Here is a 57,671-nt window from a genome sequence, read left to right as displayed (position 1 = left end):
GCAAGTGCCTGGTTCGATACCGTTCCCGCATCAATGTCGGACTGCTGGATCGTGTAGCTTCCCGTAAACGTGGTCTCATCCACATCCCCTGGGGCCAGTGTAGCGATAGGTCCGCCGGTCAATGTACCGTTGACACCATCAAGTAGTGGATCCGTGATCGTGATATCCGTCAACGTAGTCGCTCCGGTGTTCGTTACGGTGAAGCTGTAGCTGATCGTCTCGCCCAACTGTGCGAAGCCGTCGCCGTTCTCATCCGTGAACCTGCTCTCCTTCAACAAAGAGATGTCACTGTCATCCGGAAGGTCCGTATCCGTTGGATCATCTGGGTCACCGTCGCCGTCAGGATCCTCATCCCTCGGGTTGTTAGGGTCATCAGAGGTATCCGTCACGTCGTCCCCATCAGGATTCGTTCCCGTGGCAAGTGCCTGGTTCGATACCGTTCCGGCATCAATGTCGGACTGCTGGATCGTGTAGCTTCCGCTAAAGGTCGTCGTGTCTACCGCTCCAGGTGCCAATGTAGCGATCGGTCCGCCGGTAAGGCTGCCGTTAGGCGCCACCAATAGTGGATCCGTGATCGTGATATCCGTCAACGTAGTCGCTCCGGTGTTCGTTACGGTGAAGCTGTAGCTGATCGTCTCGCCCAACTGTGCGAAGCCGTCACCGTTCTCATCGTTGAACGTGCTCTCCTTAAGCAGCGATATGTCACTGTCATCTGGAAGGTCCGTATCCGTTGGATCGTCTGGGTCACCGTCGCCGTCAGGATCCTCATCCGTCGGGTTGTTAGGGTCATCAGAGGTATCCGTCACATCGTCCCCATCAGGATTCGTTCCCGTGGCAAGTGCCTGGTTCGATACCGTTCCGGCATCAATGTCGGACTGCTGGATCGTGTAGCTTCCGCTAAAGGTCGTCGTGTCTACCGCTCCAGGTGCCAATGTAGCGATCGGTCCGCCGGTAAGGCTGCCGTTAGGCGCCACCAATAGTGGATCCGTGATCGTGATATCCGTCAACGTAGTCGCTCCGGTGTTCGTTACGGTGAAGCTGTAGCTGATCGTCTCGCCCAACTGTGCGAAGCCGTCACCGTTCTCATCGTTGAACGTGCTCTCCTTAAGCAGCGATATGTCACTGTCATCTGGAAGGTCCGTATCCGTTGGATCGTCTGGGTCACCGTCGCCGTCAGGATCCTCATCCGTCGGGTTGTTAGGGTCATCAGAGGTATCCGTCACATCGTCCCCATCAGGATTCGTTCCCGTGGCAAGTGCCTGGTTCGATACCGTTCCGGCATCAATGTCGGACTGCTGGATCGTGTAGCTTCCGCTAAAGGTCGTCGTGTCCACCGCTCCAGGTGCAAGGCTCGCGATCGGTCCACCGGTAAGGCTGCCGTTAGGCGCCACCAATAGTGGATCCGTGATCGTGATATCCGTCAACGTAGTCGCTCCGGTGTTCGTTACCGTGAAGCTGTAGCTGATCGTCTCGCCCAACTGTGCGAAGCCGTCACCGTTCTCATCGTTGAACCTGCTCTCCTTCAACAAAGAGATGTCACTGTCATCCGGAAGGTCCGTATCCGTTGGATCGTCTGGGTCACCGTCGCCGTCAGGATCCTCATCCGTCGGGTTGTTAGGGTCATCAGAGGTATCCGTCACATCGTCCCCATCAGGATTCGTTCCCGTGGCAAGTGCCTGGTTCGATACCGTTCCGGCATCAATGTCGGACTGCTGGATCGTGTAGCTTCCGCTAAAGGTCGTCGTGTCTACCGCTCCAGTTGCCAATGTAGCGATCGGTCCGCCGGTAAGGCTGCCGTTAGGCGCCACCAATAGTGGATCCGTGATCGTGATATCCGTCAACGTAGTCGCTCCGGTGTTCGTTACGGTGAAGCTGTAGCTGATCGTCTCGCCCAACTGTGCGAAGCCGTCACCGTTCTCATCGTTGAACGTGCTCTCCTTAAGCAGCGATATGTCACTGTCATCCGGTAGGTCCGTATCCGTTGGATCGTCTGGGTCACCGTCGCCGTCAGGATCCTCATCCGTCGGGTTGTTAGGGTCATCAGAGGTATCCGTCACATCGTCCCCATCAGGATTCGTTCCCGTGGCAAGTGCCTGGTTCGATACCGTTCCGGCATCAATGTCGGACTGCTGGATCGTGTAGCTTCCGCTAAAGGTCGTCGTGTCTACCGCTCCAGGTGCCAATGTAGCGATCGGTCCGCCGGTAAGGCTGCCGTTAGGCGCCACCAATAGTGGATCCGTGATCGTGATATCCGCCAACGTAGTCGCTCCGGTGTTCGTTACGGTGAAGCTGTAGCTGATCGTCTCGCCCAACTGTGCAAAGCCGTCACCGTTCTCATCGTTGAACGTGCTCTCCTTAAGCAGCGATATGTCACTGTCATCCGGTAGGTCCGTCACGGTCGTGTCGTCCTCCAGGTTGCTGTTGTCATCCGAAAGGTCGCTGACATCATCTCCGTCGGGTGTCGTTCCCGTAGCCGTAGCCTGGTTCGATACGCTCTGCGCATCGATGTCGGACTGCTGGATCGTGTAGCTTCCGCTAAAGGTAGCCGTGTCCACCGCTCCAGGTGCCAGTGTAGCGATGGGACCGCCAGTCAACGTACCGTTGGCACCATCAAGTAGTGGATCCGTTACCGTTACATTCGTAAGGGTCGTAGCTCCACTGTTCGTTACCTCGAAGCTATAGCTGATCGTCTCGCCCAACTGTGCAAAGCCATCGCCATTCTCATCGTTGAACACAGAGGTCTTGATGATCGATATCTCGCTGTCCTCGGGAAGGTCCGTATCCGTTGGATCATTCTCCAGGTTGCTGTTGTCATCCGAAAGGTCGCTGACATCATCTCCGTCGGGTGTCGTTCCCGTAGCCGTAGCCTGGTTCGATACGCTCTGCGCATCGATGTCGGACTGCTGGATCGTGTAGCTTCCGCTAAAGGTAGCCGTGTCCACCGCTCCAGGTGCCAGTGTAGCGATGGGACCGCCAGTCAACGTACCGTTGGCACCATCAAGTAGTGGATCCGTTACCGTTACATTCGTAAGGGTCGTAGCTCCACTGTTCGTTACCTCGAAGCTATAGCTGATCGTCTCGCCCAACTGTGCAAAGCCATCGCCATTCTCATCGTTGAACACAGAGGTCTTGATGATCGATATCTCGCTGTCCTCGGGAAGGTCCGTATCCGTTGGATCATTCTCCAGGTTGCTGTTGTCATCCGAAAGGTCGCTGACATCATCTCCGTCGGGTGTCGTTCCCGTAGCCGTAGCCTGGTTCGATACGCTCTGCGCATCGATGTCGGACTGCTGGATCGTGTAGCTTCCACTAAAGGTCGTCGTGTCCGTTGCTCCTGGTGCCAGTGTAGCGATGGGACCGCCAGTCAACGTACCGTTGGCACCATCAAGTAGTGGATCCGTTACCGTTACGTTCGTTAGGGTCGTAGCTCCACTGTTCGTTACCTCGAAGCTGTAGCTGATCGTCTCGCCCAACTGTGCGAAGCCATCGCCGTTCTCATCGTTGAACACCGACGTCTTGATGATCGATATCTCGCTGTCCTCGGGAAGGTCCGTCACGGTCGTGTCGTCCTCCAGGTTGCTGTTGTCATCCGAAAGGTCACTGACATCATCTCCATCAGGTGTCGTTCCCGTTGCCGTAGCCTGGTTCGATACGCTCTGCGCATCGATGTCGGACTGCTGGATCGTGTAGCTTCCACTAAAGGTCGTCGTGTCCGTTGCTCCTGGTGCCAGTGTAGCGATGGGACCGCCAGTCAACGTACCGTTGGCACCATCAAGTAGTGGATCCGTTACCGTTACGTTCGTTAGGGTCGTAGCTCCACTGTTCGTTACCTCGAAGCTGTAGCTGATCGTCTCGCCCAACTGTGCAAAGCCATCGCCATTCTCATCGTTGAAAACCGAGGTCTTGATGATCGATATCTCGCTGTCCTCGGGTAGGTCCGTCACGGTCGTGTCGTCCTCCAGGTTGCTGTTGTCATCCGAAAGGTCACTGACATCATCTCCATCAGGTGTCGTTCCCGTTGCCGTAGCCTGGTTCGATACGCTCTGCGCATCGATGTCGGACTGCTGGATCGTGTAGCTTCCGCTAAAGGTAGCCGTGTCCACCGCTCCAGGTGCAAGGCTCGCGATCGGGCCGCCAGTCAATGTACCGTTGGCACCATCAAGTAGTGGATCCGTTACCGTTACATTCGTAAGGGTCGTAGCTCCACTGTTCGTTACCTCGAAGCTATAGCTGATCGTCTCGCCCAACTGTGCGAAGCCATCGCCGTTCTCATCGTTGAACACCGACGTCTTGATGATCGATATCTCGCTGTCCTCGGGAAGGTCCGTCACGGTCGTGTCATCCTCAATTGGACTATTATCATCAGAAGTATCCGTGACATTATTATTATCAGGATCTTGTCCAGTAACAATTGCTTGATTCGTGACTTGTAAATTATCAATATCCGACTGCTGGATCGTATAGCTTCCACTAAAGGTCGTCATGTCTACCGCACCAGGTGCAAGGCTCGCAATAGGAGCGCCAGAAAGTGAACCATTTATTCCTTGTAATAATGGGTCAGATAAGATAATGTTAGTAATTGTCCTATTACCCGCATTTCTTATAGTAAATGCATAACTAACAGTTTCACCCACCTGAGCGGACCCATCTCCATTCTCATCATTAAAGGTTCCTCTTTTAATAAGGGTAATCGCATCGACGGCATCGTAAGTGGTTATAGTAGGATCGTTTTCGAAATTACTATTATCATCTGATAGATCCGTAACATTCGAATTATCGGGATCTTGTGCTTCGACCGTTGCTTGATTGCTGACTTGTAATGCGTTTACGTCAGTTAAGGATAAAGTATAAGTTCCTACAAACGTATTCGAATCACTTGCGCCAGGTACAAGGCTCGCAATAGGACCACCCGTAAGACTGCCGTTTGGTGCCACTAATAACGGGTCTGCAATAATAACGTTAGTTAATGTAACATTTCCGGTATTTGTTACTACAAAAGAATAACTTATAGTTTCGCCAACCTGCGCCACTCCATCATTGTTCTCATCGTTGAAAACCCCTATTTTAATCAAAGATATTCTAGCATTTTTAGGAAGGTCCGTCACGGTCGTGTCGTCCTCCAGGTTGCTGTTGTCATCCGAAAGGTCGCTGACATCATCTCCGTCGGGTGTCGTTCCCGTAGCCGTAGCCTGGTTCGATACGCTCTGCGCATCGATGTCGGACTGCTGGATCGTGTAGCTTCCGCTAAAGGTCGTCGTGTCCACCGCTCCAGGTGCAAGGCTCGCGATCGGGCCGCCGGTAAGGCTGCCGTTAGGCGCCACCAATAGTGGATCCGTTACCGTTACATTCGTTAGGGTCGTAGCTCCACTGTTCGTTACCTCGAAGCTGTAGCTGATCGTCTCGCCCAACTGTGCAAAGCCATCGCCGTTCTCATCGTTGAACACCGACGTCTTGATGATCGATATCTCGCTGTCCTCGGGAAGGTCCGTATCCGTTGGATCATTCTCCAGGTTGCTGTTGTCATCCGAAAGGTCACTGACATCATCTCCATCAGGTGTCGTTCCCGTAGCCGTAGCCTGGTTCGATACGCTCTGCGCATCGATGTCGGACTGCTGGATCGTGTAGCTTCCACTAAAGGTCGTCGTGTCCGTTGCTCCTGGTGCCAGTGTAGCGATGGGACCGCCAGTCAACGTACCGTTGGCACCATCAAGTAGTGGATCCGTTACCGTTACGTTCGTTAGGGTCGTAGCTCCACTGTTCGTTACCTCGAAGCTGTAGCTGATCGTCTCGCCCAACTGTGCAAAGCCATCGCCATTCTCATCGTTGAAAACCGAGGTCTTGATGATCGATATCTCGCTGTCCTCGGGTAGGTCCGTCACGGTCGTGTCGTCCTCCAGGTTGCTGTTGTCATCCGAAAGGTCACTGACATCATCTCCATCAGGTGTCGTTCCCGTTGCCGTAGCCTGGTTCGATACGCTCTGCGCATCGATGTCGGACTGCTGGATCGTGTAGCTTCCGCTAAAGGTAGCCGTGTCCACCGCTCCAGGTGCAAGGCTCGCGATCGGGCCGCCAGTCAATGTACCGTTGGCACCATCAAGTAGTGGATCCGTTACCGTTACATTCGTAAGGGTCGTAGCTCCACTGTTCGTTACCTCGAAGCTGTAGCTGATCGTCTCGCCCAACTGTGCGAAGCCATCGCCGTTCTCATCGTTGAACACCGACGTCTTGATGATCGATATCTCGCTGTCCTCGGGAAGGTCCGTCACGGTCGTGTCGTCCTCCAGGTTGCTGTTGTCATCCGAAAGGTCACTGACATCATCTCCATCAGGTGTCGTTCCCGTTGCCGTAGCCTGGTTCGATACGCTCTGCGCATCGATGTCGGACTGCTGGATCGTGTAGCTTCCACTAAAGGTCGTCGTGTCCGTTGCTCCTGGTGCCAGTGTAGCGATGGGACCGCCAGTCAACGTACCGTTGGCACCATCAAGTAGTGGATCCGTTACCGTTACGTTCGTTAGGGTCGTAGCTCCACTGTTCGTTACCTCGAAGCTATAGCTGATCGTCTCGCCCAACTGTGCAAAGCCATCGCCATTCTCATCGTTGAAAACCGAGGTCTTGATGATCGATATCTCGCTGTCCTCGGGTAGGTCCGTCACGGTCGTGTCGTCCTCCAGGTTGCTGTTGTCATCCGAAAGGTCACTGACATCATCTCCATCAGGTGTCGTTCCCGTTGCCGTAGCCTGGTTCGATACGCTCTGCGCATCGATGTCGGACTGCTGGATCGTGTAGCTTCCGCTAAAGGTAGCAGTGTCCACCGCTCCAGGTGCAAGGCTCGCGATCGGGCCGCCAGTCAATGTACCGTTGGCACCATCAAGTAGTGGATCCGTTACCGTTACGTTCGTTAGGGTCGTAGCTCCACTGTTCGTTACCTCGAAGCTGTAGCTGATCGTCTCGCCCAACTGTGCGAAGCCATCGCCGTTCTCATCGTTGAACACCGAGGTCTTGATGATCGATATCTCGCTGTCCTCGGGAAGGTCCGTCACGGTCGTGTCGTCCTCCAGGTTGCTGTTGTCATCCGAAAGGTCACTGACATCATCTCCATCAGGTGTCGTTCCCGTAGCCGTAGCCTGGTTCGATACGCTCTGCGCATCGATGTCGGACTGCTGGATCGTGTAGCTTCCACTAAAGGTCGTCGTGTCCGTTGCTCCTGGTGCCAGTGTAGCGATGGGACCGCCAGTCAACGTACCGTTGGCACCATCAAGTAGTGGATCCGTTACCGTTACATTCGTTAGGGTCGTAGCTCCACTGTTCGTTACCTCGAAGCTGTAGCTGATCGTCTCGCCCAACTGTGCAAAGCCATCGCCATTCTCATCGTTGAACACAGAGGTCTTGATGATCGATATCTCGCTGTCCTCGGGTAGGTCCGTCACGGTCGTGTCGTCCTCCAGGTTGCTGTTGTCATCCGAAAGGTCGCTGACATCATCTCCATCAGGTGTCGTTCCCGTTGCCGTAGCCTGGTTCGATACGCTCTGCGCATCGATGTCGGACTGCTGGATCGTGTAGCTTCCGCTAAAGGTAGCCGTGTCCACCGCTCCAGGTGCAAGGCTCGCGATCGGGCCGCCAGTCAATGTACCGTTGGCACCATCAAGTAGTGGATCCGTTACCGTTACGTTCGTAAGGGTCGTAGCTCCACTGTTCGTTACCTCGAAGCTATAGCTGATCGTCTCGCCCAACTGTGCGAAGCCATCGCCGTTCTCATCGTTGAACACCGACGTCTTGATGATCGATATCTCGCTGTCCTCGGGAAGGTCCGTATCCGTTGGATCATTCTCCAGGTTGCTGTTGTCATCCGAAAGGTCGCTGACATCATCTCCGTCGGGTGTCGTTCCCGTAGCCGTAGCCTGGTTCGATACGCTCTGCGCATCGATGTCGGACTGCTGGATCGTGTAGCTTCCACTAAAGGTCGTCGTGTCCGTTGCTCCTGGTGCCAGTGTAGCGATGGGACCGCCAGTCAACGTACCGTTGGCACCATCAAGTAGTGGATCCGTTACCGTTACGTTCGTTAGGGTCGTAGCTCCACTGTTCGTTACCTCGAAGCTGTAGCTGATCGTCTCGCCCAACTGTGCAAAGCCATCGCCATTCTCATCGTTGAAAACCGAGGTCTTGATGATCGATATCTCGCTGTCCTCGGGAAGGTCCGTCACGGTCGTGTCGTCCTCCAGGTTGCTGTTGTCATCCGAAAGGTCACTGACATCATCTCCATCAGGTGTCGTTCCCGTTGCCGTAGCCTGGTTCGATACGCTCTGCGCATCGATGTCGGACTGCTGGATCGTGTAGCTTCCGCTAAAGGTAGCCGTGTCCACCGCTCCAGGTGCAAGGCTCGCGATCGGGCCGCCAGTCAATGTACCGTTGGCACCATCAAGTAGTGGATCCGTTACCGTTACATTCGTAAGGGTCGTAGCTCCACTGTTCGTTACCTCGAAGCTATAGCTGATCGTCTCGCCCAACTGTGCAAAGCCATCGCCATTCTCATCGTTGAACACCGACGTCTTGATGATCGATATCTCGCTGTCCTCGGGAAGGTCCGTATCCGTTGGATCATTCTCCAGGTTGCTGTTGTCATCCGAAAGGTCGCTGACATCATCTCCGTCGGGTGTCGTTCCCGTAGCCGTAGCCTGGTTCGATACGCTCTGCGCATCGATGTCGGACTGCTGGATCGTGTAGCTTCCACTAAAGGTCGTCGTGTCCGTTGCTCCTGGTGCCAGTGTAGCGATGGGACCGCCAGTCAACGTACCGTTGGCACCATCAAGTAGTGGATCCGTTACCGTTACGTTCGTTAGGGTCGTAGCTCCACTGTTCGTTACCTCGAAGCTGTAGCTGATCGTCTCGCCCAACTGTGCGAAGCCATCGCCGTTCTCATCGTTGAACACCGACGTCTTGATGATCGATATCTCGCTGTCCTCGGGAAGGTCCGTATCCGTTGGATCATTCTCCAGGTTGCTGTTGTCATCCGAAAGGTCCGTGACCTGTGTGTTCTGTGGGGTCGTCCCAATAGCTGTAGCCTGATTGCTGAATCGACCAGTGTTGATGTCTGCCTGGGTAACTCTATAGCTTCCCGTAAAAGTCGTAGCATTGGTTGCTCCTGGCGCAAGGCTCGCAATAGGACCACCTGTGATCGAACCGTTTGGCGCCACCAATAATGGATCCGTAACCCTAACATTGGTAAGGGTCTGGTTACCCGTATTCGTTACAGTGAAGCTGTAGGTGATCACCTCGCCTACCTGCGCTCTACCGTCATTGTTATTCGCTGCCGTTCCGCTGCCACTATCAGTGAAAGTTCCAGTCTTGATGATCGCAATGGAAGGAGCAGAAGGAACCGTGGTTACCGTTGGATCGTTCTGTAGATTGCTGTTGTCATCCGAAAGGTCCGTGACCTGTGTGTTCTGTGGGGTCGTCCCAATAGCTGTAGCCTGATTGCTGAATCGACCAGTGTTGATGTCTGCCTGGGTAACTCTATAGCTTCCCGTAAAAGTCGTAGCATCGGTTGCTCCTGGCGCAAGGCTCGCAATAGGACCACCTGTGATCGAACCGTTTGGCGCCACCAATAATGGATCCGTAACCCTAACATTGGTAAGGATCTGGTTACCCGTATTCGTTACAGTGAAGCTGTAGGTGATCACCTCGCCTACCTGCGCTCTACCGTCATTGTTATTCGCTGCCGTTCCGCTGCCACTATCAGTGAAAGTTCCAGTCTTGATGATCGCAATGGAAGGAGCAGAAGGAACCGTGGTTACCGTTGGATCGTTCTGTAGATTGCTGTTGTCATCCGAAAGGTCCGTGACCTGTGTGTTCTGTGGGGTCGTCCCAATAGCTGTAGCCTGATTGCTGAATCGACCAGTGTTGATGTCTGCCTGGGTAACTCTATAGCTTCCCGTAAAAGTCGTAGCATTGGTTGCTCCTGGCGCAAGGCTCGCAATAGGACCACCTGTGATCGAACCGTTTGGCGCCACCAATAATGGATCCGTAACCCTAACATTGGTAAGGGTCTGGTTACCCGTATTCGTTACAGTGAAGCTGTAGGTGATCACCTCGCCTACCTGCGCTCTACCGTCATTGTTATTCGCTGCCGTTCCGCTGCCACTATCAGTGAAAGTTCCAGTCTTGATGATCGCAATAGCACCGTTTGTTGTCAAAGGAGTGACCGTAATGTCATCGGGATTACCATTACCATTGGTGTCAACATTTGTATTGTTTCCAGGGTCATCAGACAAATCGGTGATTGTATCGCCAGTAGGATTTGTTGAAGTTCCTGAAATTTGATTCAAAACTCTTCCCGCGTCAAGTTCTGGCTGAGTAATAGAGTGTGTACTAGTTAAATTTACAGATGCTCCAGCAGCAAGAGACGCTATCTGAGTCTGACTAAGAGTGCCATTGTTATCTGTAAGAGAAATATTGGATAAAGTGGAATTACCTGTGTTAGTAACGACTACATCGTAAGTGATCGTTTGACCTACTGAATTGTAAGTACCAGGCCTGTCTGCTTTTGTAATCGCGAGAGAAGACCCTACGATAAGTAAAGCTGAATTACTGGTAACGTTTGAACATTTATATGACGAACTAGTTACTATAACTCTATAAAGGTTTCTATTAAATGAAGCCGGTGCGTTAGTTACTGTAAGCGTATTCGTATTTACACCACTATAATTAGCATTATTAGAAATATTAGTAAATGCTCCACCTGTACTCACTTGCCATCTATATACAGGATTACTTCCTGTAACTGTAACACTAAATTGGGTGGTATTATTCCCTGCGATAATAGCCGTATCGTTTTGAGGTTGCGAAGTAATTACAATTGGGGTGCCAGCTTCTCTGGCATCTGAAGTCCCATTGTTGTTTCCGTCTGCTGGTCGTACGTTATAATCAGTTCCGGCTGCATTCACTGTTTGACCGCCGCCACTTGTCACCAAACCATTAGCATTAACCGTAACTGGCTGGCCACCTACCTGACCATCACCGTCAGGATCTTGAAAGCCACCTTCAATAACATCCGTACATCCATCGTTGTCTGCATCTCTATCTATTCTATTTGGGAAGGCGTCATTATCATTATTAGCAGTGTTACCACCTTCGTCAACATCAGTTATCCCATCATTATCATCATCTAGATCCACAGAGTCCGCAACACCATCACGGTCAAAGTCAGGACCGTCAACGAAATCACGATTAACGATAGAAGCCTCAAACAGCCTCACATTAATTCTATTATCGTTAGCACCATCTACATCTGAAACCGAAGCCAATGCAAAGCCAGTTGGAACATCAGTAGCAGGGTCCACCTCTCTAACGACAAAATCTTCAAAACCTTGATTAGGATCACGAGTCACTTGGAATTGATAAGCACCATTAGCTCCAGTTGTAGTTGTAGCAATTAAAGTCCCGTCAGGACGTTCCAACCTCACGGTGACTCCAGAAATAGGCGTGCCGTCATCACGACGAACCGTACCACATATTAACGGTTGAGTAACGAAAACTGTCACCGGTTGTTGATATTGAGCGCGCTCTAATACCAGGGCATAATACCTATCAGGCTGTCTACCGTTTCCTATTTTACCTATTCGAAAAGTAAAAGAATTTCTATTTTCATAATAGTTACTAAACGTATAACGAGGATCTTCAGAAATTGGGCTGTCGTTTGCAGACGGCGCCGTTTGATTATCTACGTTACGTCCTCTAATGATATTACCATTTTGGGTAATATCAATCTCTGTTACAGCAGACCTCGTGTACGCATCGGTTAATGAAAGTTCTTGGAATTCTTGAAGAGGCCCGTCAGCATACAATGCTCCATCTATATCAAATGGTGTCGCATAAAAACAAACACTTGTTGCAGGCGTGTTCGTTCCACTAATAACAAGGTCAATTCTAAATAAGGCACTAAGCTCTCCAGAAACGTTAGTATTTAACCTTGGCTGGAACGCTCTTGCTAAACCACTACTGGTAACATCGATTTCGAGAAGCTGCGTTCTATTAAGCTCTAGTATGGTTACCAGAACGTCGATAGCAGGGTTTTGATTAATTGATCCTGCTGCATTTGCAAATCGATAACGAGTACCGACCGCAAGTGGAGCTCCTCCATTGTCGATAACAGGAGTCGAAGAAAAGGAAACGACCTCAAAACAGTTCTCTCTTAAACAGGAACGCGATTGACCTATCGCAGTAAGCGAAGACAATCCAATAATAAATAATAGTAAAAAACGTAGTGAAGATTTTTTTACAAAAGTAGAGTTGCTCATTGACTATTTGATTAAATGATTCAATAGCACTAAATAAGGGAACTCACCTAATTGCAAAAACAAAAAATGTGCAGCTGATACTAATCCCCTAACTTTAGTAACATTGCCTCAAGGCTTATCGCCTCTTAGACCAACAAAATTACTCTAATTACTGACGCTTGCAAATACTTTCGCTTTGCTTGGGAATTAAACGATTAAAGTATTTAATACCTTTAATAAAGTAACTATGGTTAAAATTAAGAGGCCGAATGAGTTAATTTTTCATAAAAAAGATCAAAACACCCAAAATTTTCAACCGTTAAACACCAGATTTTAAAGAATTACGCTTTCGCGAAAGCGCACTCAATTTGACCACGCAACTAGCTAACAATCAATACACTCCTAAGGTTTTTTCCTACAATTTAATAAAGTAAAGAAATCTCAAGGAATCCCAGGAAAGCGTAACAAGGATTGATATTGTGAGAAATTCTAGAAAAATAGTACAAAAAAAACCCTTCAGTTTCCTGAAGGGTTTGTAGTAGCGGGAACTGGACTCGAACCAGTGACCTTCGGGTTATGAGCCCGACGAGCTACCTACTGCTCTATCCCGCGATGTAAATGTTATTTTTCAACTTGGCAAAGAGCCTGTAAGTAATAAGCTTACCTGAAAAACGTCCCTTTCTTTCGATTGGGATGGCAAATATACAACCATTCCGTTATTCCTGCAAGCTAAATTTGTGTTTGATGGATCGGCATAGTTAAACTATTCTCAAATGACAAGAGCTTAGGATATTAGCACTTGAAGAATGTATAACTTCAAAATAAAAAAATGGATACTAAAGTAAAAACCGAAAAATACCTTCAAAGCATTCTAGAGAAAACATATGATGCACAACGAGGTTATGCCAACGCCGCCGAGGTGACCGAAAATGTACAACTCAAACGTTGGTTTGCCCAACAAGGTGCCAGACGCACTCAATATGCCGCGAGCATCGCTGGCGAAATGAAAGGAATGAATGAACATCCAGAATTTGACGGCTCCTTTCAAGGTGATGTACACCGTAGCTGGATGAATATCAAGGCCGCATTAAGCAGCAATAAGGATGAAACCATTCTTGAAGAATGTTTAAGAGGTGAAAATGCTGCTGTAGAAGAGTATTCTCAAATTCTAGAACATAAAAACGAGCTGCCACAAACTATTGTAAGTGTCCTTGAAGCTCAAAAGGATGAGATAAAGGCCACCATCAACCATATTAAAAGACTTGAAGATATTGCAGACCATCTGGATGATTAAGAAATAAAAGACTCTATCAAAAGCCGCTCGAGGAGCGGCTTTTTTTTATTGGCCTATTTCTTTAGCTTCAAAATGGAGCAGTTCTCCTTCTTCAAATTGCACCGTGATTTCTATGGGGTTGCAGCACACCTCACAATCCTCAACATAGGTTTGTGAGTAAGCAGGATCCAGCAGCATACTTATTTCCTGCCAGCAGTGTGGACATGAAAAGAAGTATTCTATCATAAAGGCTGTGATAAAAGTTCGCCAGCCAGTTGCAGGAGCTGTATTTCTGCAAGCTTAGCAACATACTTTGCTTGATTGCGAGTGGTTCGGGCGTTGACCAGATTGATTTGGGCTTGACGTAATTCTATGCTTGTAATTTGTCCCAAGCGATAACGTTCTTGAGATCTATCAAAATTGTTTTGGTTGGTCTCTACGTTCTGGGTTTGCAAATTGTAAATAGCAATGGCATTTTGATAATTCCCACGAGCATTTGCTATGTCACGCATCACTTGCTTTTCAGTTTGCTGTAAACGCAGACGTTCATTTTCGGCAGTGATTTTTGCATTTCTAATGCCTGTGATGGAACGACCACCATCAAAAATGTCCCAAGTAAGTGTAGCGCCTAAATTTAGGGCATCACTAGTACTCGTCCTGGATGGGAAAAACGCGCTTTCTGGATCTTCTGCCCTATTCCAACCGTAGCTACCGCTCAGACCTATTCTAGGTAGCAGCAATGCTTTGGCGGTATTCACATCCCATTCGCTTATCTGGACATTGCTACGCGCGAGCATGAGGCGTACGTTATCATCCACTTCTTCCAAATAACTGATGACCTCTAATTCTGGCTTAAGAGTTACCAGCGTATCAACCGTAAATGCAGCGGCATCAATCTCTCGATTCATGACAAGATTCAGATCCCTTTTGGCATTTTCCAGGTTCTGTTTGGCGTTGAGGATATTGATGCTGTCTGTAGTGATATCAACTTGTGCATTGAGCACCTCAAGTTTATTGACCTGGCCGTATTCAAATTGATATTTGGCGCGCGTCTCTCTTTCTCGAGTATTGTTGAGTGTCTCTCTAAATATGCTTAGATTTTCAGTAAGCCGGGCAACTTCATAATACACTGTCATGAGCTGCACGGTGGTGCTTTCAACAACTTGTCTTACCTGCAGATCTGAAAGGTTGTACTGTTCCTGTAAAATCTTATAGTTATAGAATCTACCCAAACCATCAAACAGCAAATAATCTGCGCCTATGCTCGCATTATAACGCCGTGAAATTTGATCATTTAAAATTACGGGAGCTCTAGGCGGAACGAGCACACCGTTGTCATCCCTTGTCGAGCCAAATTCAGTTCGATTGTCCGTATTACTATAGTTCGCACCAGCGGTACCGGAAACAGTAGGCAGATAACCACTATTGAGTATATCCTTATTATTATCTGCAACCTCAAGTTGATTTTCAGAGATCTGGATATCAAAATTGTTTTGCAACATCAGCTCAACGGCTTGTTGCCTGGATAATAAAGGTTCTGGTGCTTGTTGGGAATTCGCTTTCGCGAAAGCGAACAAAATCACCATCAACCCAACTATTTGAAGCTTCTTATTCATCTTTCGTATCGTCAAATTCATCTAGTGCTTCCTCTTCTTTGGCGATGCTCGTGACAGATCGCTTACTTACTTTTTCTCCAGTACGCAACCAGTGGATCCATACTTTACTATTGTTCCCAAAACTGAGGAACAACGGCAGCAGCAACAAGGTCAAAACCGTAGCGATCCCTATACCATAAGAGATGGAAATTGCCATAGGTTTGAGGAATTGTGCTTGACGGCTCTTTTCAAGCAAGAGTGGCGCAAGTCCAGCAACGGTAGTCAATGAGGTCAAAAATATAGCGCGGAAACGACTCTTACCAGCCTCAAAAAGGGCATCGTCAAAGTCTAGTCCTTCTTCAATCAACGAATTGAACTTTCCAATAAGAACGAGTCCATCATTTACCATAATACCTATCAAGGCTATGATTCCCAGCATGCTCAAGATATTCACCGGGAAGCCATGAATCCAGTGTCCCCAAGCGACCGCCACAAAACTAAAAGGGATCAATAAAATCAACATAATAGGTTGCGTCCCACTACGGAAGGTAAAGGCAATCACAAAATAAATGATGAGTAAGACCAACGGAAAAATAAAGCTGGCGCTACTAGAAATCTTTTCCGCTTCACGGGCTTGTCCACTCAGGTAATTAGGTGAGATTGTTGGATACTTTTTCTGTAATTCTGGAATTATATTATCCTGAATATCAGTGAGTACATCTGTCGCGCTTTGATTAGGGTCCTTGAGGTCTGCACTCACGAGTATTTCCCTACGACCTTCTAAGTGGTTGATGACCACATCACCACGCTCAATGGTATAGTCTGCGATGTCCCGCAACGGCACTCGATCACCAGCTGGTGTCTGAATGCGCAGTTCATCCATGTCTTTGATACTGTTACGGTTGTCCCGTTCATAACGTACCCAAACCCGTATCTCGTCCTGGCCGCGCTGGAAACGTTGTGCCTCTTGACCAAAAAATGCAGAACGCACCTGGCTCATGACGGCTCTGGAATTAAGTCCCAACGCATATGCATTGTCATTCAATTCTAACTTGATTTCCTTGATTCCTGCGGGATCGTTATCCTCAATGTCCTTGAGCAACGGGTTTTGACTTAAGATCTCCTTGAAATCTTCGGTAGCTGCTTTGAGCTCCTCAATATTGTTACTTAACAACGAAACTGATACTGGACTACCACCAAAATTCCCTCCAGAACCAAAGTTCAAGGTCTCGGCGCCTGGAACGACACCTACCAGTTCCCGTAGCCTATTGGCAACGATGGGAGATTTTAATGCTTCTGGTCTGGTTTCTCCAGGCAATAGGTTAATGGATAAATTGGCCGAAGATGATGACGTTTGTGATTTGATAATATTCTCAAAAAGCATGACGCTATCACCATACACCTCATCGGTCAAATATTCTTCAGTTAATTCCTTATTGACGATTTGTGCCTTTTCCTGAATGGAGCTTATAATGCTGTCTGTAATGGATTCTGCAGTTCCATTGGGCATTTCCAATGTGACCGAAACCTGATCACTTGAAATTTGAGGGAATAAAGTTACTCCTATCACGCCACCACCAACAGAACCGATGGTCAATAGTAAGGCAGCAACAAAAAAAGCAAAGGTCAAAAACTGATTCTTCAAAGCAAATCGCAATGCTGGCGCATAAGCTTTATCGCGCATCCAGTTCATTGCCTTATCGCCATATTCATTGACCAGTCGCATTTTTTGGAATGCTTTGGCAATACCTTTTTTAGGTTTGTCAGACTTAGGTTGCAAGGCTTTGGAATGTGCCAAGTGAGCTGGCAAAATGATCAACGCCTCGACCAGCGAGACCAACAAGGTCAAAATTACAATGACAGACACCTCACTGAAAAACTCTCCTATCCTACCATCCAAAAACAAGAAGGTAGAAAAGGCCAGAATAGTGGTAATGATGGCACTCATGATAGGCGGAATAACTTCCATCGTCCCGTCGATAGCTGCCGTCACAGGATCCTTTCCGTCCTCATAATGCTGATAAATATTCTCAGCAATCACGATACCATCATCCACCAAAATTCCGATAACGATAATCATTCCAAAAAGAGATAACACATTGATGGTAACATCAAATTGCCCTGCAAAGATGAACATCCCTAAAAACGCAATAGGCAAACCAAAAGCCACCCAAAACGCCAATCTAGTGTTTAAGAATACCGACAGAAATAGTAATACCAGCAGCATTCCTATGATCGCGTTCTCAGTTAATAAAGCCGTTCTTTGATTTAGAGTAATGGATCGATCGCTAACCACATTGATTTGAACATTCGTAAATCGCTGATTGTACTCTTCAATATACTCCTTGACCTTATCGGCACTGCCTATGAGATCTTCGGCATTGGTACTGGTCACAGTCATGTTCACCGCACGCTCATCGTCAAAGTAGGATGCATTTGGAGATTCGGCAAATCGGTCGCGAACTACTGCAACATCTTTAAGGAATACCGTGGTTCCATCGGTACTGGTACGTACTGGAATATAGTTGAGCTCATCACCATAGTACGACCTATTATTAGCTCGTATTAAGTATTCTTCCACATCTGTTTTGATGTTCCCACCAGTAGTTAAGATGTTGGAGCTTGCCACGGCGTTTGCCACCTCTTGAAATGTAAGGTCATATCCCAATAAGGTGTTTTCATTAACTGCGATCTCAATCTCTTCGGCAGGATAACCGGTGATTTCAATTTGAGAAATCCCGTCAATACCTCTTAAGTCATTCTCCACATCTCTTGCCAATTGCTTCAAGGTGCGCAATGGCACGTTTTTACCGCTTAAAGCAAAGGTGATGGTAGGTCTGGACTCTTCTCTTTTTGCGACTACTAGTGGCTCCATTCCCACAGGATAGGACGGCACGCGGTCCACCGCATTCTTGACTTCCAATAGCATGAAGTCAATATTGTAACCTTTAATGATCTCGACCGTAATCGTTCCCGAATTCTCTCGTGAAGCTGAAGTCACCCTATCAATTCCCTCGATTCCTTTGAGATTATCCTCAATCTTAAGCACCACACCTTCTTCAATCTCTTGAGGCGATGCTCCAGGATAGGTCACGTTGATAGTTATGATTTTTGAATCTACTAATGGAAAAAAAGAAGATTTAAGCGACAACATTCCCAGAATACCAAAAATCGTAAATGCTGCAATAACAACATTAACCGCCACATGGTGTTTTATGAAATATGCAATGATGGATCTCATGCGTCTGTATTCCCTTCAGATGCGGTTGCATCAGTTTTACTCGCGTTATCCTTTTTTGCTTGCTCTTCGGTCTTTACGATCATGCCTTCATAGGCTCCAGAGACTGCTTGGGAAATAATGACGGTTCCGTTTTCAAGTCCTTTTAGAACCACGGTTTTATCAGAAAAGAATACTGGACTTACCTTTACCAGTTCCAGTTTTCCTTCACGCACGACAAACAATTGATTGGCACCTTGAAGAAGGCTGCGGTCCAATTCTACCGCATTTTCAATATTCTGTGCATCTAGGTTTGCCGTGAGATACATGCCTTCTTTGAGATCTTCATCCTTTACTTCTATCACTACCGATATGGTTTGTGAAGCCTGATCCACTTTTCCGTTGACCCTGGTAACTTCACCTTGATAACTCTTGCTACCTGAAATGTTATTTAAAAGCACCTTTTCGCCTATCTCCAGCAAATCAGCAAACTCTGCACTGATGGAAACCTGCATTTCATAAATACCGGTTTGAATAAATTCTCCTAATTGCTGACCGTTGCGCACAAGGGTTCCTTCTGTAACCATGGCATCAGTAAGCACACCAGAAAATGGTGCCGTGATGCGGTATTTTACCAGCCGGTTTTCTAGGTTTTTGATATTGTAAAAAGTGGTGTAGATATTTCTTCCCGTAATGAAATACTTTTCTCTGTCATTGACAGGATCTGGCAATGCTGGTGTGGTGCCATTCATATTCCAGTTATCCAGATAAGCCTGCCATTGACTGTAGGATTCTGGATAGTCCAGACGCAGATCAGGCATGATGGCCGTGATCTGATTATTGAGCGTGGCTCTAGAACTTCTTACCTGTGAATAGAACTCTGTATTATCAATAAGGATCAAGGTCTCTCCAGCGCGATACTTTTGTCCTGTTCTAAAGAGTTTGCCAGAGTTTCTAAAAACACCACTAACTTCTGCATACAACTCAATACGGCGCTTTGCCTGTAGGTTGCCATTTGCAGGAATCACAATAGGAATGGTAGAATTGCGGACGGTATCTGTCGTGACAATCTTAACTTCCTTTTTGACCTGTGGCTTGGGAGCCGTTTTACTGTCGATAATAAGCTTTGCACCTATGGCGGCACCAGCAATTATCACAACAGCGAGAATTATAAGAATGATCCTACGCATGAATTTGAAAAGCTAAAATTGATAACTAATAACCGCAAAACTAGGTTACCACTGCAAGCGTGACGTTAAGAAAACCTTAAAGCTGTTTATACAACTATTCTTTTAACCTAGTCCAAGGCATCTATTTCTTCAGATACTTCTTCCCACTTTTTCATCCATTCATCCAGCGATTTTTTCTTGGCCTTATACTTGTCAAAGAAAGTAGCATCTGCTGCGGTCTCTTCATAATTCGCTGCGAGATCTGCATCCATTTTTTTGATATCACGCTCTAGCTTATTGATCTCAGATTCAGCATTGGACAAACGGTTGTTGAGTGATTTGATCTTTTTTTGCTGCTCATAGGATGGTTTGCTGTCTGAGGTATCTCGCTTTCGCGAAAGCGAACTCGTCTCCACCTTAGTGCTCTTCTCAATCTCACGCATATCGCGAGCCTTGCGTTGCTCCAGATAATAATTGATATCGCCCAGGTACGAATGTAATTTATGATCGCGAAATTCATACACCAAGTCTGTCAATCCCTGCAAAAACTCACGGTCGTGAGACACCACGATCAAGGTGCCTTCAAACTTGACAAGTGCCTGTTTCAGGACGTTTTTTGATTGTATATCCAGGTGGTTGGTAGGCTCATCCATAATCAACACGTTGAATGGCTGCAGCAGAAGTTTACATAATGCCAACCTGTTGCGCTCACCACCACTCAGGACTTTCACCTTTTTCTCCACCTCATCACCACGGAATAGGAAAGATCCCAACATGTCTCGCACCTTAACCCTATTGCTATCGTCTGCAGCGTCGATCATGGTATCCAGTATGGTTTTCTCTCCATCCAGATATTCGGCTTGATTTTGTGCAAAATAGCCCAACTGAACATTGTGTCCCAGGTTGACTTTACCCTTGTAATCCTTGATGTCTCCTACAATGATTTTGGCCAGTGTAGATTTTCCCATACCGTTTTGACCTACAAAGGCCAGTCTTGTTCCACGTTCCACCATCAGGTCGATGTTGCGCAGTACGTTTTTATCGGCATAGGACTTCTGGATCTGTTCCAGTTCCAAAACAATTTTTCCAGGCTGTATGGACTGGGAAAAATTGATGTTCATGGCAGCATTATCCACTTGATCCACCTCGACCACATCCATTCTATTGAGCTTCTTGACCAGTGATTGCGCCATGGTGGCTTTACTGGCTTTGGCCCTAAATTTCTCAATCAGTTTTTCTGTGCGCTCAATTTCCTTTTGCTGATTCTTGGCCGTTGCGGCTTGCTGCTCTCTAAGCTCTGCACGCAACTCCAGAAATTTCGAATACGGTTTTGGGTAGTCATAGATGCGACCTAGGCTTATCTCAATAGTACGATTGGTCACGTTGTCAAGAAACATCTTATCGTGGCTCACGATCACCACGGCACCAGGATAGGTTTGCAGGAATTGCTCCAGCCAAAGTATGGAGTCTATATCCAGGTGGTTGGTAGGCTCATCCAGCAGCAGGATGTCGTGCTTTTCCAACAGCAATTTTGCCAATTCAATCCTCATGCGCCATCCACCAGACAGCTCGTCTGTAAGCTTGTCAAACTGTTCTGGTTTGAAAGCGAGACCTTTCAGGATTTTTTCGGTTTCACCTTTGTACTGGTAACCGCCAATGATCTCGTACTCATGAGTGAGGTCGCCTATGGACTGTATCAATTCCATATAGGAATCAGATTCATAGTCCGTTCTTGTGGCTAGTTGTTGGTTGATTTTATCCATTTCGGCTTCTATGGATCTCGCTTTCGCGAAAGCGGTATACGCCTCTTCCAGCACCGTTCTACCCATTTCAAAATCGATGTCCTGTCTAAGGAACCCTATACTCACATCTTTCTCAATCGCGAGCGAACCTTGATCTGCAGGAATATCGCCGGCTATGACCTTAAGCATCGTGGATTTTCCAGCTCCATTTTTTCCTATCAAGCCCACGCGATTGCCTGCGTTGAGCCTAAAAGTTATTTCTTCAAAAAGCGGTTCGCCGCCAAAGCTGACGTGCAAATCATGGATGTTAAGCATAGTAAAATTGTATCTTTGCAAAGATGCATCTATCAAAATGAACGCTAAAGTTTTCCCATGCTAAAAGGCACTAAAATCTACAGTATTTTTACCGGCACATGTCCTGTATGCCAGGAAGAATCCATGTACACCAGCAGCAATCTCTACAAACCGAGTAAAACCCAAGAGATGAACGAGCGCTGCTCTCATTGCGGGACTAAATACAAGATTGAGCCTAGCTTTTTCTATGGCTCCATGTATGTAAGTTATGGTGTAGGCGTGGCGATTGCTATTGCGACTTTTGTGATCACCTACTTTGTATTTAACATGACGCCGCTGAGTATCTTTTTTGTGATCATGGCGGTGATGATTCTGGGACTGCCCATTATCATCAGGCTTTCTCGTAATATCTGGATCAATATATTTATGGATTACGATCCTGAAAAGGCTAGCAAATAGCTCTAGAATCAGCGATTGAATTCCTCTATTTATTGGTCTTCAAATCTGAAAATATCCATTTCAGCGGGCAAGCTAATGCCTTCATAGATAAAGTCAAAGAGGCACTTTGACGCCCAAGGCGCGATCAGTGATGCTCGACTTCCCATACCATTAAAAACGTACAGGTTTTTGAACTCTTTGTGCGATCCCAGGAATGGCCTTCTATCGGTTGTGGTAGGTCGTATACCGCTTTTGTGGTCTATGATTTCATAGGGCAGTTCTAAAAAGGTTTCCAGTTTTGAAATCAAAAAATCCTTTGCCTTTTGGGATGGTTGTACAGATTCATATTCACGATCGTATGTAGCACCAACCCAAAACAAGTCGTCACGATAGGGCATCAAGAAAACTGAGGATTTGACAATCTGTTGCAATTGTAGACCTGGACAACGTATAATGAGAATTTCTCCCTTATTGCCCTGTAACGGCAATTTATGAAACCATGGATTGTGCGGCAGTTGGTTTCCTTCGGCAAAAATCACTGCTTTGGCGGTAATATCTTTGTAAGTAACTAGATCGTCTGATATGAAAAGCTTGTCATAATCAAAACCTTCCTCAAAGAATTCGTTTCTTGAAGTGAAGAAGTCCATGGAACTCTTCATGTAACTTAATGTGTCTAGCCATCCGGTATGCCGTACAATACCATAACCATTGTCGGCTTTAATTCCGTCAATTGCATCGTCTGTAGGCTCCGTTAGCATCAAATTGTCCAGATCTTCCCTAACAGACTTTCTCGTCCACGTGGCGCGCTCTTTTGAGTCGTGGAAACGACGCCATACGGGTAGAAGTTCTATGACTGAGGTTTCCAGATATTTCCCGACCTCTTTGTAAAAAGGAAACATGAAGTCCAGCTGTTCTTGAGCCTTCCAGATAGGACTGAATCTTTTAAGAACTACTGGATTAAAAACACCAGCAGCGACATGGCTAGAAGACTTGATGCCGTCTGCATACCACTGCACCGATTTACCTTGCAAAAACCACTGCCATGCCAGCGTAGTTCCAGAAATACCACCACCAACTATAATCACGTCTTTCATAGGGTTCAAAAGTACTCACAATAGCGCATAAAAAAAGCCTTGCAATGCAAGGCTATGTTTTAAAAGATAGTGTTTTAGTAGTTCCACATATCCAGTTCAAAGTTCCTGATTGTTTCTTTAAGTCGATCTGACTCTAGCAACTGCATCATGGAATTGTTGGTGATGTAGCTTTCTATCTCGCGATCACCTTGAACGTTGTCGATCTTATAAATCGTTGCATTGAAATGTCTTGAATTCAACAAATGGTCAAATGTCAATGGCCTCGCGGAATTCTTCTCGTTAAACACTTTGGCCTCATGTAGAATATCTCTCATGTCCGGATAGAATACCCAAAACAACTCAATACCTTGAGGGTCGTCCAAAAAGTTTACATCTGGAGTTACCGGTGCCAACGCGATCATTCTATATTTCATTTCTGCCTGGCGACTGTCAAAATACCATACACCACGTATATGATATTGGGAAACCATGTTAGCATTGATAGTCGTTGTAGTGATAAATTCTGCAGGAACGCTTCCAGTTTCATTGTAACGCTGGATACCAACGTCTGAAGTATCTACACGCTTCAAACTGCTTCCTAAATCGTCAAACTTACGTTCTGTATTACCATAGGAGTCTGCATAAAGTTTCACTTTACCTTCTGCTGCAGCTTTGGTAATCACATGAAATAACGATCGACGTTCACTACCTACAAAGTTGGTATCTACTGGATAATACAATGGAAAGTTCACCTTTTCATCAAGATCTATCTTCTCCCAAACATTACGTTCCCAAAGGATATCACGGTCTCCAACGAAACCATAAGGCAAAGGCTTATCGTTATCATTGATTACTTGCTCGAGTGTTTTCTCACCTATCTCGTCAAATGATTTTGCATTCAGAATATTATTCTGAGCCTGAACCATTCCAACTGCGAGGAAGATCGTAAAAAGGGCTACTAATTTATTCATCATAGAATTATTGTTAATCTGTCAATTCAACAGATACTGGTGTCGTTGCTTTAGTACGTACTCCAGGAACGGTCGTTTTGATCTGTGCGATCTGTACGATGGATCCTTGAGGTGCACGTTGTAAGGCTGCCTTTGCGGCGTCATTCAACTTATTTCCAGACACTTTGATACCTGGCTGTCCTTGAACTTTAAATATAAATTCTGTCACCTGTGGCGTTAAGTCAAAATCAAAGTCTAAGAACGCTGCAGATACCGTTGATATTGCAAGATTGGCTCTGTTTTTACGTACTCCATCAAACTCTCCACTGATCAATCCCGTAGGATTAGGAAGATCTTTGATACGGAATGACTTACTGTCTGTCGCTGTTGATCCATCAGGAAGCTTTGCACTCACATTGATGTTGACACTAGCTCCACCAGCTGGTTTCATCAAATAACTAGATCCACCACGACTGCTCAAACCTGGAGCACTTGCAGATACTTTGCTAGGATCTACTCCTGCAAAAGAAATCGTCATTGGATTATCTACACCACGGTAAACAACGTTCATTTTATCTGCACTGATCGTAGCAGAGTTAGGTTTACCAATAACAGAGTATTTCTGATTGATAGGAATCGTTACCGTTTCACCGTTTTCGACAAATTGCATCTCACCAGTGATTTCTTTATCACCTACAGCACCTGCGCCGAAGTTAAGCATCACACGTCCATTCTGGATTTGACTTGCTGGAACTTCAGATCCATTGATGATCACTTTTGTCGGCTTCATGTTATCATCGTAACGACCCAATACTACCTCACCGGTTACAGTCTCACCATTAAAGAATGCTCCTTTTTCCAAACTCACTATAGATCTATAGTTATTCATGGAAGCGATCTCGATCAATTCACCTTGCAACAATTGACCTAATACATCTGCCTCGGCATTTTTGATGTCGTTTTGCATTTGTGTGATCTTTGCCTTTGAGGCAATTAATGGATAACCTTCAAAGTGATAGTTCAAGTAATTGATCTTCTCACTGTCTGGATTACTACGCTCTGATGGTACATCGCTGGTGTCAAACTTATTGTTGATTTCCTCTTTCAAGGCGTCATATCCAGCATCTGGAAGTGCTGCGATCATACCGGTACGGTAATCATTCATTTGTTGAATGAAAACCTTTCCATCTTCAGACAGTCCATCACCTTGGAAAAACTTTGTATCTAAAAAGTCTGTTTTATCCTGTGATTGATAATCTCCTTGATTTTCTGGATCAATGGAAGCCATCATTTCTGCCTTAAGCTCTGACAGATAATTGTCAAAATCTTCACTTATCTGCGTCACTTTTGCTGCAGATTCTGCTGCCTCTTGATATTGTTTGGGTTGTTCTTTTGCTTTTGCTGCTAACGCCTCAAAAGATGCTTCATTACGCACCTCTAGAGTCTCGTTATTATCAGCAACGCTTTCTTCCATAAGACCAAAAGCCGTCAAGACTTCCTTACTCATGTTCAATGCCAGCATCGCGATAAAAACCAGGTACATTAGGTTAATCATCTTCTGCCTTGGGCCTTGTCCTCCTGCCATAATTATTTAATTAGTAATGGTTTTTGATTTGTTTGTTGTTACTAATTATCCTTTCATGGCTCCTAGCATGTTACCATAAACGCCATTAAGGCTGCTCAGGTTATTTGCTAATCCTTCCATTTGATCTTTAAGGCGTCCAGCGTTTTGAGCTACTTGCTCATTCACTTCGGCCTGGCGTGCGGTACTTTCTACCTGTACTTTGTAAAGGCTGTTCAATGATTCCATTTGAGCTGCGGCAAGAGCCATCTCTTCAGAATATTTTTTAGTTGAAGACATTGCTTCAGCAGTTGGTGCGATTCCTTTGGCCGCACCTTCAAAACTTCTAATGCTTGTTCCTAGACTTTCCATCAATGCGGCATCTACTTTGGCATCCTTAAGCATGGCATCCAATTTCTTGGATAACATTCCTGACGCTTCTTCTTCCTCGATGACGGTTGTTTTTTTCGCTTTCGCGGAAGCGGGACCACCAGCAAGCTCTGGGTAAACGATCGACCAGTCAAGGTCTTCTTCTACTGGCTCAAAGGCAGCAATGGCAAAAATGATTGCTTCTGTAATCAATCCAATTGCAAGCAATGTACCACCGGAAAGTACAGCAAATCCTAAATCAAGTTCCCAGTGCAAAATTTTGAAAAGTGCGCCTAGAATTACGATAGAGGCTCCTAGACCGTAAGCCATGTTAAATAATTTCTTTGTTGTTTTAGATTGTGCCATTGATAGGGACCTTTAATTATTGATAGTTATTGTTTGGGTAAGTTTAATTTGTTGCTGCGTTCAAGGTAACATCAGTACCTACATAAGATTGAACGGTTCTAAAGCCGATGTAACTTCTTGCAGAGTCTTGGTATTCATAATCTCTTGTACCAACTTCCAGGAAGTAGGACACATCTTTCCAAGAGCCACCACGCACACCTTTACGGCGGTTGTTTTCATCATTCACGACTGGACTCATGGAGCTCATGTACTCATACGCGCCTGGCTCGTAGGATGAGTTCACCCATTCTGAAACGTTACCAGACATGTTGTATAAATTGTAATCGTTAGGCTCGTACGCATCTGCCTCTACCGTATATAGGGCTTGATCTGCTGCGTAATCTCCTCGTAAAGGTTTAAAGTTTGCCAAGAAACAACCGCGATCGTTTTTAGCATAAGGTCCACCCCAAGGAAACGTTGCACCTTCTAGACCGCCACGAGCCGCATATTCCCATTCTGCCTCAGTAGGTAGTCTGTAAGGGAAAACGTCGTCGCGTCCTTTTTGCTTTCTACGGTAACCATTGTGATATAAAGTTCTCCATTGTGCGAAAGCTTTTGCCTGCATCCAGTTGACACCTACCACAGGATAGTCGCTATATGCTTCATGATAGAAATAATCGTTGTGCATAGGCTCGTTATAACTGTAGTTGAAATCACGAATCCATACGGTAGTGTCTGGATAAATCTTGGTGGTGTAAGTCTTGATGAACTCCTTTCTACTCAAACCAGGATTTTTGACTGCTTTTTGAATATCCTTTACAGAGTATCTAAAAATGAGTTTTTCCACATCGATAGATCGCTTACCGTTGTAAGCTTCTTCAAAAGGAATGTACATGGAATCGTAAGCCTCTGCATAATATTCGTCTGGAATATCTTCTGTATCCCAGATAAGATCTTCATCCCAATTTAACTGACGGCCTTCATAACCTGTTTCACCTAAACCTATGTAGTTATCTTCTACGTATTGTTCCCAAACTGAAGGATTTTGATTACTAGCATCCTTAAATGCAAAGTCTCCAGTTCCACCACTTCCTGGCGTCAAACCTTCATCGTCTGCAAGTATGGCAAGTCTCATTCTTAGGGTAGAGTCACGCACCCATTCTGTAAACTGTCTGTATTCTGAGTTAGTAATCTCAGTCTCATCCATATAGAAGGATGGAACTGTAACTGTTTTGGCTGGAGCATTGAGTGTTGCAGCGATATCATCATCTGCTTTACCCATGATAAAAGATCCACCAGGAACCAGAGTCATACCATACGGTTTTTCTGGATGCCATTTCTTACCCTTTACACCTACCAGTTGACCGCGATCGCCTTTACCACAACTGGCAAGAAATGCGACAACCGCCACGAGCATTAGTAATTTTTTCATAAGTATGTTACCTCTTTGGTTTAAGATTTAAGCTGGTAAACCTATCTAAAAGATTTGAATTCGCCAACTAATTCCTTTTGATTATTGATTAAAAAAACTCTTGAACAATTGATTATATCTCGTTTTTTTGACGTGCTTTTAACCACCGTTCTGGCAAAATTTGATCGGTAGCTTGAAGATAATCCTTCTTGTCACACGGTAATAACGTGTATTGTTTTAGTTTATTATTGATGGCCGAATTAAAGGGTAATTCAATCCACCAGCGCTCTGTTTTAACAGATTTGTAAAAGTTAAGTACCTGATCTTCAATAGGAACCTGATATTTCAAAAATCCCGACGAAACGTTAATCGGATACTCACCATGCCTAAAATTATAGCCCTCAAGGAAGTACCAGATGATCTGTGAAACAGCACTTTCCAACACTGGAAAATCACCACTGGGAATCTCAAAAATTCCGAATGCTTTTAATCGATCGCTAATTCCAGAATATCTCGATAAACTGCACATTTGAGCCGATTGAAATCCATTTGGGTGCCCTTTATCATATAAAAGATCATTTGCTTGAACGCTTAAAAGATCAATTCCCAGCAAATCACAGTCTCTTATTACAGGTTCTGCGATGGTCATATCTCCTTGAAGTTCTCCTAATCTTATGGCATCAAAAAATAGGCGGTCCAGCAGATCAATTTCTTCTTGAGAATTGAAATAGGTTTGATAACCCAGATTGCTGTAATTGAAAAGATTATAAGGTTCTGTCGCCACCATTTTACCTATATAGCTATGACTATCGATGGGCATCTCAATATTCCCTAGGTCAAAACGATGGTCAACATTAACCACGTTGATCATGGCTTTAATATCATCAAACGCCCTGTACATGGGATACATCAAATCCTGACTACCACCTAGAATGATGGGTAATATTTCCTCCTTAAGAAAATAGGCGGTCAATTCCCTTACCACATAATAGGTATCCTCAACACTCTCGCCGGCCTGGATATCGCCTAGGTCTGCGATGGTGCTGTGCCAGTTTCCCGGGAACAGTTCGTACAGTTTGCGACGTACACCATCCAGATTTCCCATGGGTAGCAACGCATTTTGATCTCTGCGGTTTTCCAAAACTGAAATCAGGACAATGTCCACCTTACCCAAATCAGGAAGACCATCCTGCTTTGTATGTAGCAGGATGGTCTTACCTAGTGTACGTTCTTCTTGAATCCTAGCGTGTGCCACCGTGGCATCATCAATAGGCTGGAGATATTCTAGACTCATGAAGCTTATTTCTTTTTCGCTTTCGCGGAAGCGGTCTTCTTCTTAGCTGGTGCTTTTTTCTTAGTGGCGGCCTTCTTCTTGGCTGGCGCCTTTTTCTTGGGAGCTTTTTTAGCGATCATCTCTTTAGCTTCCTCCAAAGTGATTTTCAAAGGATCGATGGTTTTAGCAAGTTCCACTTTTGTTTTACCCTTGATGACATTGTGTCGACCCCAACGCGCTTTTTCAATCCTGATGCCTTCTTCTTCCCAGTCAACGATAAGCTTGTCTTTCTCTTTCTGGATTTTATCCTTGATCAAGGTCTCGATATCATCGTTGGTCAGGTTATCAAAATCGTATTTCTTGTTGACAGAGATGAACATTCCTGCCCATTTGATGTACGGACCAAAACGACCTACACCTTTAGTAACCGGTTGCTCGTCATACATATATATAGGAGCATCTGCCTTTTCTTTTGCAGCAATAAGTTCTGCAGCACGCTCAAAAGTCAGTGACATGGGATCATCGCCATCTTCCAAGGACACGAAGGTCTTCTCGTTGAATTTCACGTAAGGACCAAATCGACCTTGGTTCACCTCAACTGGATGGCCATTGTATTCGCCTAGAGTTCTAGGCAACTTGAACAAGTCCATCACTTCTTCCAAAGTAATGGTGTTCAAAGATTGTGATGGTAACAAACTGGCAAATTGAGGTTTTTCCTCATCTTCTACAGAACCAATTTGAGCCATCGCCCCAAATCTTCCTAAACGAACCGATATAGGTTTACCTGTTTTAGGATCTGTTCCCAGCACTCGCTCGCCTACTTCACGTTCTGCATTTTCTGCAACATCTGTAACCGTTGGGTGGAATTTTTTATAGAAATGGTCCATCATATCGGTCCATTCCTCTTTTCCTTCGGCGATGTTATCAAAGGACTCTTCTACCTTTGCCGTAAAGTTATAATCGAGAATATTCTCAAAATGCTCTACTAGGAAATCGTTTACCACTCGGCCTACATCGGTTGGTATTAGTTTTCCCTTATTACTACCGGTAGTTTCAGAAAGTTCTTTTTCTACCACTTTGGAATCTTTCAAAACTAGCTGAACGTAAGCACGTTCCTCTCCAGTACTTTGTCCTTTTTCTACATACTTACGGTTTTGAATCGTAGTAATGGTAGGTGCATAAGTTGATGGACGACCTATACCCAGTTCTTCCAATTTCTTCACTAGAGACGCTTCACTGTAACGATAAGGTGGTCTTGAAAAACGCTCTGTTGCAGTAATCTTTTTATTGGTAAGTTGTTGTCCTTTCTTCAATGGCGGCAACAATCCTTCTTGTTCCAGATCTTCATCATCTGTACTTTCCAGATACACCTTCAAGAAACCTTCAAATTTGACGATTTCACCACTGGCAGTGAAGTTCTTATCGTGCTTGTCTGCGGCAATAGTAACATTCGTGCGCTCTAACTGGGCATCACTCATTTGTGATGCGATGGCGCGTTTCCAGATCAATTCATACAATCTGGTCTGATCACGATCTGCTCCAGAAGAATGCAAAGCAAAGTCAGTAGGTCGTATGGCCTCGTGAGCTTCTTGAGCTCCTTTTGACTTTCCTTTATAATTGCGCTCTTTATGAAAATCCTTACCGTAGGCTTTTAAGATCTCATCTTTTGCACCACTTTTTGCCTCGCTGCTCAAGTTGACACTATCCGTTCTCATATAAGTAATTAGACCGGCTTCATATAATCTTTGCGCCAGCTGCATGGTACGACTCACGTTAAAAGACAGCTTTCTGGAAGCTTCCTGTTGTAAGGTTGAAGTTGTAAATGGTGGTGCAGGAGATTTTTTGGCTGGTTTTTTAACCAGATCTGATACGTGAAATTTGGCTCCTTTATTTAAATCCAAGAAATCTTCTGCTTCCTTGCGGCTGGATAGGTTTGAAGGTAGTTTGGCTTTAAGGGTTTTCTTATCGTCTGTGGCAAAATCTGCATCCACACGATAAAAATTGTCGCCTTGAAAATCTAATATTTCCTGCTCACGCTCAACAATCAATCGCACAGCTACAGATTGTACACGACCAGCACTGGCGCCTCCTTTTACCTTTCTCCATAATATAGGTGAGATCTCGTAGCCAACAATTCTGTCCAGCACTCGTCTCGCCTGCTGCGCATTGACCAGGTCGTAGTCGATGCTGCGTGGATTGTCAATGGCCTTTTGAACGGCACTTTTTGTAATTGCATTAAAAACAATACGCTTGGTTTTGTCCTTTTTCAAATCCAGCTGCTCTGCTAGGTGCCATGCGATGGCTTCTCCTTCACGGTCCTCATCACTCGCGAGCCATACCATATCAGATTCGGCTGCCATTTTCTTGAGCTTCTTGACCAGATCCTTCTTGTCACTGCTCACGATGTACTTAGGCTCAAAGCCTTTATCCACCGCAACGCCCAGTTCCTTTGCCGGCAAGTCTGCGATATGTCCAAAACTAGAGGCTACCTTATAGTCTTTCCCTAGAAATTTCTCGATCGTTTTTGCCTTTGCGGGCGACTCTACAATTACCAGATTCTTTGCCATTCAGCTGTGTGATTTAGGCTGCAAAGGTATATCATATTTTTATTTAAAATATAAATCGTTGTTAAACAGCAGTTTACAAATCCATTTTTGATGATAAAGGTTTCATTTGCTGCTGTTTATATATTAAGGACAGAAAAGTTACAGCGTTTGAAGCAGCATGATCTTGTGCTAATCCCATGAGAAAGTGGACGAGCCTTAAAGATGGATGGAATTTCGCTTTCGCGAAAGCGAACTCATCATCAGCCTCAAGTTTGATACTGTCAACTTGTCACAATTCATTCAAAAAACTATCTTTGCAAACTCGATTAGAGAAGCATGCAGATGGAAAAAATTATAGAAGAAGAAAAACAAGGAACGGCGCTGGAAGTTGCACCGTTGCAACAAAACAAACGTAAATTATTCATTGAAAGCTACGGCTGCCAGATGAATTTTGCCGATAGCGAAGTTGTTGCGTCCATCCTTGCCACGCAAGGATTCAACACCACTCAAAAACTGGAAGAAGCAGACCTGGTTCTAGTCAACACTTGCTCGATTAGAGACAAGGCGGAACAGACCGTGCGCAAGCGTCTGGAAAAATATAATGCGGTGAAGGAGAAGTTCAATCCGCAAATGAAAGTTGGTGTTTTGGGCTGCATGGCCGAGCGATTGAAGGAGAAATTCCTCGAAGAAGAAAAAATTGTTGACATGGTCGTAGGACCTGATGCCTACAAAGACCTACCCAACCTGATAGCAGAAATTGACGAAGGCCGCGATGCCGTAAACGTGCTCTTGTCTCGTGATGAAACTTATGGCGATGTGGCACCAGTGCGTTTACACTCTAATGGAGTGACGGCTTTTGTCTCCATCACACGTGGTTGCGATAATATGTGTACTTTTTGTGTGGTACCTTTTACTCGCGGTCGCGAGCGGAGTCGTGATCCTTATAGTATTTTAGAAGAGGTAAATGATCTAGCAGCTAAAGGTTTTAAGGAAATCACTTTACTGGGTCAAAACGTTGACTCTTATCTATGGTATGGTGGCGGCCTCAAAAAGGACTTTAAGAAAGCCAGTAAAATGGCCAAGGCTACTGCTGTAGATTTTGCTCAATTGCTACATAAAGTGGCTAATGCGCAACCGCAGATGAGAATACGATTCTCTACCAGCAATCCTCAAGACATTAGTGATGATGTATTGCACGCGATGGCTGCCCACAGAAATATTTGTGACTACATCCATTTACCGGTGCAATCTGGTAGTGATCGCATTCTTAAGGCGATGAATCGTCTGCACACCAGGCAGGAATACATGGATTTAATTGATCGTGTTAAAGCGATTATTCCAGGAGTATCCATATCTCAAGATATGATCGCAGGTTTCCCAACAGAAACTGAAGAAGACCATCAAGACACATTGAGCTTGATGCGATATGTGAAGTATGATTTTGGATTCATGTTTGCCTATTCTGAAAGACCTGGTACACTAGCGGCACGCAAAATGGAAGATGATGTTCCAGATGATGTAAAACATCGCAGACTTGTTGAAATCATAGACCTGCAGCAGGAACATAGTGCCATGCGCACCGCACAAAACCTCAACACCATAGTCGAAGTTCTTATTGAAAAAGAGTCCAAAAAATCTGCTGATCAATGGGCTGGAAAAACTTCTCACAATGTAGTGGCAGTTTTCCCAAAAGAGAATTATAAAGTAGGTGACATGGTTATGGTACGTGTAGATGATTGCACTGGCGCAACGCTTATAGGAGAAGCTATAGGCTACAGTGATATGGAAGGACCTGTTAGAATTCAAGCTTAACTTATGGAAACAGTAACATCTGTCAAACAGCGTTTTGAACTTATAGGGAACGATCCAACCTTTAATCGTGCCATTGAAAAAGCATTACAGGTAGCACCAACTGATATTTCTGTATTAGTGACTGGAGAAAGTGGTGTTGGAAAAGAAAGTATACCACGCATCATCCACTCACAATCCTTTAGAAAGCACGCCAAATATATTGCTGTAAACTGTGGTGCGATACCAGAAGGAACCATCGATTCAGAACTATTTGGTCATGAGAAAGGTGCTTTTACAGGTGCCACGCAAACCCGAAGCGGTTATTTTGAAGTAGCCGATGGCGGTACCATATTCCTAGATGAAGTTGGTGAATTACCACTGCCTACACAGGTACGTTTATTACGTGTGCTTGAAAATGGTGAATTCCTAAAAGTAGGGTCTTCCCAAACCCAAAAAACAGATGTGCGCATCGTTGCGGCGACTAATGTCAACATGTTTACGGCTATTGAGAAAGGGAAGTTTAGAGAAGATCTTTATTATCGTTTGAGTACCGTAGAGATTGAGTTGCCACCATTACGCCAGCGAAAAGATGATATTCACTTGTTGTTCCGCAAGTTTGCATCTGACTTTGCCGGGAAATATAAAATGCCAACCCTACGATTGGATGATAACGCGATATCGCTACTCAAAAACTATAGATGGAGCGGTAACATTAGACAGCTGCGCAATATTGCAGAACAAATAAGTGTCTTAGAAAAGGACCGCAACATCACAGGAGCTACCTTAAAAAACTACCTTCCAGATGCTGGTAGCAATTTACCGGCAGTCATTGGCGAGAAGAAAAAAAGCGATAGCGAATTTGCTAATGAGCGTGAGATACTTTACAAGGTGTTGTTCGACATGAAGAACGATTTGAATGACCTCAAAAAATTGACCAATGAGTTGATGAATAGCGGCAGCAGCGTTGATGTTAAGGAAAAACAACAAGGATTGATCAATCGTATCTATGGCAGCAGTGAGAGCAACAGCAATACTGACGATTATGAAGACGTTATCGATCAAGCCTATGAAGTAAGTCAGGAAGATGCTTATGATAGAAATGTCGTACAGCCTTCTACAAACGATGTAGATCCTGTGGTAGATCGATATGACTTTGCTACGGAAGTTGAAGAAGAAGAATCACTCTCCTTAGTAGAGAAAGAAATTGAATTGATTAAAAAATCGCTGGAGCGCCATGAAGGCAAAAGAAAGGCTGCGGCTGATGATTTAGGTATTTCAGAACGAACTTTGTACCGAAAAATAAAGCAATATGACCTTTAAGATAATAAGAATAAGTATTGCTTTACTGCTAGCTATAAGTCTTCAATCATGCGGCTTTTATAGGCTCAATGCGGTATCCATTCCTGATAATATCAAGACGTTTCAAGTGGATTATTTTGGATATACGGCCGTGCAAACTGAGGTTGGTATCGAGCGCACCTTTACCCTAGCCTTACAAGATCTTATTCAAGATCAGAGTAGTTTGACCTTGGTAACTTCTAATGGCGACTATATCTATCAAGGTGAGATCACTCGATACTACATTTCTCCTATCACTGCAACAGCAAACAACCGTGCTTCGCAAAACAGATTGACGATTGACATTAATGTGAGGTTTATCAATACCAAAAATGACGAGGAGAGTTTTGAAAAGCCCTATAGTTTCTACTATGACTATGATGCCAATACGATTTTGCAAAACGCAGCTCTAGACACCGCGCTTGAGGTCATCTTCACACAAATTACCCAAGACATTTTCAACGATACGCTTGCCAAATGGTAAATACAGATAGATTACATCACGTTCTATCAAACCCGGGCGAGGTACATGCAGACGATCTACCCATTCTGGAAACCGTAATTAAAGAGTATCCTTATTTTCAAGCACCGCGTAGTGTGTATCTTAAAGCTTTACATAACGCACAAAGCCCCAGCTACAACAAAGAATTACAAGTTACTGCGGCGCACACGGCAGATAGAGCGGTACTGTTTGATTTTATTACCTCAGATGTCTTCCTGCAAAATAGAATAAGCGAGCAAATAAAAGCCCAACAAGAACAGCTGGAAAATATTGAGGTAGTTGCAGAGGAAATTCAAATTAGAACCAACGACCTCAATGCAGATACTGATTTCCAAAAGGTTACAGATGTAGATCTTTTTGAGAAAAAACAGCCTGAAACTACCGTTGATAAAGAAGTACTTGAATTCAAGAAAGATGAAAAGTACAGCTTCAATCAATGGCTTCAACTCACCAGCTTAAAACCTATCGATAGGTCCAATGATTTGGAGCCACCTACTACTCCACCAGCACCACCTATTGAAATCGACGAGGAGAAATTGGAAAAAATGCGACGTATTGATGAGTTTCTCAAAGCAAAACCGCGTATCACACCTCGCAAATCAGGAATAGCCGAATTACCGCAAGCCTACAGCACTGATGGAGAGAAACAACTCATGACAGAAACGCTGGCCAAGGTGTATCTAGCCCAAAAAAACTATGAGAAGGCTATAAAATCTTACGAGATCTTGATATTGCAGCATCCAGAAAAAAGTGGTTTCTTTGCAGACCGAATTCGGGAAATCAAGAACTTACAAAGTAATACTTAAATGACTTCATTTTATATTTTCTTAGGCCTCATCATATTTGTCGCCTTTCTATTGGTTGTAGTAATCATGGTACAGAATCCTAAAGGTGGCGGCTTGTCCTCTAGCTTTGGTGGTGGCGGTACCCAGCAATTGGGTGGTGTTAAGAAAACAGGTGACTTCTTGGATAAGAGCACTTGGGTTCTTTCAACCTTACTATTGGTATTCATACTTGCGGCAAGTACGTTCTTGATCAGAGAAAATGCGGCTGGCAACAGACAGATCGCAGAGCCTGTTCAAGTAGAAACTCCAGATTTGAACACAACAACTTCTGAAACTCCTGCAAGCACACCTGCAGACGATGCGACAGAAACGGATCAATAAGTTCCAACAACATATCAAACTGACAAAATATCCAGCCATCGCGCTGGATATTTCTTTTATATGATGTTTTGTCAGCAATAGTCTTGTGGCATATTTATGGAACACTACACAATCACTAAATAATTTTAAACATTTTTAAAAAATGGCACTAAATATTCAACCATTATCAGATAGAGTTCTTATTGAACCTACCGCAGCAGAACAAAAAACCGCATCTGGCCTCTACATCCCAGACACGGCAAAAGAAAAACCTCAACAGGGAACCGTCGTGGCCGTAGGTAAGGGAAAGAAAGATCACGAGATGACCGTAAAGGTTGGTGATACTGTCTTGTATGGAAAGTACAGCGGTACAGAATTGAAGCTGGAAGGCACCGATTATCTCATCATGAGAGAGGACGATATTCTTGCAATCGTGTAGGACATTTAGTTCGCTTTCGCGAAAGCGAAACAACAACAATCATAATCTATAACAACAAAATGAAGGATTGTCTCTAGACAGTCATTCCGTAAAACAATAAGAAATGGCAAAAGATATAAAATTTGACATCGAGGCAAGAGACGGCATCAAACGTGGCGTCGATGCACTTGCAAATGCAGTAAAAGTAACTTTGGGACCTAAGGGTCGTAATGTGATTATTGGTAAATCATTCGGTGCACCAGTGGTGACAAAGGATGGTGTGAGCGTAGCCAAAGAAATCGAGCTAGAGAATGAGCTGGAGAACATGGGCGCACAAATGGTGAAAGAAGTAGCCAGCAAAACTAATGATCTAGCGGGTGACGGTACAACTACCGCAACCGTTCTTGCACAAGCCATCGTGAAAGAAGGTTTGAAAAACGTAGCCGCTGGTGCAAATCCAATGGATCTTAAAAGAGGAATCGACCAAGCGGTTGAGGCCATCGTAAAAGACCTTGAAAAGCAAGCTAAAAAAGTGGGTGACTCTAGCGAGATGATCAAGCAAGTAGCGAGCATTTCTGCCAACAATGACGAGATGATAGGCGACTTGATCGCTAAGGCATTTGGTAAAGTTGGTAAAGAAGGTGTCATCACGGTTGAAGAAGCTAAGGGAACAGAAACTTATGTGGACGTTGTAGAAGGTATGCAGTTTGACCGCGGTTACCTTTCTCCTTACTTTGTGACCAACAGTGAGAAAATGACTACCGAGTTAGAGAATCCATACATCTTGTTATTTGACAAGAAGATCTCTACCATGAAAGATTTGATGCCGGTTTTAGAACCAGTAGCACAATCAGGAAAACCTCTTCTTATCATTGCAGAAGATGTAGATGGTGAGGCACTTGCTACACTAGTAGTGAATAAATTACGTGGTGCATTGAAGATTGCAGCTGTAAAAGCTCCAGGTTTTGGAGACCGTAGAAAAGCTATGTTGGAAGACATCGCGATATTAACTGGTGGTACCGTAATTTCTGAAGAAAGAGGATTTACCCTTGAGAATGCAACCATCGATATGTTGGGTACTGCTGAGAAAGTAGATATCAACAAAGACAACACTACTATCGTTAACGGTGCAGGTTCCAATAAGGACATCAAGGACCGTGTAGGTCAGATCAAATCTCAAATCGAGAACACCACATCTGATTATGACAAAGAAAAGCTTCAAGAGCGTCTAGCTAAACTTGCTGGTGGTGTTGCCGTGCTTTATGTAGGTGCTGCTAGTGAAGTTGAGATGAAAGAAAAAAAAGACCGTGTAGATGATGCACTTCACGCTACTCGCGCAGCGGTAGAAGAAGGTATTGTTGCTGGTGGTGGAGTTGCACTTGTCAGAGCAAAATCAGTACTTGAAAAACTAAAAGCGGTGAATTTTGATCAGGAGACTGGAATTTCCATTGTTGCAAGAGCGATTGAAAGCCCACTACGTACCATCGTAGAAAATGCTGGTGGTGAAGGAAGTGTCGTCATTTCAAAAATCTTAGAATCTAAAGGAAACTATGGTTATGATGCTAAAAACGATAAGTATGTTGATATGCTTAAAGAAGGTATCATCGATCCTAAAAAAGTAACTCGCGTTGCATTAGAGAATGCAGCATCAGTTTCTGGTATGATCCTAACGACAGAATGCGCCTTGATCGAGATCAAGGAAGATAGCGCAGGCGGCGGTATGCCTGGTGGTATGCCAGGCGGCATGGGCGGTATGATGTAAGATCGTAACGCATAACTATTAAGAAAGCCATCTCATTTGAGATGGCTTTTTTGTTTTCAAATAGTAAAGCAATTAGTCCATAAAACTAGAAATCATTAACCCATTGGAAGTCACGCTCAATTATGGAATCCTTCTTGTCCTTTATAAATTCAAGATAAGCTTGCGCCACAGGCGATAACTTTTTTGCGGACAACCATACCAGGTTCTAATTGGTGTGCAGTGGCAATCCTTTTACTGTCCGCTTTAATGTACAAAGGATAAAAAATATGACCATCGTTCACAGGCCTCACTTGGGTCGCAGAAATTAATGTCATTGCCCTCTACATTTTATCTTAAGACCAATAGATTCATCTTTTAGTCGTGGATCCTAGTAAAGACGATTCGGTGTTTAGGTATGACGCCATTACTAATTGGCGCAAGATGACAAATGAGTACGCTAATCGAATGAAAAAGGAAGTGTTGGTTCCTGTTTAAGTTTGTTGAAACAACACTTTTCTTTACGGGATAAGAATTAAAAAGGATTCTCAAGAAGAACCACCTCGTGCAGGTGGTTTTTATGTTTTAGAAAAGTTAGTTGGAGTTCGCTTTCGCGAAAGCGAAAAAAGACCACTTTTAACAGATATACTTAACACCTAGTTAAGATAATTTTAGCACTTGCTTAATATCTTTAAAGCTTAATCTAAAATTGAGTAAATGAAATCATTAAAACTAGTGATGATTCTCTTAATGACAGCAACTTTTATGGCAAGTTGTGGATCAAAGAAAGGATCATCAAAATCGGGAGCTGAAGCAGCTGCCAGCAAAAAATCTGACAAAAAAGGTGGCATGCAACCTTATGCAAAGGTGATTACTAAGGATGCCAAAAGTGATCCTGGATTATTCACCGTCCACATGGTTGACGATAAATATTACTACGAGATTCCTGACAGCCTCTTGGACCGTGAAATGCTGATGGTCACTCGTATTGCTAAAACTGCTGCTGGTATTGGTTTCGGTGGTGGAAAAGCAAATACACAAACGCTTAGATGGCAACGCAAGAATGACAACATTCTTTTGAGAGTGGTCTCTCATTCCATTGTTGCAGCAGATTCTTTACCGGTAAGTATCCCTGTAGAGAACTCTAATTTTGAACCAATACTTTACTCATTCCCTATCGCAGCAGTAAAGAAGGACAGCGTTAACAACAATGCGGTAATTGATGTGACTAAATTCTTTAGTGAAGACGTGAAATCTATTGGTTTCCCTCAATCGCAACGCAGCCGTTATAAAGTCTCTAGACTTGATGATGATCGTTCTTACATTGACACCTTAAAATCATTCCCAGAAAACATAGAGAGCCGTCACGTTAAGACGTATCTAGCTAGTGATGCACCATCTAATGATGATGTACAGTCGATTACCCTTGAGATGAGCAACTCGATGATTCTACTTCCTAAAGAGCCTATGAAGCGTCGTTACTACGACCAGCGTGTGGGTTGGTTTGCTAGAGGTCAACAAGATTATGGTCTTGATGCCCAAGAAACTAAAACGGTACGTTATTTAGATCGTTGGAGACTTGAGGTAAAAGATGAAGACATGGAAGCCTTTAAAAGAGGTGAACTTGTAGAACCTAAAAAACAGATTGTCTATTATATCGACCCAGCGACTCCACAACAATGGAGAAAATATATTAAACAAGGTATCAACGACTGGCAGGTAGCATTTGAAGCTGCTGGTTTTAAAGAAGCTATCGTTGCTGCAGATGCACCAACTAAAGAAGAAGATCCAGACTGGAGTCCAGAAGATGTACGTTATTCTACCGTTAGATATTTAGCATCTCCTATTCCTAATGCAAATGGACCTCACGTATCTGACCCTAGAAGTGGTGAGATATTGGAATCTGACATCAACTGGTATCACAACGTGATGACGTTGCTACGCAACTGGTTCTTTGTTCAAACTGCTGCGATCAACGAGAAGGCACAAGCCACTCAATTTGATGAAGAAGTTATGGGTCGTTTGATACGATTCGTGAGTTCTCATGAGGTTGGACACACTTTAGGTCTTCCACACAACATGGGAAGTTCTGTAGCATATGCCGTTGAAGATTTAAGAGATCCAGAATTTACTGCAAAATACAGCACGGCACCAAGTATCATGGACTACGCTCGATTTAATTATGTAGCGCAACCAGAAGATGGTGATGTAGCATTGATGCCTAACATAGGACCTTATGACAAGTATGCCATCATGTGGGGTTACAAGCCTATTCCTGGTAAAACAGCAGAAGAGGAAAAAGAAATCCTTGATGAATGGATTATGGAGAAAGCTGGTGACCCTATGTACCGTTTCGGCCGTCAGCAGTTTGGAGTCATTGACTACACTAGCCAGACAGAAGATCTAGGTGATGACAGCATGAAAGCAAGTTTATACGGTATCAAAAACTTGCAGCGTATCGTACCTAACTTGATCGAATGGACAGGTAAAGAAGGTGAAAATTATGATGACCTTGAGACCATGTATGGACAAGTATTAGGTCAGTACAATAGATATCTAGGACACGTAGCTGCAAATATTGGTGGTGTTAAGGAGACTTACAAAGCCTATGGCCAAGAAGGCGCTGTTTATGAGCATGCACCACGTGACAAACAAGAGCGTGCCATGGAATTTTTACAAGAGCAGGTTTTTGAAACTCCAGAATGGTTAATTGATCAGGAAATTTTCAATAAAGTTGAAAGTGATGGTGGTATTGAAAGATTGCGTGGCGTTCAAGTAAGAGCTCTTAACGACGTTCTTGATTTTGGACGTATGGCTCGCTTGATGGAAAACGAAGAAGTAAATGGTCGTGAGGCTTACGGTTTACTGGAAATGATGACAGATCTACGTCAAGGGATCTTCAGTGAGCTACCTCGTGGTAGAGCGATTGACCGTTACAGAAGAAACTTGCAACGTGCCTATGTAGAGCGCATGCAGTACATCATGGAGAATGAGCAGGATGCTCGTGGTCGTTTTGGCGGGTCAAGCATTGACGTGGCTCAAAGTGATATAAGACCTATCGTACGTGCAGAGTTGGAAACTCTTTTAAGAGATTCCCGTAGAGCTGCAAACTCAACTGGAGATCGTCTTTCTAGAATTCACCTACGTGACCTAGCAGAGCGTATCGATCTTATACTTAATCCAGTGTAAGTAACGATTGTTTTAATATTCAGAACTGCCTCTTTTTCAAGAGGCAGTTTTTTTATGCCTGATTGGTGGAGAATTCTTAACTATGCAAATCATGGAGTTTTTATCATTTTTCGATCGAGATACCCTTTATTACATTAAATCTGCCCTAGTTATTTCTGGCGGCTTATTTTGGGTTATTGCCTACCTTCAAGCTATACGGATAGGTTTTTCATCAAAGACCTATTGCATACCGTTTGTCGCCTTATTTCTTAATGTAGGCTGGGAATTGTATAACACCGTACGTGGGTTCATGATTGTAGGATCTTATTTTCTCAATTATATCAATGCGATCTGGTTTATATTGGATCTATTGATTGTTTACACTTTCTATACCTATGGACGCAAATCTTCCCAGAGAAAACCCTACTTCATATGGATTGTGGTAGGATTGTTTCTAACTGGACTCATCATCAATCACATAGGCGCTGTGGTTTACACGCCAAAAATTGGAGCCAATTATGTAGGTCTAGGTATAAACATCATTATGTCCATTCTATTTATCACGAACTTCTTGAAAATGAAAAAGAAATTCACTCACGATCTCATCATTGCCTACAGCAAACTTTTGGGAACCTTTTGCCTTACTCTATTACTGGGCGTTTTTGGTGTGACTCGACTTGGAGGCGTGGATCGCGCCATGCTTGTTTTAGGGATAATCGTCTTTACTTTGGACATTTATTACCTATATCTACTTAGAAAATCTGGATATCGCTTTCGCGAAAGCGTAAACCTCAACACCATCAACGCATAATATAGTATTTTTGAATACGTTCGGGTGTAAATACAAAACGTCCCAAAACCATTTGTTAATTCAGTCAGATTGATGATTATATGAATTTCCTTCTCTATTTTGATCCAGGACTAGGTGCCATGATTGCGCAAGCAGCTATTGCAGCATTTGCTGGGTTTGTACTTTTCTATAAAACCTGCATCAATTTTATAAAAGGATGGTTGGGACTACGTAAAAAAGAAAAGGAAGATTCCTTTGACAAAGCTTACAAAAAGGATCAAACCAAATAACAATGAAGCAACTACCAGCTTCATACAGGGATCCGTCGGGCTTTGTATTCATGGATGGTGGTGTTCTCAAACGCCAGATCAATCCCGTATTTTTTGAAGAATATGATGCCGCGGTTAACTCTGGTATCTATGAAAAGTTGTTTAAAAAAGGATGGTTGATCCAGCATCAAGAAGAATCAAGAGATGAGGAAAAGATAATTCTCGTACCAGAACAAATTCCCTTTATCAATTATCCCTATGAGTGGTGTTTCACTCAATACCAACACGCAGCACAGCTCACCTTGCGTTTACAGATGTTTTTATTGGAACGTGGCTTTTCCCTCAAAGATGCCAGTGCCTTCAACATTACCTTTCATAAAGGCAAGCCCGTTTTTATAGACACCTTGAGTATTGAGCGATACAAGGAAAATGAACCATGGCGCGCATTACAGCAGTTTGAACAACACTTTTTTGGAGTCTTGTTATTGGCAGAAAAACGAGGTGCCCGATACCTCAAGACTCTATCGCATCAGATTAATGGGGTTGATTTGAAAGAAACCGCAAAGCTGCTGAGTTGGAAGACCCGATTTCACCCAGTAATCTATCCCAACATCCACTTGATGGCCAAAAACGACTCAGGTCAGTCAAGTTCATCGCCAGCAAAATCGCCTGAAATCTCAAAAGAATCACAGCTTAAAATATTGAAAGTGCTGGAAATGCACATTGCAGGAATGTCACTGGCAGAGTCAACAGAATGGACCTCTTATTACAACCAGACCAACTACGACCAGACGTCCTTTCAAAAAAAGAAAGAGTTGATCCAGCAATGGAGTAACCAGTTAAATGTAAAAACCGCCATCGATCTAGGTGGCAACGATGGGACATTTGCAAGAGAACTTACCGCAACCATAGAACAAGTGATCGTTAGCGATATCGATCAGGCAGCTATTGATCATTGCTATCAAACCGAATTAGAATCCAGCCACAACAGAGTATTGCCGCTCGTCATCGACTTGATGCAACCTTCACCAGCTATTGGTTTTGGCAATGAAGAAAGAGAGAGTTTTACAGATCGCATCATCAAGTTGCAACCAGAATTGAGCCTGGCGCTGGCGCTTATCCACCACATAACGCTTACCGGCAATGTTCCTTTTGAGATGAGTGCCGCATATTTTGCACAGATAAGCGAGTACCTCATCATTGAGTTTCCAGATCGTGAGGACAGCTGGGTCCAGTTTATTCTCGATAGCAAACGTGATGCTCGTCACCTGTTTGAGAATTATGGATTGTCCGCTTTCGCGAAAGCGTACTCCAAACACTACCATTTTGACAAGGAACAAAAAATCGAGGGAACACACAGGACCTTATTTTTAATGCGCCGCAAATGAAAGAGCGCCTGCTGGAATATCTAAAAAGCGACCGTCATCTATGGTGGAGTGTGACCGTCATTCCTGGGATTTATTGTATTCTATACTTGTATACGAACAATTTCACCCTGGTGAATTCATGGTATCAGCTTATGTGGTGCGTGTTGGTATTTATCGCCTTGCCAGTCGCTGAAATTTTAGTCCTTGATTTTATTTTTAAAAAATGGCTGCCTCGATGGCGTCCACATTTATACTGGTGCTACCTTTTGATCAATTTTGCGCTCATCCTATCGTTTATCGTTTTTGGATACTGGCGTTACAAAGGTTTGGCACTGGTGATCGTAGCCAGTATCATAAGTTCGTTTTTTATTGCCAAACATTATAAAAAATTAGTACTCTTATTTGCCTTAATGTGCGTTGTGGCGGCCTACCAGTTTGTGCATTTTTATGTAGAGCGCGTGGTCTATCGTGAGGATTGGGTCGATACTACTGTTTTTGAAAATATAGAATTCAAGAAGCATCCTAATATTTACTTAATTCAACCAGATGGTTTTGTGAATAAACAGGCGGCTCAATCTAGTTTCTACGATCTGGATCTCAGCGCCTTTTATAGCCGTATGGAAGCTTTAGGATTTGCATTTAATCACGAATATCGTAGTAATTATCCATCAACGCTTACATCCAACTCGGCACTATTTACCGGCCAGCAACATCTATTTGAAAATGGCAATATGGAGAGTGAGTTGTATGGAGCCAGAGATTTGATCGTAGGCAATAATCCAGTAATCTCAACTTTAAAACGTAATGGATACCGCACAAACCTGATCTTACAGCATTCCTATTTGATGCTTAATTTTCCTGAGGTTGCTTATGATTACGTCAACGTTTCAGAGAGTGATCTTTCTGTGCCGTTACCAGATTATTGGCTGGATGCAGATTATATGCAGGATTTTAAAGACCGCATGAACGCAGTCGATGATAGACCGCAGTTCTTTTTTCTGGAGATTTTGGAACCTGGCCACATACCCAACAACGGTATCGCTGCAGATTCTGAAAAATATACAGCAGATTATAAATCGCAACTGCTAAGTGTCACAGAAAAACTGATCCACCTTGTAAATTTCATTGAAGAAAAAGATCCAGATGGTATCATCATTATTGCGGCAGATCATGGTGGATACGTCGGTTTTGAGAATTCATTAGAACCTTATCACACGGTAATAGAAGATCCCGATTTGAAAAGGAGTATTTATGGCAGTCTTTTTGCGATTAAAGCCAAAAATGATTTTTATCGATATGGACCACACATCAAGACCTCCATAACTGTATTTCCAGTCCTATTCCAGTATCTTGCGCAGCAACCACCAATAGATCCTGAATTAGACAACAGCAGCTACATGTTTATTAAAAATGGCTCTGAGCGTGGCGTTTATCAATATTTTGACCCTAATGGCTTACCGATTACAGAACGTCTTGACCCTTAAGACTTTCGCTTTACTATTTTTCTTCTCACAAATTGCCGTCGCGCAATCTTGCGTGTGCTATCAAAAAGATTTGCTTAATGACTTTAAGGATACTGATTTCATAGGTGTCGTAAATGTCTTGGGCAAAAAATCACATCCTTCAGATGCTGATATTGATGTCATTTCCATCTCGACTCAAGAAATCATTAAAGGATCTGAACTATTTGAGTTCTACATTTTCCAAAAGAAAGGAAACGGTAAAAACAATGATCAATGCAAACTTTATCTCAAAGAAGGAGATCAGTTGTTGCTGTATGCCAATCAAAAAGGAGAATATCATTACACCATGCCTTGTTATCGAAATAAGAAATTAGGCAATAATGAGGTCAATTATCAAGCTTCTTTGCAAAACCACCTAAAAATCCTGCGTCAATTAAAACGCTATCAAAAAGAACTTGCCGAAGTGACCACAAGATGTTCTGACGCGATTACTGATATACAGATAGGAAACACCGTAGGTAATATACCACTCACCACAAAACATTCCCGTGTTGGCCTTTACAGTGTGAAGTTTACTGAAGATGATAAAATCGATAGAATCGAGGTCGTTTCAACATTTAACGAAGAGGTTGACAACAAGGTGCGCATCGCGCTAATCAAGAAAAAATGGAAGCCCTGCAAATTGAACGATGATAGAAAATTGATCTTGGGTTACTTCTATACACCAGCTACAAAGTATCGTCAGGCTCACTTAAGCCCGTTGTAGAATGAGTTTTCTTGGTTTTTAGAAAATAGCCACCAGCGATTAGGACGAACAAAAGCAATGGATGAATCAAGAATCTTCTCGTGTAAAAGAGCGCCATTTTTGACAAGGATGCATCAAATTGCAACTCGACTACAAATAAAACGTTGAGTAAAACAAATGCAAATAAATAAACCCACAAGCTGGCTTTGATATAACTGGAAGACCTAAACAAGATCCATAAAATCGCCAGCGAGATCAATCCATTGAACAGGTAGCGCAACGCATTGGACAACAATAACCAGCTCAAATTCATCTCTGGAAACGACATGGATTGAAATGCCCCATGGAAATAATCATCTAAGGGATCATAAAACACCGCTTCTTGAAAATACCGTATGCTTATCAACAAAAGGATAAGGCCTACCAGAGCTAGAACGCGCAATATCGATTTCATGCTTTTTTAGGTTTCCTGATCCAATAGATCCAGAGTAAAATCACGGTGCCATAAATAATTGCTGGGAACGCTATATCGTGGGCAATGGTCTGGTATTCTGGCAACCTCTTGTACACCAGCGCCAAGGAGACCAATCTAGCAAGATTGACCAGGTAGATCAACACAAACCCTATCAATATGAAGAGAATTGTTTTTTTGTACGCTTTCGCAAAAGCGATAACAAAAGCAGCAAACAACAACATCACACTTACCGCATTGCAGCCTTCAATCACCCTAAAAACGATCTTGTCATCAATAAACAACATCACCGAAGGATTGCCTGGTGCATTATAGATCTGGGCATCATAACCCATCCATTGCAAAATGGTTTGTGTTTGCCTGCTCACGGCAGCCGTAATAGGATCTGGATAATTGTAGTCCGTATATTCCAGCTGCAGGTATCCATAATAGGCAAGCGATAGCAATATGTACAGCACGCCAAAGACGATTACAAATTTAAAAACCGGGTAATAAGGTTTGAGACGTTCCAATCAACAATATTTATAACAAAGTTAGTTATTTAAGGCTGTTTCACTCTTAATTTTGCCAGCCTTACAAATGCCCCATGGAAAAGAACGAATTAAAACCTCAAATCACCTCAATCATCGACGGTTCCCATGAACCTGTAGAAAAGATGCAACAAATCTGTGATCTATTGCAGGAAAATTTGCCCACTTACAATTGGGTAGGTTTCTATATGGCGCATGAAACAGAACCTACATTGCACCTGTGGTGCCAGGCCGGCGAACCAACAGATCATACTGTAATTCCTTTTGGAAAAGGAATTTGCGGTCAGGTTGCAGTTTCTAACGAGAATTTTGTGGTAGACGATGTCAATGCGCAGGATAATTACATCGCTTGTAGCATTCACGTTAAAAGCGAGGTCGTGATTCCTTTATTCAAGAATGGGAAAAATATTGGTCAAATTGATATTGACAGTAATACCGTCGCGGCTTTTGATGAGAGCGACGAGCGATTCCTGGAATGGGTTAACGAGCAGGTTGCGACGATTCTCTGAATCTGAATCTCACTATAGACTAATCTCGATTTGCACCGTGAATTGCGGTTATTTCATCCGTTTTAGCTTTGGAGAAGCTTCAATTTTATATTTATTGAGCTGGAATTGACTAGCTAAAACTTACCACTTCTAACGTATTGTTCCCATTTCCACGCAGATGCTAACGCTTCTTTTAATGTGGATTGCGCTTTCCAGCCTAGGACATTATTAGCCCTATCTGTTTGTGCATAGGCAGCGGTAATATCGCCTGCTCGCCTATCAACTATTTTGTAATTGAGTGGTTTACCGGTCACTTGCTCAAAGGTTTTGACGACTTCCATCACACTGGAACCAGTTCCTGTTCCTATATTAAAAGTTTCCATGTTAGATTGGTTCTTGCCATCATTGAGTCGTTCCAACGCAACAACGTGAGCTTTGGCAAGATCTACCACATGAATATAATCGCGTATAGCCGTTCCATCTGCCGTTGGGTAATCATCGCCAAAGACAGACAATTGATCCCTCAATCCTATAGCGGTTTGAGTGATAAAAGGCACTAGGTTTTGTGGTGTTCCTAAAGGCAATTCACCAATTTTAGCCGATTCATGAGCACCTATAGGATTAAAATATCTCAAAGCAATCGCATTAAATTCAGGTGTGACCTTACACAGATCCCGAATGATCTCTTCTCCTATTTGTTTGGTATTGCCATAGGGCGATTCGGCAGGTTGTACAGGTGCGTTTTCAGAAACCGGTAATTCTTCTGCCTGTCCATAAACCGTACAAGAGGAGCTGAATATGAATTTGGCATTCCTACTTTGTAGATTTTGAAGCACAAAAACTAACGCGTTGATGTTATTTTCATAGTACTTCAATGGGTGATCAACACTTTCTCCTACCGCTTTAGAAGCTGCAAAGTGAATCACGTTTTCAATATCGTCATGCTTTTTAAAAAACTCTTTCACATCTTCTTTAACGCGAAGGTCCAACTTTTCAAAAGTGGTTTGAATTCCCGTGATGGATTTGATTTGATCCAATACTTTTATAGAACTGTTTGACAGGTCATCAACAATCACCACTTCATGTCCACGCTCTTGTAATTCTACCACAACGTGAGAACCTATAAAGCCCAAGCCGCCGGTCACCAATACTTTCATAATCGAAACTTTAAATCCAATGCTAAATTAGGTATTAAAACAAAAACGACTGCCTTGTGGCAGTCGTTATCTCATCAAAAGTCTATGTTGTTAATCGGCTAAAAGGCCTCTCGAGATCACAATCTTCTGGATCTCACTAGTTCCTTCATAGATCTGTGTGATTTTTGCGTCGCGCATCAAACGCTCTACATGATATTCCTTTACAAAGCCGTTACCACCATGTACCTGAACTGCTTCCACAGTAACATCCATAGCCACTTGGGAAGCGTAAAGCTTGGCCATGGCACTACTCATATCATAACTGTTGCCTTGGTCTTTATCCCAGGCACTTTTCATAACTAGGTGTCTCGCAGCGGCAATTCTGGTATGCATATCTGCCAACTTGAAAGCAATTGCTTGGTGATTACAAATCTCTGTACCAAAGGCTTTACGCACTTTACTGTAATCACGAGCCAACTCATAAGCACCACTGGCGATACCTAAAGCTTGCGCCGCAATACCTATGCGTCCACCAGAAAGTGTCTTCATCGCAAATTTGAATCCAAAACCGTCTTCTCCTATTCTATTCTCCTTTGGAACCTTAACATCATTGAAAATCAATGAATGTGTGTCGCTACCGCGTATTCCCAACTTATCTTCCTTCACACCTACTTCAAAACCATCCCAACCTTTTTCAACGATAAAGGCGTTGATTCCTTTATGTTTTTTCTCCTTATCAGTTTGTGCAATGACTAGGTAATAGTCTGCGCTATTCCCGTTAGTGATCCAGTTTTTAGTACCATTCAGTACGTAGTGGTCACCTTTATCAATTGCTGTGGTTTTTTGTGAGGTAGCATCACTACCGGCTTCTGGCTCAGATAGACAGAAGGCACCAATTGATTCCCCAGAGGTAAGTTTAGTAAGGTACTTTTCCTTTTGGGCTTCATTCCCATAGGTATCCAGACCCCAACATACAAGTGAGTTATTTACTGATACAATTACAGAGGCACTTGCGTCAACTTTGGAAAGTTCTTCCATCACAAGAACGTAAGAGATAGTGTCCATTCCACCACCACCATACTTAGGATCTGCCATCATTCCTAGAAATCCTAGCTCGCCCATTTTCTTGACTTGTTCCGTCGGGAACTTTTGTAGGTTGTCACGCTCGATCACACCAGGCAACAATTCCATTTTTGCAAAATCTCTGGCGGCATCCCTAATCATTAAATGCTCTTCCGTAAGGCTAAAATCCATCTGTATATTTGTTTTATTTATCTGTCGGCAAATTTACGGTTTCTTGACAGTAACATCCAACCCAAAAAATGCATGAAAGCACAGAACTATAACGTTGTAGGAGTCATGTCTGGCACCTCGCTGGATGGCATTGATTTAGTTCATGTTAACCTGCAGTATTCTGGCAAATGGAGCTTTAAGATCATCCATCAAGATTGTAAAAACTATAGCCTGAAGTGGAAACAAAGACTACAGAAAGGCATTGAACTGAATGCCATCGATTTGAAACAGCTCAATCTTGATTATACCAATCATCTCGCTCTTGTAATAAAGGAGTTTATAGAAGATCATGCGATCGATAACCTTCTTGCCATTTGCTCTCACGGCCATACGATATCTCACGATCCCGCGAACGGTCACACGTTACAAATAGGTAATCTACCACAACTTGCCACACTAACCGGTCATAGAGTAGTTTGTGATTTCAGGGTTCAAGATGTGCAGTTAGGAGGTCAAGGTGCACCGTTAGTTCCTATTGGCGATCGATTGCTTTTTTCAGATTATGAATATTGCCTCAATTTGGGTGGCTTTGCAAACGTTAGCTACGAGCAAAATGGCAACCGTCAGGCGTACGATCTATGTGCCGTGAATGTCGTTTTGAACCACTATGCTCAAAAATTAGGGAAAGAGTATGACGATAATGGCGCTTTCGCGAAAGCGGGAACTCCACAATCCACTATCCTCAAACAACTGGCAGCGTTGCCCTATTATGACCTGCCTGCACCCAAGTCCTTGGGAATCGAATGGGTCAATGCCTATATATTTCCCATTCTAGATCAACTCGAAGATTCTAGGGATGTGATCGCAACCTACACACAGCACATCGCGCAGATCATTTCTCACAGTCTTCCAGATCACAGCCGCGTGGTGGTCACTGGTGGTGGAGCATATAATGACTATCTCATCCATTTAATTGACCATAACAGAGCGCAAAAACTACACCTGCCAGCTCCAGAAATTATCGATATGAAAGAAGCGATAATATTTGCATTGCTGGGCGTGCTGCGATTGCGCAACGAGAACAACTGCCTTGCCAGCGTGACCGGTGCATTGCACGACCATTGCGGCGGTAAAATATATACTCCATAACAAATTGCGAAAATTCCCCAAAACGATATATGCTTTTTTATATTTGTGGGATAAGCCAATGCTGAATGAAAGAACTCCTAAAACGCTATGAAAACGCAGATCCTGAAATCGTCTTTCACTGGAATGATCCAGAAACAGACGCCGAAGGCTGGACAGTAATCAATAGCCTACGAGGTGGCGCAGCAGGTGGCGGAACCCGCATGAGAATAGGACTGGATCAAAATGAAGTCCTGTCTCTAGCCAAGACTATGGAGATCAAGTTTACGGTTTCAGGACCGGCCATAGGTGGTGCTAAATCTGGAATCAACTTTGACCCTCAAGATCCACGCAAGAAAGGCGTTTTGGAACGTTGGTACAAAGCCGTTTCGCCTCTACTTAAAAGCTACTATGGAACTGGCGGCGATCTTAATGTTGATGAGATCCATGAGGTAATTCCCATAACTGAAGAAAGTGGTGTGTGGCACCCACAAGAAGGTGTATTTACGGGTCATTTTGCCCCAACGATTGCAGATAAGATCAACCGTATAGGCCAGCTTAGACAAGGCGTGATCAAGGTAATTGAAAACCCAGATTACTCTCCTGACGTTTCCAGGAAGTACACGGTCGCAGACATGATTACCGGCTACGGTGTGGCAGAGGCTGCCCGACATTATTACGATATCTATGGTGGTGAAATCAAAGGTAAGCGTGCGGTAGTTCAAGGATTTGGTAACGTAGGAAGCGCTGCAGCCTTTTACCTTGCACAATCTGGAGCCAAAATCGTCGGGATTATTGATAGCGCTGGTGGTTTGATCAATGAAGACGGTTATAGCTTTGAAGAGATCAAGCAGCTTTTTCTCAATAAAAACGGGAACCAATTAAAGGCAGATAACTTGATTCCCTTTAAGGAAGCAAATGAAGCTATCTACTCCTTACAAACTGAAATTTTTGCACCTTGCGCAGCATCACGATTGATCAGTAAAGAGCAGATTGATCAAATGATCGACTCTGGACTGGAAGTGATTTCATGCGGCGCCAATGTGCCTTTTGCTGATAAAGAAATTTTCTTTGGATCCATCATGGAATATACTGATGAGAAAGTCAGTTTGATTCCAGACTTTATTTCAAATTGCGGTATGGCAAGAGTTTTTGCCTACTTCATGGAACGTAAAGTCCAGATGACTGACGAGGCGATTTTTAATGATACCAGCATGACGATAAGAAATGCCATCCAAAATACTTTTAATAACAATAGTTCAAAAACGCAAATAAGCAGCACCGCTTTTGAAATTGCACTTAAACAACTTACATAAATGTTCAAATCTTTTCTAGGTAACAGCCCAGTATGGTTCAAGACAACCATGCTTTCTTTTTTAGTGTTAAACACCGTTTTATTTTTTGTGGTTAGTGGTACCACCATGGGATGGATCTTCATAGCAGAATTTATTTTCTGTCTCGCCATGGCCCTTAAATGTTATCCACTACAATCTGGTGGATTGCTTGCCTTACAGGTCTTGTTTTTAGGATTGACACATCCTATGTATAAGATAGACCACGATACTCATGAAGCGGTACTCGATGAAGCTGGAAACCACGTTTTAGGTGGTGTCTATGCAGAAGTTGCCCAAAACCTGGAAGTAATCCTTCTTTTGGTTTTCATGGTGGCTGGTATCTATTTCATGAAACCTTTACTCATGTACATCTTTGTAAAGGTGTTCACTAAGATCAAGAGTAAAATTGTCCTTTCTCTTTTCTTTGTTGGGTTGAGTGCTGTTTTATCTGCATTTCTCGATGCACTTACGGTAACTGCTGTTTTGATAAGCGTTGGACTAGGTTTTTATAATGTATACCACAAGATTCACTCCAGCGATCTGGATCTGGATAATGACAACACCCTAGATAGGGAACAATTGAGCGGTGAGACTCTGGAGAAATTCCGTTCGTTTTTGCGCAGTCTTGTTATGCATGGGGTTGTAGGTACGGCACTAGGTGGAGTTTGTACCATCGTAGGAGAGCCACAAAACCTGTTGATAGGAACTAAAATGAACTGGGACTTTGTAGAGTTCTTTACGGTAATGGCTCCTATTACCATTCCTGTATTGATTGCAGGATTGCTAACGACGGTTTTGTTGGAAACCACTAAGACTTTCGGTTTTGGTCAAAAAATGCCTCCAGTCGTTCGTCAAATTATTGAAGGATGGATGGAGAAACGTGATAAGGAACGTACCAAAAAAGAGAAGTATGCCCTTGTCGTTCAAGGAGTATCGGCTGTTTTATTGATTACTGCTCTCGCACTTCACATCGCACCGGTTGGATTCATAGGGCTTGCCTTGATCGTAGTTCAAACAGCATTCATGGGTATCACAGATGAGCACAGTCTAGGTAAAGCCTTTGAAGAGGCGCTACCATTTACTGGTCTTCTTGTGGTATTCTTTGTGATCGTGGCCATGATCCATGATCAGCATCTTTTTGCACCAATTATTGAATGGGCGTTGAATCAGGATCCAGGAAATCAACCCGCCATATTCTATCTAGCCAATGGTGTGCTAAGTATGATCTCTGACAACGTATTTGTTGCCACGGTTTACATTAATGAGGTCACGGCAGCCTATGAAGCCGGTAAAATCACCAGAGAAAGCTATGAGCACCTTGCGATTGCCATCAATACGGGTACTAACTTGCCTAGTGTCGCCACGCCTAATGGTCAGGCCGCATTTTTGTTCCTATTGACATCGGCGCTTGCTCCAGTGATCAACCTTTCCTACGGTAGAATGGCCAAAATGGCTCTTCCCTACACCATTGTATTGACGCTCGTGGGCCTCGCGATGGTGGTGTATTATTTGTAGGATTGATGATGGGTCCGCTTTCGCGAAAGCGAACTATTCCAAAACCACGCACTATAATAACATCTTGTGCGTTATCTAAAAAATTGATTTAACCAACATTTGTATGATCCAAGATTTGACTACCGATTTAGAATCGCAACAACCTATCGTTGAAGAGAAAACGCTATCGCTTTACGACCTTGTTGCCAGCGGTGGCGTGGCAGGAACTATCATTATCGTGATATTGCTCATTCTGCTTTTTGTAGCTCTATATATTTACTTTGAACGCCTTTTTAAAATCAAGGCAAGCTCAAAAATCGACAGCAACTTCATGCTACAAATCAAGGATCATGTGACTAATGGCCGCATTGACAGTGCAAAAATGCTGTGTGCCAAAGAAGGTTCGCCAGTGGCTCGCCTTACGGAAAAAGGGATAAGCCGTATAGGATCACCGCTGGAAGATATCAATAGCGCGATAGAAAATGCCGGGAAGCTTGAAGTGTACAAACTTGAGAAAAATGTGAGTGTTCTTGCTACTATTGCTGGAGCTGCACCTATGATAGGATTTTTGGGAACGGTAATAGGTATGGTTTTGGCATTTCACACCTTGGCTACTAGCGGTGGTCAGGCTGAAATGGGCACACTTGCCGAAGGTATCTATACCGCTATGACAACCACTGTAGCTGGTTTGATCGTGGGAATTATCGCTTACATAGGTTACAACCACCTGGTAGTAAAGACAGATAAAGTGGTTCATCAAATGGAGGCCAATGCTGTTGACTTTCTAGATCTACTTAACGAACCCGCTTAATATGAACTTAAGAGGAAGAAATAAAGTGAGTCCCGAGTTCTCGATGTCTTCCATGACTGACATCGTGTTTCTACTGTTGGTATTCTTTTTGCTTACGTCACCATCCATCACGCCAGAGGCGTTGGATTTGATATTACCTAAAGCAAGTGGTAAAAGCTCCAATGTGCAGAATGCATCGGTCAGCATTTCCAGAGAAGGTGCTTTCTATGTAAATGCCACTGAGGTTGCGCCAGAAAATATGGAAGCGGAATTGATCAAGGTGATGGAAGGACAAGAAGATCCAACGATCATTTTAAGAGCAGATGGAGAAACTGCCATTAACAGCGCCGTAAAAGTAATGGACATCGCTAATAGAAATAAATTCAAAATCATACTGGCCGTCAAACCCGAATAAGATGAGTTTTTTAGATACAAAAGAGAAACGTAAGTCATTTGCCATATCTGCTGGGATAATGGCAGCGCTACTTTTGTTTTTTGTTTTTGTGACTGTTTTCACGGTTTTGGACCCGCCAGAGGAAAGTGGAATCGCTGTCAATTTTGGAAATACTGACGTAGGATCTGGACCGATCGAGCCAGCAAGACCTACAAAGGTAAACCCAGAAAAATCACCATCAGAATCTACCCAAGAAGCTTCTAGTGCAGAAAACATCATCACATCAGAAGATGTTGATGACAAGCCAGTAATCGAATCACAACCTACACCACAAGAAAACAAGCCAACTAAGAAGCCTGTTGACAAACCGGTGAAAAAACCAGAGCCAAAACCAGATACTTCTGTACTGGATGCTTTGAATAATGTGACTGGCAGTAAACCGGCAAGTGGTGAAAACAACAGCGGTGAAGGTCCAGGCGATGGCCCTGGAAATAAAGGAGACATCAACGGTGATCCTTATGCCAACACGTATTATGGCAATCCAGGTAACGGCCAAGGTGGAAAGGGTTACGGTTTAAGCGGTCGTGGTAAAGTAGGCGGTCGCGGGATCGAGCCAGATTGTATCGAAACAGGAACCGTTATTGTACAAATAGAAGTAAATCGTAGTGGTAGTGTTGTTAAGGCAACGCCAGGTGTCAAAGGAACTACAAACCGTGCGGCTTGCTTGTTAGATGCTGCTCGTAAATCTGCCATGACCTATAAATTTAGCGCGGCTGCAGAGGCTCGAGACATTCAAATAGGTTTCATAGAAATTATCTTTAAGGTAGGTGAGTAAAATGATGACCTATGAACAGACCACGGAATGGATGTTCAAACAGCTACCCATGTATCAGCAGGTTGGGAAATCTGCTTACAAAAAGGATCTTTCAAACTCCATAGCTCTAGATGAGTATTTGGATCATCCTCATCAATACTACAAAACAATTCACGTAGCAGGCACTAATGGCAAAGGGACCACCTGCCACATGATTTCTGCTGTTCTACAAGCCGCAGGTTATAAAGTTGGACTCTATACATCGCCACATTTAAAAGATTTTAGAGAACGTATTAAAATCAACGGCGAGATGATATCTCAGCAAGAGGTAATTCAATTTATTGGCGATCATAAGACATATCTGGAATCAAACAGTCTTTCGTTCTTTGAAATGACGGTAGGAATGGCATTTGAAGCATTTAGAAAGCATCAGGTCGATTATGCAGTTATTGAGACTGGTCTAGGTGGCAGATTAGATTCTACTAACATCATTACTCCTATCCTTTCGATCATTACCTCTATTGATCTGGATCATACAGATCTACTGGGTGATACTTTAGAAAAGATTGCTTTTGAAAAGTCTGGTATCATAAAGAAGAATGTACCCGTAGTGATCAATGAAAAAAGATCGCATTTGAGACAATTCTTTCAGGATAGAGCTAATGAGGTAGGTGCTGATCTTTATTTCGCTTATAGCGAAAGCGAATATTCAAACGACATATTTAATCACATAACAACTGAAGAGCAAAACCGAGACTTGGTAAAAAAGGCCTTAAGTGTATTGAAAGGCAAATACAAAATTAATTTAAACCCAAATCAAGTTTCCGAAGGTCTTAAAAACTATAGAGAACTGACAAATTTCATGGGTCGTTATCAAACTATATCCACGAATCCAAAGGTGATAGCAGATGTAGCCCATAACCCTAGCGGATTGAAAATGCTTATTGAAAAGGTAGAAAAGGAATCTTATAGAAAATTACATATTGTGTTTGGCGCAGTGGAAGGTAAACGACTAGATGAAAGCTTAATAGTTTTACCGCAAGATGCAGAATACTATTTGTGTTCACCATCTATTTCCAGAGCGGTTCCAGTGACGAAACTAGAAAAACAGTTCACCACTAGGCGTGAACTTAAAAACAATGCTTACGATAGTGTAGAATTAGCTTTAAAAGGCGCTTTGAGTAACACAGACGAAGACGACTTAATATTAGTCACTGGAAGTACGTTTGTTGTTAGTGAAATAATTTAATAAATAGCTTGCCAGTTTCATTACTACTATTATATTTGCAATCCGAAATTGGGGCGCGTAGCTCAGTTGGTTCAGAGCACTTGGTTTACACCCAAGGGGTCAGGGGTTCGAATCCCTTCGCGCCCACCAGTAAAGATCCCTCAACATGATGTTGGGGGATTTTTTTTATTCCACCGATCTTACATCGTACCAACCGACCTTGGGATATTCTATCCTTTTGATCCCTGTAATTGGACCTATCTATATCGGTGACTTTATTGATGCACCACTGCACCATCCGTTCCAGACATTCCCTTTCAAAGAAATAAAACCTTAAACTGATTTATGGTTGGTAAGTTGCCCAAAAGATT

General features: G+C 43.7%; 40 protein-coding genes and 2 tRNA genes (1 of these 42 cut by a window edge). 24 read left to right on the top strand and 18 right to left on the bottom strand.

What is annotated here, in order from left to right:
* Both AAU57_RS14985 and AAU57_RS05315 read right to left on the bottom strand, forming a co-directional pair.
* A protein-coding gene (locus AAU57_RS14985) for a gliding motility-associated C-terminal domain-containing protein (RefSeq protein ID WP_055411930.1) crosses the window boundary here: on the bottom strand, positions 1–12,293 show its 5' portion. Its footprint begins 3,742 nt before the window's first position; only the first 12,293 of its 16,035 coding nucleotides appear in the window; its start codon is at positions 12,291–12,293; the stop codon falls past the left edge of the window.
* 518 nt (positions 12,294–12,811) lie between these two features.
* Positions 12,812–12,884: transfer RNA gene (locus AAU57_RS05315), tRNA-Met, on the bottom strand.
* A 217-nt stretch (positions 12,885–13,101) separates the two neighbouring features.
* On the opposite strand from AAU57_RS05315, the gene AAU57_RS05310 reads away from it, so the two are divergent.
* Positions 13,102–13,566, top strand: coding sequence for a ferritin-like domain-containing protein (locus AAU57_RS05310; RefSeq protein ID WP_055411929.1), 465 nt, complete (start codon positions 13,102–13,104; stop codon positions 13,564–13,566).
* Positions 13,567–13,611: 45 nt separating this feature from the next.
* Here the strand turns inward: AAU57_RS05310 and AAU57_RS05305 are convergent, their stop codons facing one another.
* The 5 genes from AAU57_RS05305 to AAU57_RS05285 form a co-directional block, all read right to left on the bottom strand.
* Positions 13,612–13,791 (bottom strand): CPXCG motif-containing cysteine-rich protein, encoded by a 180-nt coding sequence (locus tag AAU57_RS05305; protein WP_055411928.1) that lies wholly within the window; start codon positions 13,789–13,791, stop codon positions 13,612–13,614.
* On the bottom strand, positions 13,788–15,161 hold the full coding sequence (locus AAU57_RS05300; RefSeq protein WP_055411927.1) for a TolC family protein: 1,374 nt from the start codon (positions 15,159–15,161) through the stop codon (positions 13,788–13,790). Before AAU57_RS05300 ends, AAU57_RS05305 begins: the two co-directional genes overlap by 4 nt.
* Positions 15,154–18,381 (bottom strand): efflux RND transporter permease subunit, encoded by a 3,228-nt coding sequence (locus AAU57_RS05295; protein WP_055411926.1) that lies wholly within the window; start codon positions 18,379–18,381, stop codon positions 15,154–15,156. The genes AAU57_RS05300 and AAU57_RS05295 overlap by 8 nt, the downstream gene beginning before the upstream one ends.
* A complete protein-coding gene (locus AAU57_RS05290) occupies positions 18,378–19,547 on the bottom strand; it encodes an efflux RND transporter periplasmic adaptor subunit (RefSeq protein ID WP_055411925.1) in 1,170 nt (389 codons plus the stop codon). Before AAU57_RS05290 ends, AAU57_RS05295 begins: the two co-directional genes overlap by 4 nt.
* A gap of 107 nt (positions 19,548–19,654) precedes the next feature.
* Positions 19,655–21,583 carry an ABC-F family ATP-binding cassette domain-containing protein gene (locus tag AAU57_RS05285; protein ID WP_055411924.1) on the bottom strand — a complete coding sequence of 643 codons (1,929 nt, stop codon included), beginning with the start codon at positions 21,581–21,583 and terminating at the stop codon, positions 19,655–19,657.
* A gap of 57 nt (positions 21,584–21,640) precedes the next feature.
* Here AAU57_RS05285 and AAU57_RS05280 point away from each other — a divergent pair, with 57 nt between their 5' ends.
* Positions 21,641–22,021, top strand: a complete 381-nt coding sequence (locus AAU57_RS05280; RefSeq protein WP_055411923.1) for a DUF983 domain-containing protein — start codon at positions 21,641–21,643, stop codon at positions 22,019–22,021.
* A gap of 29 nt (positions 22,022–22,050) precedes the next feature.
* Here AAU57_RS05280 and AAU57_RS05275 read toward each other — a convergent pair whose 3' ends face one another.
* From AAU57_RS05275 to topA, 7 genes are all read right to left on the bottom strand, one after another.
* Entirely contained in the window at positions 22,051–23,094 is a 1,044-nt protein-coding gene (locus tag AAU57_RS05275) for an NAD(P)/FAD-dependent oxidoreductase (protein WP_055411922.1), read from the bottom strand.
* A 74-nt stretch (positions 23,095–23,168) separates the two neighbouring features.
* A complete protein-coding gene (gene gldN / locus AAU57_RS05270; RefSeq protein ID WP_055411921.1) occupies positions 23,169–24,047 on the bottom strand; it encodes a gliding motility protein GldN in 879 nt (292 codons plus the stop codon).
* A gap of 10 nt (positions 24,048–24,057) precedes the next feature.
* On the bottom strand, positions 24,058–25,608 hold the full coding sequence (gene gldM, locus AAU57_RS05265) for a gliding motility protein GldM (protein ID WP_055411920.1): 1,551 nt from the start codon (positions 25,606–25,608) through the stop codon (positions 24,058–24,060).
* A 45-nt stretch (positions 25,609–25,653) separates the two neighbouring features.
* A complete protein-coding gene (gene gldL, locus AAU57_RS05260) occupies positions 25,654–26,319 on the bottom strand; it encodes a gliding motility protein GldL (protein ID WP_055411919.1) in 666 nt (221 codons plus the stop codon).
* A 43-nt stretch (positions 26,320–26,362) separates the two neighbouring features.
* Positions 26,363–27,730: a gliding motility lipoprotein GldK gene (gene gldK / locus AAU57_RS05255; protein WP_055411918.1), complete on the bottom strand. Its 1,368-nt coding sequence runs from the start codon at positions 27,728–27,730 to the stop codon at positions 26,363–26,365.
* Between the two features lie 112 nt (positions 27,731–27,842).
* Entirely contained in the window at positions 27,843–29,003 is a 1,161-nt protein-coding gene (locus AAU57_RS05250) for a formimidoylglutamase (protein ID WP_055411917.1), read from the bottom strand.
* 5 nt (positions 29,004–29,008) lie between these two features.
* Complete coding sequence (gene topA / locus AAU57_RS05245) at positions 29,009–31,549, bottom strand: type I DNA topoisomerase (protein ID WP_055411916.1); 2,541 nt, start codon at positions 31,547–31,549, stop codon at positions 29,009–29,011.
* A gap of 321 nt (positions 31,550–31,870) precedes the next feature.
* Here topA and miaB point away from each other — a divergent pair, with 321 nt between their 5' ends.
* The 13 genes from miaB (at position 31,871) to AAU57_RS05180 (ending at position 46,283) form a co-directional block, all read left to right on the top strand.
* Positions 31,871–33,340, top strand: a complete 1,470-nt coding sequence (gene miaB, locus AAU57_RS05240; protein WP_055413679.1) for a tRNA (N6-isopentenyl adenosine(37)-C2)-methylthiotransferase MiaB — start codon at positions 31,871–31,873, stop codon at positions 33,338–33,340.
* A 3-nt stretch (positions 33,341–33,343) separates the two neighbouring features.
* Positions 33,344–34,639, top strand: coding sequence for a sigma-54 interaction domain-containing protein (locus AAU57_RS05235; RefSeq protein ID WP_055411915.1), 1,296 nt, complete (start codon positions 33,344–33,346; stop codon positions 34,637–34,639).
* Entirely contained in the window at positions 34,629–35,141 is a 513-nt protein-coding gene (gene lptE, locus AAU57_RS05230) for an LPS assembly lipoprotein LptE (RefSeq protein WP_055411914.1), read from the top strand. Before AAU57_RS05235 ends, lptE begins: the two co-directional genes overlap by 11 nt.
* Positions 35,135–35,965: a hypothetical protein gene (locus AAU57_RS05225; protein ID WP_055411913.1), complete on the top strand. Its 831-nt coding sequence runs from the start codon at positions 35,135–35,137 to the stop codon at positions 35,963–35,965. Before lptE ends, AAU57_RS05225 begins: the two co-directional genes overlap by 7 nt.
* A complete protein-coding gene (secG, locus tag AAU57_RS05220) occupies positions 35,966–36,325 on the top strand; it encodes a preprotein translocase subunit SecG (RefSeq protein WP_055411912.1) in 360 nt (119 codons plus the stop codon). It begins immediately after the preceding gene.
* Between the two features lie 142 nt (positions 36,326–36,467).
* A complete protein-coding gene (gene groES / locus AAU57_RS05215) occupies positions 36,468–36,743 on the top strand; it encodes a co-chaperone GroES (protein ID WP_055411911.1) in 276 nt (91 codons plus the stop codon).
* A 103-nt stretch (positions 36,744–36,846) separates the two neighbouring features.
* A complete protein-coding gene (groL, locus tag AAU57_RS05210) occupies positions 36,847–38,484 on the top strand; it encodes a chaperonin GroEL (RefSeq protein WP_055411910.1) in 1,638 nt (545 codons plus the stop codon).
* Positions 38,485–39,177: 693 nt separating this feature from the next.
* The gene (locus AAU57_RS05205; protein ID WP_055411909.1) at positions 39,178–41,649 is read left to right on the top strand and encodes a zinc-dependent metalloprotease; all 2,472 of its coding nucleotides are present in this window, start codon (positions 39,178–39,180) and stop codon (positions 41,647–41,649) included.
* 91 nt (positions 41,650–41,740) lie between these two features.
* Positions 41,741–42,439: a hypothetical protein gene (locus AAU57_RS05200; RefSeq protein WP_156340003.1), complete on the top strand. Its 699-nt coding sequence runs from the start codon at positions 41,741–41,743 to the stop codon at positions 42,437–42,439.
* An 80-nt stretch (positions 42,440–42,519) separates the two neighbouring features.
* Positions 42,520–42,708 (top strand): hypothetical protein, encoded by a 189-nt coding sequence (locus AAU57_RS05195; RefSeq protein WP_055411907.1) that lies wholly within the window; start codon positions 42,520–42,522, stop codon positions 42,706–42,708.
* A gap of 2 nt (positions 42,709–42,710) precedes the next feature.
* The gene (locus tag AAU57_RS05190) at positions 42,711–44,075 is read left to right on the top strand and encodes a hypothetical protein (protein WP_055411906.1); all 1,365 of its coding nucleotides are present in this window, start codon (positions 42,711–42,713) and stop codon (positions 44,073–44,075) included.
* The gene (locus tag AAU57_RS05185) at positions 44,072–45,538 is read left to right on the top strand and encodes a sulfatase-like hydrolase/transferase (RefSeq protein ID WP_055411905.1); all 1,467 of its coding nucleotides are present in this window, start codon (positions 44,072–44,074) and stop codon (positions 45,536–45,538) included. Before AAU57_RS05190 ends, AAU57_RS05185 begins: the two co-directional genes overlap by 4 nt.
* The gene (locus AAU57_RS05180; RefSeq protein ID WP_156340002.1) at positions 45,504–46,283 is read left to right on the top strand and encodes a hypothetical protein; all 780 of its coding nucleotides are present in this window, start codon (positions 45,504–45,506) and stop codon (positions 46,281–46,283) included. Before AAU57_RS05185 ends, AAU57_RS05180 begins: the two co-directional genes overlap by 35 nt.
* Here AAU57_RS05180 and AAU57_RS05175 read toward each other — a convergent pair.
* A complete protein-coding gene (locus AAU57_RS05175; protein WP_055411903.1) occupies positions 46,246–46,716 on the bottom strand; it encodes an exosortase F system-associated membrane protein in 471 nt (156 codons plus the stop codon). The genes AAU57_RS05180 and AAU57_RS05175 overlap by 38 nt on opposite strands.
* Entirely contained in the window at positions 46,713–47,246 is a 534-nt protein-coding gene (gene xrtF / locus AAU57_RS05170) for an exosortase family protein XrtF (protein WP_055411902.1), read from the bottom strand. The genes AAU57_RS05175 and xrtF overlap by 4 nt, the downstream gene beginning before the upstream one ends.
* A gap of 74 nt (positions 47,247–47,320) precedes the next feature.
* On the opposite strand from xrtF, the gene AAU57_RS05165 reads away from it, so the two are divergent.
* Entirely contained in the window at positions 47,321–47,773 is a 453-nt protein-coding gene (locus AAU57_RS05165; protein WP_055411901.1) for a GAF domain-containing protein, read from the top strand.
* Between the two features lie 113 nt (positions 47,774–47,886).
* On the opposite strand, the gene galE is transcribed toward AAU57_RS05165, so the two are convergent.
* Together galE and AAU57_RS05155 are read right to left on the bottom strand one after the other, a co-directional pair.
* On the bottom strand, positions 47,887–48,909 hold the full coding sequence (gene galE / locus AAU57_RS05160; RefSeq protein ID WP_055411900.1) for a UDP-glucose 4-epimerase GalE: 1,023 nt from the start codon (positions 48,907–48,909) through the stop codon (positions 47,887–47,889).
* A gap of 90 nt (positions 48,910–48,999) precedes the next feature.
* On the bottom strand, positions 49,000–50,142 hold the full coding sequence (locus tag AAU57_RS05155) for an acyl-CoA dehydrogenase (protein ID WP_055411899.1): 1,143 nt from the start codon (positions 50,140–50,142) through the stop codon (positions 49,000–49,002).
* Between the two features lie 72 nt (positions 50,143–50,214).
* On the opposite strand from AAU57_RS05155, the gene AAU57_RS05150 reads away from it, so the two are divergent.
* The 8 genes from AAU57_RS05150 to AAU57_RS05115 all read left to right on the top strand — a co-directional run bounded on the left by AAU57_RS05150 (position 50,215) and on the right by AAU57_RS05115 (position 57,450).
* Complete coding sequence (locus AAU57_RS05150) at positions 50,215–51,270, top strand: anhydro-N-acetylmuramic acid kinase (protein ID WP_055411898.1); 1,056 nt, start codon at positions 50,215–50,217, stop codon at positions 51,268–51,270.
* Between the two features lie 65 nt (positions 51,271–51,335).
* Positions 51,336–52,562, top strand: coding sequence for a Glu/Leu/Phe/Val dehydrogenase dimerization domain-containing protein (locus AAU57_RS05145; protein ID WP_055411897.1), 1,227 nt, complete (start codon positions 51,336–51,338; stop codon positions 52,560–52,562).
* Positions 52,563–54,095 (top strand): sodium/proton antiporter NhaB, encoded by a 1,533-nt coding sequence (nhaB, locus tag AAU57_RS05140; protein ID WP_055411896.1) that lies wholly within the window; start codon positions 52,563–52,565, stop codon positions 54,093–54,095.
* 103 nt (positions 54,096–54,198) lie between these two features.
* Complete coding sequence (locus AAU57_RS05135; protein ID WP_055411895.1) at positions 54,199–54,885, top strand: MotA/TolQ/ExbB proton channel family protein; 687 nt, start codon at positions 54,199–54,201, stop codon at positions 54,883–54,885.
* Between the two features lies 1 nt (position 54,886).
* Entirely contained in the window at positions 54,887–55,279 is a 393-nt protein-coding gene (locus AAU57_RS05130) for an ExbD/TolR family protein (protein WP_055411894.1), read from the top strand.
* A gap of 1 nt (position 55,280) precedes the next feature.
* Positions 55,281–56,093, top strand: a complete 813-nt coding sequence (locus AAU57_RS05125) for a hypothetical protein (RefSeq protein WP_055411893.1) — start codon at positions 55,281–55,283, stop codon at positions 56,091–56,093.
* Position 56,094: 1 nt separating this feature from the next.
* Positions 56,095–57,321, top strand: coding sequence for a bifunctional folylpolyglutamate synthase/dihydrofolate synthase (locus AAU57_RS05120; protein ID WP_231717839.1), 1,227 nt, complete (start codon positions 56,095–56,097; stop codon positions 57,319–57,321).
* Positions 57,322–57,372: 51 nt separating this feature from the next.
* Positions 57,373–57,450: transfer RNA gene (locus tag AAU57_RS05115), tRNA-Val, on the top strand.
* Positions 57,451–57,671: the final 221 nt, after the last annotated feature.

This window comes from Nonlabens sp. YIK11, assembly GCF_001413925.1.
In the GTDB taxonomy this organism is placed as follows: domain Bacteria; phylum Bacteroidota; class Bacteroidia; order Flavobacteriales; family Flavobacteriaceae; genus Nonlabens.
The sequence above is the reverse complement of the archived record's forward strand: the minus strand, read 5'-3'. Positions and strand labels throughout refer to the sequence as shown.

What these genes read in the sequence shown, in the direction of transcription:
- AAU57_RS05310 (WP_055411929.1), top strand. Translation starts at nt 13,102, where the DNA reads ATGGATACTAAAGTAAAAACCGAAAAATACCTTCAAAGCATTCTAGAG.
- AAU57_RS05305 (WP_055411928.1), bottom strand. Translation starts at nt 13,791, where the DNA reads ATGATAGAATACTTCTTTTCATGTCCACACTGCTGGCAGGAAATAAGT.
- AAU57_RS05300 (WP_055411927.1), bottom strand. Translation starts at nt 15,161, where the DNA reads ATGAATAAGAAGCTTCAAATAGTTGGGTTGATGGTGATTTTGTTCGCT.
- AAU57_RS05295 (WP_055411926.1), bottom strand. Translation starts at nt 18,381, where the DNA reads ATGAGATCCATCATTGCATATTTCATAAAACACCATGTGGCGGTTAAT.
- AAU57_RS05290 (WP_055411925.1), bottom strand. Translation starts at nt 19,547, where the DNA reads ATGCGTAGGATCATTCTTATAATTCTCGCTGTTGTGATAATTGCTGGT.
- AAU57_RS05285 (WP_055411924.1), bottom strand. Translation starts at nt 21,583, where the DNA reads ATGCTTAACATCCATGATTTGCACGTCAGCTTTGGCGGCGAACCGCTT.
- AAU57_RS05280 (WP_055411923.1), top strand. Translation starts at nt 21,641, where the DNA reads ATGCTAAAAGGCACTAAAATCTACAGTATTTTTACCGGCACATGTCCT.
- AAU57_RS05275 (WP_055411922.1), bottom strand. Translation starts at nt 23,094, where the DNA reads ATGAAAGACGTGATTATAGTTGGTGGTGGTATTTCTGGAACTACGCTG.
- gldN (WP_055411921.1), bottom strand. Translation starts at nt 24,047, where the DNA reads ATGATGAATAAATTAGTAGCCCTTTTTACGATCTTCCTCGCAGTTGGA.
- gldM (WP_055411920.1), bottom strand. Translation starts at nt 25,608, where the DNA reads ATGGCAGGAGGACAAGGCCCAAGGCAGAAGATGATTAACCTAATGTAC.
- gldL (WP_055411919.1), bottom strand. Translation starts at nt 26,319, where the DNA reads ATGGCACAATCTAAAACAACAAAGAAATTATTTAACATGGCTTACGGT.
- gldK (WP_055411918.1), bottom strand. Translation starts at nt 27,730, where the DNA reads ATGAAAAAATTACTAATGCTCGTGGCGGTTGTCGCATTTCTTGCCAGT.
- AAU57_RS05250 (WP_055411917.1), bottom strand. Translation starts at nt 29,003, where the DNA reads ATGAGTCTAGAATATCTCCAGCCTATTGATGATGCCACGGTGGCACAC.
- topA (WP_055411916.1), bottom strand. Translation starts at nt 31,549, where the DNA reads ATGGCAAAGAATCTGGTAATTGTAGAGTCGCCCGCAAAGGCAAAAACG.
- miaB (WP_055413679.1), top strand. Translation starts at nt 31,871, where the DNA reads ATGGAAAAAATTATAGAAGAAGAAAAACAAGGAACGGCGCTGGAAGTT.
- AAU57_RS05235 (WP_055411915.1), top strand. Translation starts at nt 33,344, where the DNA reads ATGGAAACAGTAACATCTGTCAAACAGCGTTTTGAACTTATAGGGAAC.
- lptE (WP_055411914.1), top strand. Translation starts at nt 34,629, where the DNA reads ATGACCTTTAAGATAATAAGAATAAGTATTGCTTTACTGCTAGCTATA.
- AAU57_RS05225 (WP_055411913.1), top strand. Translation starts at nt 35,135, where the DNA reads ATGGTAAATACAGATAGATTACATCACGTTCTATCAAACCCGGGCGAG.
- secG (WP_055411912.1), top strand. Translation starts at nt 35,966, where the DNA reads ATGACTTCATTTTATATTTTCTTAGGCCTCATCATATTTGTCGCCTTT.
- groES (WP_055411911.1), top strand. Translation starts at nt 36,468, where the DNA reads ATGGCACTAAATATTCAACCATTATCAGATAGAGTTCTTATTGAACCT.
- groL (WP_055411910.1), top strand. Translation starts at nt 36,847, where the DNA reads ATGGCAAAAGATATAAAATTTGACATCGAGGCAAGAGACGGCATCAAA.
- AAU57_RS05205 (WP_055411909.1), top strand. Translation starts at nt 39,178, where the DNA reads ATGAAATCATTAAAACTAGTGATGATTCTCTTAATGACAGCAACTTTT.
- AAU57_RS05200 (WP_156340003.1), top strand. Translation starts at nt 41,741, where the DNA reads ATGGAGTTTTTATCATTTTTCGATCGAGATACCCTTTATTACATTAAA.
- AAU57_RS05195 (WP_055411907.1), top strand. Translation starts at nt 42,520, where the DNA reads ATGAATTTCCTTCTCTATTTTGATCCAGGACTAGGTGCCATGATTGCG.
- AAU57_RS05190 (WP_055411906.1), top strand. Translation starts at nt 42,711, where the DNA reads ATGAAGCAACTACCAGCTTCATACAGGGATCCGTCGGGCTTTGTATTC.
- AAU57_RS05185 (WP_055411905.1), top strand. Translation starts at nt 44,072, where the DNA reads ATGAAAGAGCGCCTGCTGGAATATCTAAAAAGCGACCGTCATCTATGG.
- AAU57_RS05180 (WP_156340002.1), top strand. Translation starts at nt 45,504, where the DNA reads ATGGCTTACCGATTACAGAACGTCTTGACCCTTAAGACTTTCGCTTTA.
- AAU57_RS05175 (WP_055411903.1), bottom strand. Translation starts at nt 46,716, where the DNA reads ATGAAATCGATATTGCGCGTTCTAGCTCTGGTAGGCCTTATCCTTTTG.
- AAU57_RS05165 (WP_055411901.1), top strand. Translation starts at nt 47,321, where the DNA reads ATGGAAAAGAACGAATTAAAACCTCAAATCACCTCAATCATCGACGGT.
- galE (WP_055411900.1), bottom strand. Translation starts at nt 48,909, where the DNA reads ATGAAAGTATTGGTGACCGGCGGCTTGGGCTTTATAGGTTCTCACGTT.
- AAU57_RS05155 (WP_055411899.1), bottom strand. Translation starts at nt 50,142, where the DNA reads ATGGATTTTAGCCTTACGGAAGAGCATTTAATGATTAGGGATGCCGCC.
- AAU57_RS05150 (WP_055411898.1), top strand. Translation starts at nt 50,215, where the DNA reads ATGAAAGCACAGAACTATAACGTTGTAGGAGTCATGTCTGGCACCTCG.
- AAU57_RS05145 (WP_055411897.1), top strand. Translation starts at nt 51,336, where the DNA reads ATGAAAGAACTCCTAAAACGCTATGAAAACGCAGATCCTGAAATCGTC.
- nhaB (WP_055411896.1), top strand. Translation starts at nt 52,563, where the DNA reads ATGTTCAAATCTTTTCTAGGTAACAGCCCAGTATGGTTCAAGACAACC.
- AAU57_RS05135 (WP_055411895.1), top strand. Translation starts at nt 54,199, where the DNA reads ATGATCCAAGATTTGACTACCGATTTAGAATCGCAACAACCTATCGTT.
- AAU57_RS05130 (WP_055411894.1), top strand. Translation starts at nt 54,887, where the DNA reads ATGAACTTAAGAGGAAGAAATAAAGTGAGTCCCGAGTTCTCGATGTCT.
- AAU57_RS05125 (WP_055411893.1), top strand. Translation starts at nt 55,281, where the DNA reads ATGAGTTTTTTAGATACAAAAGAGAAACGTAAGTCATTTGCCATATCT.
- AAU57_RS05120 (WP_231717839.1), top strand. Translation starts at nt 56,095, where the DNA reads ATGATGACCTATGAACAGACCACGGAATGGATGTTCAAACAGCTACCC.